Raw genomic sequence first — 55,367 nt, 5'->3', positions numbered from 1 at the left:
GCCACGATGGGCTTGGGCGCGGGCTTGGGCGCGGGCGGCGGTTCAGCGGGCGCGCTGGCCGGCTCGCCGGCTTCGGCGAATTCCGCGGCGGCGGCGGCTTCAGCGTCGGCGGCAGGCTCGGCGGCCTGAGCGGCCGGCTCGCTGCCAACGGCAGCCAGCGTGGCCTCCACGGAAGGCGTGGTGGCTTCGGGCGCTGGCGCTGCGGCTGCGGGCGCTGCGGCGGCAGCCACGGGCACCTGGCCGCGCACAATGGCTTCCAGCGCCTTGGCGGCGGCATGGATCTTCTGGGCGTCGCCGCTGGCGGTGGCGGCTTCCACGGCCTTGGAGGCTTCCAGCACCATGCGGTCGTATTCACCCAGGGCCGCGGCGGCTTTTTCGCGCTCGGCGGTCTTGCGCTGGAAGGCGTCGTCTATGGGCTTGCGGAAAGCGTCCCACATCTTCTGTTCCTGCTTGCGCTCTATGGGCACGGCCTGCGCCTCATGTTGCCAGCGCTGCTGCAGCGACTTGACGGCGTCTATGCGCAGCTGCGGCTCGGCGCCCAGCACGCCGGCTTCTTCAATCATGGCCTTGCGGCGGGCGATGCTTTCGCTGCGCGCGGCGGTCAGCGCGGCGTCGGCCGTATCCATGGCGGCCTTCCACACGGGCTGAATTTCGGCAAAGGCCTTTTCACCCAGGTGGCCGGCCTCGCGCCATTTTTCGACAAAACCGTTGAGGCTGCGGATGTGGTGCTTCCAGTCGGTATTGCCCTTGTTGGCTTCTGCCCAGGCAAGGACTTCGTCGATCAGCAGCTTGCGCTCGGCCTTGACGGTTTCGTTTTGCTCCTTGACCTTCTCGAGCCAGGCCTCGACGACCTTGTGGGCTTCGTTGCAGGCGTCGTCAAAGCGTTTCCACAGCGCGTGGTTGGGCGTGCCGCCCTGGTCGCTGGTCTTCCACTGCTCACGCATGGCGCGCAGGGCTTCCTGCTGCTTGCGCCCGCCCAGCGGCTTGGCCACCAGCGCTTCGGCCTTCACGACCAGCTCTTCGCGAATCTGGTCGGCGCGCCAGCGCTGCCAGCCTTCGAGTTCGCCGGCCGCGGTGAGCGCGGCATGCGCGGCGGCTTCGAGCTTGCTGTCGATGTTGCGGATGTGTTCCTTGAGCGCCTGGCGCAGCTCGGCCGCCACCTTGGGGGTGGACTTGCCATGGCCTTCGGTGACCTCATGCTCGAGCTTGGCGAGCGCGGCCTGCACGGCGGCGGACGACTTTTCGCGCATCTCCTTGAGCACGGCCGGATCGATCTTGGCCTTGGGCGCGCGCGCGGGCTGCTCGCCCTCGGCGGGAGCCTGGCCTCGGGCGGCGCGCAGTTCATCGGCCCACACGGGCACGGCGGGCAAAGGCGCGGCCGTGTCTTCGGCGGCCTTGACGGCCTGTGCCAGCGCGCCCTGGAAGGCTTCCCACACGGCCAGCAGCTGGGCGCGCGAGGCGTCAAGCAGCGGCGGGAACTTGGCGTCCACGCTGGCCCAGTTGGCGTCGTGCGTGAGTTCATCGGCCTGGCCCTGCCAGTGGGCCACGTCGGCTTTCAAGGTGTCCAGTGCGCCTTCGGCTTCGCGCCAGGGCTTGATGGACAGCACCTCGATGCGCTGCGCGATCAGCACGGCGGCCTCGCGCTGCACCTGGGTGCGGTGCTGCAGGTCTTCAATCGTCTTGACGCGCTCGGCCAGCTGCGCCTTCAGGCCGGCCAGCGGTTCCTTGGACAGGGGAGCGCCGGCCTTGGCGGCGTCGCGCTGCCAGGCCAGGGCGTCGGCCAGGTTGAGCTTGGGCACGGCCAGCAGCGCCTGGGCTTTGTCGGCCCATTCGGCGGCCACGGCTTCCTGGCCCTTGCTGCGTTTGATCTCGTCGAGCTTTTCCTTCAGCGGCTTGGCCGCGCCCTTGTCGCGGTTGGACAGGTCCTTGTAGACCTCGGCCATCTGCTCGGCCGTGGGCTCGGTGGCCAGCCAGCTGCGGATACGCGAGGCGCGCTCGCCGGAGGTCGGCGCGGAAAACGCGCCGCCGGTCAGGCCGTCCAGCGGATGGGCTTCGGCCTGCTTGGGGGATGGCGTTTTCACGGCGGGAGTGTCGGGTTTTGAAGATTTAAACATGGGAACGCAAGGTCAAAAAAATAGTTGCCGCCGACCGCAAGGGCTCCCTCGTCAGGGGATTCTTGCGCAGCGGCAGCAGGTATTGGAATGGATGGGAGGCCGCGCCGCGCAACCGCGTTGCGCGCATTGGCCCTGGTCCCATAAAAGCTTTATCAATAAAGCGCTGGTGCTATTTTCGCCTTTTTTAGGGCATCGCCAAATTCAGCTCCGCGCGGGGTGTCCATTTGGCCTCCGGCGGCACGGCTTTGGCCGCGCCCAGGAACAGCCTTTCGGGCGGCAGATCGCGCGAGGCGAGGTAGTCCTTCACCGCCACGCCGCGCTGCACGGCAAGCTCGCGCATGGCGTCGTCATTGACCTTGATGTCGGCCAGCAGCAGTTTTTCCATCTCGGGCACGGGCAGGTCCTTGGCCAGGCCTATCAGGTTGCGCGGCTTGGGCATGTCGGCGCGTTTATAGACTTCCTTGAGCAGCTCCGGGTATTCGGCCGGGCTGATGCTGACAACGGCCGAGGTGGTGCCGCCCTCCTTCACGGTGATGCGGCGTTTTTCGGCGCGCACCAGCGCGTCCAGCCGCTCGCGCTTGAAGCCCTCGCGCTCGGCCTCCACGCTGCTGGTGCCCACCACAGTGAGCTGCAGCGAAGGCCTGTCGAGCAGGGCCTTCGCAACCTTGTCCAGCCCGGCCTTGGCTTCGGGGCGCAGCTCGGCGCTGCCGGGCGCGAAGCCCACGGTGCTGAGCTCCTCGCCGCCGCCGCCGAAGGCGTTGGCCAGCAGGCTGAAAGGCGCGGTGATGGCCTTGACGATCACGTTGACGATGACCTTGACGATGATGGGGCCCAGGCTGAACTGCGGGTCGTTGAGCGAGCCGCTGATGGGCAGGTCGATGTCGATCACGCCGTTGCGGTCGGCCAGCAGCGCGACGGCGAGCTTGACCGGCAGGCTGGCGGTGGAGCCCGGCACCTTTTCGCCGAAGCTGAGCTGGTTCAGGATCACCTTGTTGGTGGCGGTGAGCTTGCCGTCGGGCTGCACCAGGTAGCTCACGTCGACGCTGAGCTTGCCGCGGTTGATGCCGTAGCCCGAGTACTTGACGGAGTACGGCGACAGCGGCGGCAGCTCCAGGTCGCGCACCTTGCCCTTGATGTCCAGCGCCAGCGGCTTGGCCAGGGGGTTGAGCTTGCCCAGGATTTCGAGCGAGGCCGTGCCCTCGGCGCGACCGCGCAGCTCCAGGTCCGCCATATTGGGGGCAGCGGCCGCCGCGCCGCCCGCCGGCGCGGGCGCCACCGACGAAAAGGCGCTGAGCTTGCCGGTCAGGTCGCTGAGGTCGGCCGAGTAGTTCGGCTTGACGAAGCGGTCGGAAAACAGCACCTTGCCGTTGATCAGGCTGATGGGGCCGAAGCTCACGATGGGCGGCGGGGCTGTTGCGGCCGGCGCGGCTTTCGCATCGGCAACCGTCGTTTTGGGCGGGGCCGTGGGCGCTGGCGCGGAGGCCGGCGCGGCGGCCGCGGCGGTGGTCTCTGCGGCTCCCGCCGGCTCCCCGGATTTGACGAGGTCCTGCAGGTTGATGCGGCCGTCGGGCATGACGATCACACGCGCGAAAAAGTCGGTCAGCACGGTTTCCTTGACCTCCACGCGGGTTGCCTTGGCCGGATCCAGCGCCACATGGAAGCCGCGCAGGTTCAGCGCTTTCCAGGCCAGCAGGTCTTCGCTGGGGGCCAGCGTGTTGGCGCGCAGCTCTTCCAGCGACACGTCGCCCGACACCTGGGCCTGGGGCCCTGCCGGCGTCTGGCGATAGGCTACCCGCCCCTTGAAGCTGGCATCGGCGCGCAGCAGCTCGATATTGAGGATGTCGGCAACGTAAGGCTCAAAGGCCTGTACCGGCAGCCGGTCGACCAGCAAGCGGCCCTGCGCCTGGAGCGGTGCCAGGCCCAGGCTGCCGTTGAAATCCAGCTTGCCGGGCTCGAAACGCCCGGAGGCCAGGCGCAGGGAGGCGGTCAGCGGCATGGGATTGGCGGCCTGGGCCCGGGATGCGGGCCTGTCGTCGAGCAGCAGCCCGCCCAGCTGGGCCTTGGCCGCGGTCACCTCAAAAGCCACCGGCTTGGCGCCGGCCTTGTCGGAAAACGACATGGCGCCGCCTTCAAGCTGCACGTCGTTGATGGCCACGGCCCAGGTGGGAGCCCCGGCCCGCGTGGCGGCATCGGTGGGTGGGGGCGCGGGCCTTGCCGCGCCGGAGTTCACCATCCAGCGCTCGTACATCCAGCGCTTGTCGCTGCCCCGCTCCACCAGGGCCTTGGGCTGGGTCAGCAGCAGTTTGGCGGCCTTGAAGTTCTGGCCGGCCACGTCAATGTCCACCTGCGCCAGGTCCACGCGCTTGACCGATACCAGGGAGACCTTGCCCTGCGCCAGTTGCACTTCGCTCAGCGCGAGCTGCGGCGCGCTGAGCCGCAGCACTTGCGGCTTGTCGCCGCTGGCCGCCTGCCAGTTCACGCCCAGCTCGGCGTCGAGCTGGCCGTTCAACGCCGGCAGCAGGAACTGGCCCACGTATTTGGCGGCCATGCCCAGCGGCCAGGCGGCCACCTTGGCCGTCAGTTGGGCGGCCTGGTCGGTGGCGCTGCCCTGGAACGTGAGCAGCGCCGGAATGGCAGGGGCTTGCGGCGCGGCGGGTTTGGCGCCTGCCTTTGCGCCAGCCTTGGCGGGCACAGGGATGGCAGGCGGCTCAAGCCCCACCGAGCCGTCGAATTGCAGCGGGGCGCCGGCCGAAAAAGGCATGGCGATGGCCGTGGCATTGAGCGCCAGGCCGCTCAAGCGGATGTCGGCGGGCGAAGCCAGGGTTTCGTCCAGCCAGTTCACGCTGCCCGCGCGCACCACCACACGGGCCACCTGCAGCTTCCAGGGTGTCGTCGCCGGCGCCTTGGCCGAGGTGGCGGGCTTTGCGGTATCCGGTACGCTTGCTTCACTTTTTGTAGCAGGCGCGGCAGCCGGCGGCAACAGGTTGAGCCGCCCCGACCGGTCGCGGACCACGGACAGCGCGGGCGCACTCAACTCGACCGACGCGAGCTTGACGAACTGCTCCAGCGGGCGCACGTCGGCCATGTACACCTGCAGCCGCTCAAACGCAAGCATGTCGGGGCGGTTAGCAGGCACCTGGCCCACCGCCTGCACGCGCACTTTTTCCGCCGTCACCGTGCCGGAGATCCGCACCTGCGTGGCCGGCGTCTGCTCAAACGCCACTTTGGCGTCGGCATGCAGCACGGCACTTTGCAATTTGTAGGGCAGGCTTGCCGGCCAGTAGGCCAGGTAGGGGTTCAGGTCAAGGCCGCGCAGCATGAAGGTGGCGTCGGTTTTGTGGGTCTGGGCAAAGGGTGTGCCTTCGGCGGCAGTGTCAAAGCTGCTGCCGTTGAGCTTGAAGGCCAGGTGCGGCGAGGTCTTGATCTCCCGCTGGGACTTGAGGTTGCTCAGGAAAGGCACGGAGAGGTTAAGGTCCCTCAGCTCATGGGTCTTGCCGACGGACTGGTCGGCAAAATCCATGCGCCCGCCGCTCACCACGATGTTGTAGACCGCAAAACGCGGCGGATCGCCGGCCGGCTGGTCCGCGGGCGCCTTCAGGCGCTCCAGGATGTCGTCAATGTCATAGCGCCCCCCGCCCTGGTGGGCCAGAAAGGCCACGGGTTCGTCGATCTGCACGGCGTCGGCCACCGGCGCCAGCCGCAGCAGGGATTCCAGTTCCGCATCTATATATATGCGCTTGACGGCGAGCTGGGGCACTTCCTGGGGGGAAGCCTGGGGAGCGCCGGCGGCTCCGGCCTTGGCGATGGCCAGGTCGCTCAGCGTGAGTTCGAGCGACCAGGGCTTGAAGTCGACCGCGCCCACAGTGACCTGCCGGCCCAATTTTTCAGAGGCGACCTTCTCCAGTTGCGATTTCAGGATGGACGGCACGGCCGCATAGGCCAGCACCCAGACCAGCAGCAGCACGCCCAGTGCCCAGGCGGCGCGGCGCCGCCATAGGGGCGAGCGGGCCACGCCGGCAGCCCGTGCCGGCAGGGTTTTTGCGGTGTTTCGCCATTCGATGTCGCGCCATTTATTCTTCAGATCATTGATTGCCATAGGCGTCGAGTTTTTAACGCTGGCGCCAATCGGTCAATGACTTATTTGAAAAAGACGGTCACCCCGAAAGGGCAATATCCAAAAGAAAAACCCCGGGCAGCTGAGCCGACCGGGGTTGACGGCGGGCGTTTATGCTCATGCCGTCGGGTTTCGCAAAGGAGAGATGAATCGTCTCCAGTGCGATGAAAGCAAGTGATTGCTTCCAGTTTTTCCGGGGTTGGTTACCCGGTTGGATGCCCAAATGAATCAGGCAACTGCAGGTTAAACCTCCCGCACCGTGCAGGCAAGACCATCTTTTCAATCACCGGGACCGGAGTGATTGCCGCAGCCTTCGGACCCCCGCCAGCATCCCGAAATCGCCCCAATCGTCCCACATCGGGCATCGGAAACCGCCTACAGCCGGACCCGCGATCCGCTGATCCGGTATTTTTCACGTCGAATCTAACTTAGAGCTTGGTCTCAAAAAGGGGCCGTAACTACCTTGATTCAGGCGGGTTCTGCCCAGAATCAAGGTTTTTATTTGCTTAATCAATATAAAGAAACGATTTGTTATTATTGACAGGTTATTTAACGACCCCATAGAATCCCGCCAGTCCCACAGAAACCTAGGGACAACCCGAATCTCCGCTGCCCCCCTTCCCCAAAGAAGCCGGCAACGTCAAACAGGGGTCAACACCCACAAGGCATGCCTTGGTTTGATGGCGACCCAATCAAAGCCTGCTTGGCCCCCAAAGGGCCTGCAAGCGTAGAAAGGAGTGCTATGACAGCGCTAGGACAATTCGGCCTTGAGGCGCACTTGAAAAGTGTACGCAGCAGTGTTTTAACCATTGCTGATGACATCGCCCAGGGCTTTTTCGAGATCACCCACAACAGCTTCGCCCTCCTGGGCCTGGCGGTCGTATTCGCGGTGATCACACTGACTGCCCGGCCCGACTTGCGTCAGGCCGGTGAATTCAAGCTCATGACCTGGCTGCAGCAGCGCCAGGAAGCGGCCATCGGCTTTACCGAGCCGGCCGCCATCGAGCGCGCCACGGCCTCCAATCCCAAGGACCTGCCGGCCCAGCAGGCGGCGGTGGCTTACTGGCTCAGCAAGAAATACGGCGTGGCGCCGGAGCCCTTGAGCGTGCTGGTGGCCGAGGCCTTCGACATCGGCCAGAAGGCCAAGCTCGACCCGACCCTGATCCTGGCCATCATGGCCATCGAGTCCGGCTTCAACCCGTTCGCGCAAAGCCCGGTGGGCGCCCAAGGCCTGATGCAGGTCATGACCAAGGTGCACCACGACAAATACGACAACTTCGGCGGCAAGCTGGCGGCCTTCGACCCGGTCACCAACCTGCGCGTCGGCGTCAAAGTGCTGCAGGAATGCATCGCCCGCGCCGGCTCCATCGAGGGCGGCCTCAAATACTATGTGGGCGCCGCCAACATGGAAGACGACGGCGGCTACGCCGGCAAGGTGATGGGGGAACACGCCCGGCTGCTGGCCGTGGTGGCGTCGGCCTCCAAGCGCGGCAAGCCCTCGCCCTTCTTTACTGAACCCGGCGGCAGCTCGCGCCCGGTTCCGGCCTCCCTGCCCGGCAAGTCCGAGACGCCGGCCTCCGAAGGCAAGACGCCTGAGAAGGTGGCGCTGCTGAGCCAGTCCTGATCCCGTCGGGGCGCGGCGAGAGGGCCCGTCCCGCCTGCGTCGCAAAGCCGGGCTGCTGCCAGCGCCCGGCTTTTTGCTTTCAGGGCCACGGGAATGGGACGATGCGCCGCGGGTTTTACGCGCCCTCAGTTACACTAGCCAAGTGCGCAACTGGCGATAGGCTCGAGGTTTTTACAACCATTGAAGCTGACGTGGGACACCACTGGGAAGCGCACCGCTGACGGCCGTTGGGCCTCAGCGTTCAGCCGTTCGCCTGGGCAGCCCTTGTTTCATCTAGAGCCACGGCTCATATGAATAGCAGGGACCACGTCTTTAAGGACTGCCATGTACCACCGCAACATCCTGGTCGAACAGACCGACCCCGAAATCTTCGCCGCCATCCAGGCTGAAAACGCCCGGCAAGAGCAGCACATCGAGCTGATCGCCAGCGAAAACTACGCCTCGCCCGCCGTCATGGCCGCGCAGGGCTCGCAGCTCACCAACAAATACGCCGAAGGCTATCCGGGCCGCCGCTACTACGGCGGCTGCGAGCACGTGGACGTGGCCGAGCAGCTCGCCATAGACCGCATCAAGGCGATCTTCGGCGCCGAAGCCGCCAACGTGCAAGCGCATTGCGGCGCCTCGGCCAACGAGGCCGTGTTCCTGGCCTTCCTCAAGCCCGGCGACACCATCATGGGCATGAGCCTGGCTGAAGGCGGCCACCTGACGCACGGCATGGCCCTGAACATGAGCGGCAAATGGTTCAACGTCGTCTCCTACGGCCTGAACGACAAGGAAGAAATCGATTACGACGCGATGGAGCGCAAGGCGCATGAGACCAAGCCCAAGCTGATCATCGCGGGCGCCTCGGCCTACAGCCTGCGCATCGACTTCGAGCGTTTCGCCAAGGTGGCCAAGGCCGTCGGCGCGATCTTCATGGTCGACATCGCCCACTACGCCGGACTGGTGGCCGCGGGCGTCTACCCGAACCCGGTGCCGCATGCGGACATCGTCACCTCGACCACGCACAAAAGCCTGCGCGGCCCGCGCGGCGGCATCATCCTGATGAAGGCCGAGCACGAAAAAGCCATCAACAGCGCCATCTTCCCCGGCCTGCAGGGCGGCCCGCTGATGCATGTGATCGCGGCCAAGGCCGTGGCCTTCAAGGAAGCCATGACGCCCGAGTTCAAGGCCTACCAACAGCAGGTCGTGAAGAACGCGCAAATCGTCGCCGACACCCTGACGCAGCGCGGCCTGCGCATCGTCAGCGGCCGCACCGAAAGCCACGTGATGCTGGTCGACCTGCGCGCCAAGGGCATTACCGGCAAGGAAGCCGAAGCCGTGCTGGGCAGCGCCCACATGACGATCAACAAGAACGCCATCCCGAACGACCCGGAAAAACCCATGGTCACCAGCGGTGTGCGCATCGGCACCCCGGCCATGACCACCCGCGGCTTCAAGGACGAGGAAGCCCGCGCCACCGCCAACCTGATCGCCGACGTGCTCGACAACCCGCGCGACGCGGCCACCCTGGAAACGGTACGCGCCAAGGTTCACGCCCTGACGAGCCGCTTTCCGGTTTATCGCTGATCGCGGCGGACGGCGCGGGAACTATGATTTTGATAGCATCCCGCGCCGATCTCCAGGGGCTTGCTAAGGACCGATTGATGTCTTTAAATTCAGGCCAACACCCATGAAATGCCCCTTCTGCGGCCACCTCGAAACCCAGGTTGTCGAAACCCGGGTGGCAGAGGACGCCGACTTCATACGCCGCCGCCGCCAGTGCGGCGCCTGCGAAAAGCGCTTCACCACTTACGAGCGGCCCGACGTGACCTTCCCGTCCATCGTCAAGAAGGACGGCCGGCGCATCGAGTACAAGCGCAGCAAGATCCTGGGCTCCATGAACCTGGCGCTGCGCAAGCGCCCGGTCAGCACCGAGCAGATCGACTCGGCCATAGAACGCATAGAAGAAAAGCTGCTGAGCCTGGGGGTGCGCGAGGTCGCCTCCAACCGGCTCGGCGAGCTGGTGATGCGCGAGCTCAAAAAGCTCGACAAAGTGGCCTATGTGCGTTTCGCCAGCGTGTACCGCAGCTTTGAGGACATCGACGAGTTCAAGACCCTGGTCGACGAGGTCAGGCGCTAGGAGCCTGGGCGGCAGAAGGCGCTGACCGTTCGTCACGCAGAGCTGACCGGGCGTCGAATACAGGAGGCGGGAGCGCCGGCGCATGCTCACAATTGCGCATGTTCGAAAATCTATCGATCGCCGGCCGTGCCACCTCCCGTCCCCAACCGCCCTGGCGGGTAAGGCGAATCCAGCACGGCTTTACCCTGATTGAAATACTGGTTGTCGTTGCCATCATCGGCATTCTGGCAACGCTTGCGGCGCCTTCTTTCCTGGGCCTGCTCGCCAACTCATCCGTCACCCGGGCCACCAACGGGTTTATCTCGGATACCCGCTACGCCCGCGGTGAAGCCATGCGGCGTGGAAAGAGCGTGACCATTTGCAGGACCGCGGACTCGACCGCGGCGAGCCCCGTATGCTCTACCGGAAACGGCACGACCGTCGGCGGCTGGATGCAGGGATGGGTGGTGTTCCTTGACAGCAACAGCAACGGCAGCTTCGACGCCGCGACCGACATCGTGCTGCGCGCCCAGGAGCCCATGGCCGGCATCAGCGACTTTTACGCCGTGGGCGTCTCCACCCCCACGGCCGTCAGCACCGGGAACGGCATCATTTATGACGCCACGGGCCGCGCCATCGGCCAGTCAGGCCGGTGGCTGGTACATGCCTCAGGCTCATTCGCCACCAACGCTTACTACACCCGCACCCTGTGCATGAACTCGGTGGGCCGGGTCAAAGTCCAGACGGGGGACACCGCATGCTAGGCCTCACCAGAAAATCCCCTCCTTCGCGGCACGGGCAGCAAGGCTCGTCGCTGCTGGAAGTGCTTATATCCATACTGCTCATGTCCTTCGGCATGCTGGCGCTCGCCGGCATGCAGGCCTACTCGGTCGCGGCGCAAAAGAACGCGGCCAACCGCGCCATCGCAAGCGCCCTGGCCACGGAACTGGCGGAAGTGATCAGGCTCAACCCGACCGGTCTTTCAAACGGCAATTACGACGTGGCGATGATGACCACGGGCAACCCCCCGGCCCTCGCGCCCTGCGTTTTTCCCAATTGCACCACCCCCGCGCTGCTGGCTGGCGCGGACCTCACGGCCTTCCAGAGCCGGGTTCGCGCGCTGCTGCCCCAGGGCGGGGTTGAAGTCACCCGTCCCGGCGCCAGCGCAACCCAGGCCAACATCTGGATCCTCTGGGAAGAAGCCAGCGTGCTGGACAACACCCGAAAGGTCAGCGGTGTCGACCAGTCCGCCGAATTGACGTCCGACAACTGCTCGGCCACCGCAAAGGCCCTGGCCACCCTGCCGCGCTGCTTTTACATGAAGGTGCAGTTATGACTTTGCGCGCAACAGGCTGCCCACAGCAGCGTTTCCGTATGCCCGCGGCAAAGTTCGCCGGAAGGCGGCAGTCAGGCTTTACCCTGATCGAGCTGCTGATCTCCATGGTGTTGGGCATGGTGATCATAGGCGCGCTGGTCGTCATGTACCTCTCCGGCAGCACGGCCACGCGCAACGCGCAGGCCCAGGGCCAGATGAACGAAGACGCGCAAATGGCGCTCGGTGTTTTTACCCAGGAGCTGCGCCAGGCGGGGTACAACCCCACGCGCACCGGCGGCGTCAAGAACGACCTGGGCCAGGGCGGCTGGAACCTTTACGCCTGCAACACGGGCTTCACGGATGCCACTGTCGCCAACATGAGCGCCCTGACCTGCGCCGGGAGCGGTGGCTTCGGCCTGGCCGTGGCCTACGAGGGAGACCTCAACACCGGAAAGAACACCGCCGGCGGCTTGCCCATGGACTGCATAGGCAACGGCGTGGCGGCTGCGGGCGCGGGGGGCTACTACACCATGCAGTCGCGCATCTCCATCACCAACAACACGCTGACCTGCCGCGGAAGCGGGAACCTGGCGCAATCGCAGGTGCTGGCTGAAAACATTGAAAGCGCGACGGTGAATTTCGCGGTCGTAGAGCCCGCCGTCCCCAACAGCCAGAACGTGCGCGGCTACCTGAGCGCCTCCGGCATCATCAACCCCACGGATGCGGCCTTGACGGCCCTGCCCATGCTGGACCGCTGGAACAAGGTGGTCGCGGCGCAGGTCTGCGTGGTGGTCAGGAGCGAGAACGTCGTGCTGAAGGACCTGGGCACCTCGGCCACCAAGCCAAGCTATCAAAACTGCGCCGGCACCGATGTCGACATCACCGACGGCAGAATGCGCCGCGCCTACCGCACCACGGTGCTGCTGCGCAATCACGGAGTAGGTTATGTCAATCCCTGAACCACGCCAAACCGTAAAAATGCACGGGCAGCAGGGCGTCGTGCTGATTGTGGCGCTCATCATGCTGATGATTCTTTCGGTTCTGGCCAGCATCTCGATCCGCGGCGCCTCGTCGACCGAACAGGTGGCCAACCAGAGCCGCCAGCAGGCACTGGCCCGGCAAACGGCGGAAACCGCCCTGCGCTTTTGCGAGCAGCAGGTGCAGCTTTACGCCGCCAACCCGGCCACCGGCTTCGCGCCTGAGGCAGCCCCCGTGGGCGCCGGTACCAAATACGGCTGGGAAACCATGGCCAACTGGGACACCCTCGCGCCGACGGCCAACCTCAAGACGGTCGCGTTCACCTCGGCCGGCGACGCCGGAGCCGTTGTTTATTTCACCCGCCAGCCCGAGTGCATGGCGCAGTACCTGACCCCCGCCGACACCAAAGTTTTTGTCACGACGGCCAGAGGCTTCGGCCCTGAAGTCGGCGCAAAAGACGGGAGCGCCCCCAGGGGCACCGAGGTGTGGCTCCAATCTGTAGTAACCATGAAATGATGCTCGACGCGAGCATGAAAGGCCTGGCCATGAAATTTTCCTTTATGCGCAACGTCGCGTTTTACGCGGCCGCGCTGATCGCGGCGGACAGCTCGTTCGCGGTCGTCGCGCAAGAGCCGCTGCTGTCCAAAACCGTGAACGTCAGGCCCAATATCGCGCTGGTGCTGGATACCTCGGGCTCCATGGACTGGGAATGCGTTTATGCCAAGCAAGTCACCGCCGCGCTGCTCGCCGAGTCCCCCGGCTCCACCAGCATTCCGGGCTTTCATGTGGATTGCATTGGCAGCGGCGACCCTCGCCAGAGTTCCCCTGTCAACAACCTGCTGTTTTACAACCCCAAAAAGGTCTATTCACCAGGTTATGTCGGGGGTGTTCTCCAAGGGAACGCCGCAGTGGATAACAACTCGGTCGTGACCATGTTCCTGCCGAAAACAGGCGTCGACCCGACAACCTTCACCACGTCCGCCGCCCTCTCGAATACCGGAAACTACGACAGCTACAAAGTTACAAACAGCAAGTTCCAGTTCAATGGCTCCAATACTGCCGGCAGCGGCAGCACCAACCCGTTCGGGCCGCATGGCGGCACCCGCACGGATTGCGCTGGTGCCACCTGCACCTTTGCCGAAGAACGCCAGAACATCGCCAACTGGCGCATGTACCACATAGACCGTATCAGTTCGGCAAAGACCGGCCTGTCCGCAGCCTTCGCGAGCCAGGCGGACAACTTCCGGCTGGCCTATGGCGACATCAACGGCACGCCCAATACGATGACGGATTTCGGTGTAGCCAAACCCGCCTTTTACGCCTGGCTTGACGCACGCGTGGCCAGTGGCGGCACGCCGCTGCGCGGCGCGCTTGACAGGGTCGGCAAGTACTACCAGAACAATGCCAACAGCGGCCCCTGGGGATCCAAGCCCTGGTCGCCCCCGGCCGGTGAAACCGCGGCCAGCCACCTGTCCTGCCGCCGCTCCTATTCCATGCTGATCACCGACGGTTTTTACACCGATGCCGCGCCCGGAGGCGTAGGTGATGTCGACAGCACACTGGGAACCAAATACACCCATGCGCTGGATTCGACCAAAACCTACCAGTACAAGCCAGGCGACAAGACCGACATCCGCAACCGAGGCAAATCTGACAAGGCGAACGGCACCAGCGGCACCGCCGACACGCTGGCCGACATCGCCCTGAAGTATTGGGCCACCGACCTGCGCGGCGACCTCGCGAATGACAACGGTACCGGCGATCCCGCCGCCCCGCCGTTCTGGCAGAACATGACCAGCTACATGGTCAGCTTCGGCGCCCCGGGCCAGATGACCAATGCCGAAGTGGCCAGCGCCAAGCTCGGCAACCTGAACTGGGCCACGCCCGTGCTCAACACCGTCACGACGATTGACGACATGCGCCATGCCGCCCACAACGGCGGCGGCGACTTCCTGACGGTGACCGATGCGCAACAGTTCGCGACCGACCTGGGCAACGTCATCGGCAGTATCGCAAGCCAGCAGTTCTCGCAAGCCGGTGTGGCGGCGTCCGCCGTGACACTGACCGCGGGCACCAAGAAATTTGTGCCCTACTACACCAGCGGAACCTGGTGGGGCAATGTGCAGATGGTCAACCTGACCGCCAATGGCGACAGCGCCGGCGTGGCATGGCAGGTCATCGCCACCGACGGCAACGGCCAGCCTACAGGCGTCACCACGCTGCCCGCCCCGGCTTCCCGAAAGATCTTTGTCTGGACCGATGCGGCCAAGCAAGGCCTGGACTTCACCTACACCAACATCACCACGGCGGCCAACAGCCTGAAGGGCACCAACACCAATATGCAGATGAGCAATGCGGTGACCTCCGACATGGTGGACTACCTGCGCGGCGTGCGCACCAAGGAAGGCGCGGGCATGAGGAAGCGGCCCGCGGTTCTGGGCGACATCGTCAACTCGACACCGTCCTTCATCAAGAACAATACCAACCCCCAGTATGAGAAGCTGCCGGCATCCACCCCGGGCTTGACCACCTATGCCGCCTACATGGCCGCCAAGGCGGCGCGCCCCGAAGGCGTGCTGTTTGTGGGCGCCAATGACGGCATGCTGCACGCCTTCGGCGAAGGTAACGGCGCCGCCGTCGGTGGCCGCGAACTCTTTGCCTATGTCCCACGCTCCGTGCTCGGAAAGCTGGAAGCCCTGACCGACAGCGGCTACACCTATGCCCACACCTACTCGGTGGACGGCCCGTTGACTGAGGTCGACGCCTATTTGACCACCCCCAACCTGACCGCCGGCGGCACGTCGACGGGATGGCGCAACCTGGTCATAGGCACCACCGGCGCCGGCGCAAAGTCCGTCTTCGCGCTGAACGCCACCGACCCCGTCAACATGAATGGCAAGGCGGTTTTGTGGGAACTCAATCCGGACCCGGCATTCCCGGTGATGCCGGGTAATTCCACCACCTCGTTCGCGGAACTGGGCAGTGTGCTGAGCACGCCCCAGAGCGGCATCACGGTCAGCGGCGACTGGGTGACCATCTTCGGCAACGGCTACGACAGCAAATCCGCCAAAGCCAGCCTCTTCATCGTCGAAACCGGCACCGGCAAGCTGCTCAAGGAAATCAAGACCGACAACACGCTCGCCAATGGACTTGGCGGCGTGCGCCTGGTGTACAACGCCAAGCAGCAGATCATCGGCGCCTATGCCGGCGACCTGCAAGGCCGGTTGTGGAAATTCGACCTGAGCGGCGCCACATCCTCCGCCTGGGGCCTGGGTAACGGCGGCGTCGCACTGTTCACCGCGCTGAACGGCGTCACGCCCTTGCCCATCACCGCCCAGCCGGCTGTCCTTGAGCGGGTCGACCAGCCCAGCTTCCTGCCAAGCTACCTGGTTTCCGTGGCGACCGGCAAGCTGTTTGAAGCCGGCGATCCCGCCGTCACGACGCCCGTCCAGGCGGCCTATGGCCTGTGGGACAAAAAGCCCTTCGGTTCGACGGGCACCGACACCGTTCTTGACTCCCAGCTGGAGGTCCTCAAGGCCACCGCCGTCACGGTCGGCATAGACCCGAGCACCGGCAACACCATCAACGGCGGCGGCGTCACGGGCTTTTACACCGTGAGCTTCAACAATCCGGCGGTCACCAGCCTTGACTGGGCCACACGGCGCGGCTGGAAACTGCCCCTCAATGTGTTCACGGGCCAGCGGGACATCTATCCGCTTCAGATACAGGGCGATATCGTCAAGATCGATACGGTCGCGCCCCAGGCCAGCTCATCGAGCTGCCTGGCCTCTACCAGCAATGCCTTGAGCTTCTACATCAATCCCCTGACCGCCTCTTGCCGCACGGGCGGCACGCTGGACACCAATGCCGACGGACAAATCAACGGCAGCGATGCCAATGTCTGCGCCTACACCTCGCTGGCCGACGGTACGGACGTGGTCCTGACCATCCTCAACTCGATTGGTGAAGACACCGGGGTGAAGGACGTGCAGAACTCCAGCGGCCACATCAAGGTCCGTACGGGCAACCCGCCCCCGCCCCAGGACTGCACCAACCCGGCCTATGCGGTGGCCCACGTTGCCGAATGCGGCAGCTGCGCCGACGCGGCTTACGCTGCAGCGCATCCCAGCGAATGCACGACAGCCAACTGCAGCAGCGCCGCTTACCGGGCCGCCCACCCCGGCGAATGCCCAGGCTCCGTCCTGAACCGTTCGTGGCGCCAACTGTTCCCGCGTGCCAACTAAGCTTGAAAATCGCTGCTTTTACAAAGAGAATCGTCCCATGATGACCAAATTGAAAAAAAACAGCGGCTCGGCGGGCTTTACGCTGATTGAGCTGATGATCGTGGTGGCGATAGTCGGCTTGCTGGCCGCGATCGCCCTGCCCTCCTACCAGAGCTACATCGCGCGCGGCAACCGTGCCGCGGCGCGGGCGCAACTCTCCCAGGCCGCGCAGTACATGCAGCGCTTTTATGCGGCCAATGACCGTTACGATGCGGACCGCACGGGCGCGCAAACCATCTGGGCGACCATGCCGCCCGCCTTGCTGAGGGCGCCCGCCGAAGGCACCCAGCTCTATGCGATCTCCAACACCGGCGCCGGTCCCAGCAGCGCCACTTCGAGCACATTCACGCTTATCATGCGTCCTTTGAGCACGGCCAGCATGGCCAACGACAAGTGCGGCGGCTTCACCATGACGCAGTCGGGAGCCAGAGGCATCACCGCCGCAGGCGCGACCGCCTCCCTGATCGCGGAATGTTGGCGTTAAAGCACTAGGCCCCGTCCCTGATGAGGCCGCAGCAGGACACAATGCAGCAGCCCATCCATACAGCCTCCGCCCTCGAATTCATCCAGACCGCCCTGCAGGCCGCGGCCAAGGCGCCCTTGAGCGCATCGCCCAATCCGCGCATTGGCTGTGTGCTGGTATCCGCCGCGGGACAAACCATAGGCACCGGCCACACGCAAGAGGCCGGCGGCCCCCATGCGGAAATCATGGCCTTGCGGGATGCGGCGGCCCAAGGCCAGCCCACCCAAGGCGCCACCGCCTACGTCACCCTGGAGCCCTGCTCGCACCATGGGCGCACCGGCCCCTGCTGCGACGCCCTGATTGCCGCGGGCATCCTCAAAGTTGTCGCCGCCATGGCGGACCCCAATCCGCTGGTTTCCGGCCAGGGCTTTGAGCGCCTGCGCGCAGCCGGCGTCGCGGTGGAAGTGGGCGCGGGCGCCGCAGAGGCCAGGGAACTGAATATCGGCTTCTTCAGCCGCATGGTCCGCAAAACCCCCTGGGTGCGCATGAAAATCGCCGCCTCGCTGGACGGCGCCACCGCCCTGGCCAACGGACAAAGCCAATGGATCACCTCGCCCGAAGCCCGGGCCGACGGCCATGCCTGGCGCGCCCGGGCCGGCGCCGTGCTGACGGGCATAGGCACGGTGCTGCAGGACAACCCCCGGCTGGATGTCCGGCTGGTGGATACGCCCCGGCAGCCCTTTCGCGTGATCGTCGACAGCCTGCTGCAGACACCACTGGACGCGAAGATTTTCGAGGGCGGCGGACCGGTGTGGATTTACACCGCGGTTCAGGGTGCGCCACAAGAGGCCGCCCTGACGGCCAAAGGCGCCACGGTAACCTGCCTGCCCGGCGCCCGCGGAAAAGTGGACCTGGCTGCCATGATGAAAGACCTGGCGCGCCGCGAAATCAACGACTTGCACATAGAGGCCGGCAGCAAGCTCAACGGCTCCCTGGTCCGCGAAGGGCTGGTCGACGAATTCCTGGTCTACCTCGCGCCCAGGCTGCTGGGCCCGGGTATGGGCATGGCCTCGTTCGGCCCCCTGGAACAGCTCAGCGATGCCGTGGCCCTGCAATTCCAGTCCGCCGAAAGGGTAGGCCCGGACCTGCGCGTGCTGGCCCGCGGCGTAGGCAGGGATCAGTTCTAACCAGGTTTGATGCGGCCTGGGCCGCTTTTACAGGGCAATAGTGGCCTTTCCCCACGCCCCGGCCTGAATCCCTGCGAAAATAGCGCATGTTTACCGGAATCATTACCGGCTTGGGGCGCATCGTCGCCATCCAAAGCCTGGGCAGCTCTTCAGACCACGGCAAGCGGCTCACCATCGAGGCGCCTGCGGGTTACCTTGACGACGTGGGCCTGGGCGACAGCATCGCGCTCAACGGCGCCTGCATGACAGCCACCACGCTGGACCTTGCCCTCAACCGCTTCACCATCGACATTTCCGCCGAATCGCTGGCCAAAACCACGGGCCTGGCCGAAACCGGCACCGTCAACCTCGAAAAAGCCCTGCGCGCCCATGACCGCCTGGGCGGCCACATCGTCTCGGGCCATGTCGACGGCATAGGCCGCGTCACGCATTTCGCCGAGGTCGGTGAAAGCTGGGAGCTGCGCATACTGGCTCCGCGCGAACTCGGCAAATACCTGGCCTACAAGGGCTCCATCACCGTCAATGGCGTGAGCCTCACGGTCAACCGGGTCACCGACCAGGCCGAAGGCACGGAACTCAGCATCAACCTGATCCCGCATACCGTGCAGAACACCGCCTTGGGCCGGCTGGCCGCCGGCTCCCAGGTCAACCTCGAAATCGACCTGATCGCGCGCTACGTCGAGCGCATGCTGGGCGACACCCACAACAACACACTCAAAAAGCCCTGAACCATGAGCACTGCCATTTCCCCTGTTGAAGACATCGTCGCCGACATGCGCGCCGGCCGCATGGTCATCCTGATCGACGAGGAAGACCGCGAGAACGAAGGCGACCTGGTGCTCGCGGCCGACCACGTCACGCCCGAGGCCATCAATTTCATGGCACGTTTCGGCCGCGGCCTGATCTGCCTGACCCTGACCCGCGAACGCTGCGAGCTGCTGCAGCTGCCGCCCATGGCGACGCGCAACGGCACCAAACACTCCACGGCGTTTACCGTCTCCATCGAAGCCGCCGAAGGCGTGACCACCGGCATCTCCGCCGCCGACCGGGCCCGCACCGTGCAGGCCGCCGTCGCCAAAACCGCCAAGGTCAGCGACCTGGTGCAGCCCGGCCACATCTTCCCGCTGCAGGCGGTGGACGGCGGTGTGCTGATGCGCGCCGGCCATACCGAAGCCGGCTGCGACCTGGCCGGCATGGCCGGCTGCTCGCCGGCCGCCGTGATCTGCGAGATCATGAAGGACGACGGCACCATGGCCCGCCTGCCCGACCTGCTGGTCTTCGCGGCCGAGCACGGCCTGAAGATAGGCACCATCGCCGACCTGATCGAGCACCGCAGCCGCAACGACTCCCTGGTCGAGAAAATCGGCTGCCGCACGCTGCAGACCGCCTTCGGCGAGTTCACCGCCCACGCCTTTCGCGACAAACCCAGCCAAGGCCTGCACCTGGCCCTGGTGAGGGGCGAATGGTCGGCCGATGACATCGTGGCCGCGCGCGTGCACGAGCCGCTGTCGGTGCTGGATGTGCTGGAAACCGGCCGCCCCATGCACTCCTGGAGCCTGGACCAGAGCCTCAAACACATCGCCGATGAGGGCCGGGGTGTGGCCGTGCTGCTCAACTGCGGCGAAAGCGCAGCGCAGTTGCTGGCCCAGTTCGAAGGCACGGCACGCGCCAGCCAGGCGCCCGAGCGCGGCCGCATGGACCTGCGCACCTACGGCGTGGGCGCGCAGATTTTGCGCGAATGCGGCGTGCACCGCATGAACCTCATGGGCAACCCGCGCCGCATGCCCAGCATGACGGGCTACGGCCTAGAAATCGTCGGCTACATCACCCGGGACTGAGCTTTTCGCCAGCCCGTCAACCTATAAATCAATCAAAAGGGAATCACCGTGTTCGGAGCAGAAAAAGGTACGGCCGACAAACTGGACGGCAGAAAACTTTCCATAGGCATCGTGCAGGCGCGCTTCAATGAAAGCGTCACCAACGCTCTGGCCGAGGCCTGCAAGCACGAACTCGCGGCCCTGGGCGTGCACGAGGACAACATTCGCCACGTCAAGGTGCCCGGCGCGCTGGAGGTGCCCTGCGCGCTGCAGGCGCTGGCCGAAAGCGACAAGTACGACGCGCTGATCGCCCTGGGCTGCATCATCCGCGGCGAGACTTACCACTTCGAGCTGGTGGCCAATGAAAGCGGCGCCGCCGTCACGCGCCTGGCGCTGGACTACCAGCTGCCCATCGCCAATGCCATCCTGACGACCGAAAACCTCGCGCAGGCCCAGGCCCGCCAGGAGGAAAAAGGGCGCGACGCCGCGCGCGTGGCCGTCGAAATGGCCAACCTGATCAATGAAATTGCCTGAGCGCGCCAAGCCGCTTGCCGAGCACTGCGCCCACCCCCTTAACCTGACTGGCACTTTTCATGGCTGAACCCATCATCAAACCCAAACGCCCGCCGCAGACCCGCACCGGCCTGACCGATACCGGCGTCAAAAAAGCCGCCGACAAATCGGCGCGCACGCGCGCGCGCGAATTCGCCCTGCAGGCCCTTTACCAGCACCTGGTGGGCCGCAACGAGGCCGACTCGATAGACGCCTTCACACGCGACCTCGCGGGCTTTCACAAGGCCGATTCGGCCCACTATGACGCGCTGCTGCACGGCTGCATCGCCGACGCCAAAACGCTGGACGCCGGCATTGTTCCCCTGCTGGACCGGCCCATGGCCGAGATTTCGCCCATCGAGCACGCGGTGCTGTGGATAGGCGCCTACGAATTCACCCACTGCCTGGATGTGCCCTGGCGCGTCGTGATCAACGAGTGCATCGAACTGGCCAAGGCCTTCGGCGGCACCGACGGCCACAAATACGTCAACGGCGTGCTTAACAAGATGGCGCCCGCCCTTCGCGCCGCCGAAGTCGCCGCCGACAAAGCCCGACAAGCCGCCCGGTGAAAGGCCTGCCGTGAAAATCGCCCGGCGGGCTCAACGCATTGAGCCGTTTTATGTCATGGAGGTCGCCAAGGCGGCCTCGGCGCTGGCGCAGGAATTCGCCCACAGCGACCGGCCCATGATCTTCCTGAACATCGGCGAGCCCGACTTCACCGCGCCGCCCCTGGTGCAGGAGGCCGCCGCCCGCGCGATCTCGCAGGGCAACACGCAGTACACCCAGGCCACCGGCCTGCCGGCGCTGCGCGAGCGCATCAGCGCCTGGTACGCCGCGCGTTTCGGCGCTCAAGTCGCGCCCGGCCGCATCATCATCACGGCGGGCGCCTCGGCCGCGCTGCAGCTGGCCTGCCTGGCGCTGATCGAGGCCGGCGATGAAATCCTGATGCCCGACCCCAGCTATCCCTGCAACCGGCATTTCGTCAGCGCCGCCGAAGGCAATGCGGTGCTGGTGCCGGCCACCGCGGCCGAACGCTTCCAGCTCACCCGCGAAAAGGTCGAGGCCGCCTGGAAGCCGCAAACACGCGGCGTGCTGCTGGCCTCGCCCTCCAACCCCACCGGCACCTCCATCGCGCCCGAAGAACTCCAGCGCATCCACGAGTTCGTGCACGGCCGCGGCGGCATCACGCTGATCGACGAGATTTACCTGGGCCTGAGCTACGAAGAGCATTTCGGCCATTCGGCCCTGGCCATGCCCGGCGAGTTGGGCCAGAGCGTGATCAGCATCAACAGCTTCAGCAAATACTTCAACATGACCGGCTGGCGCCTGGGCTGGCTGGTGGTGCCCGAAGCACTGGCGCCGGTGATAGAGCGCATCGCGCAAAACCTCTTCATCTGCCCCAGCACCGTGGCCCAGCATGCGGCGCTGGCCTGCTTCGAGCCCGAAAGCCTGCGGGAATACGAACGCCGCCGCGCCGAATTCAAGGCGCGCCGCGACTACTTCATTCCCGAACTGAATCGCCTGGGCCTGACGGTGCCGGTGATGCCCGACGGCGCCTTCTACGCCTATGCCGACTGCACCCGGGCCGCCGCGCGCCTGGGCGTGAGCGGCAGCTGGGACTTCGCGTTCGAACTTATGAAGCGCGCCCACCTGGCCGTCACGCCGGGCCGCGATTTCGGCCATGCGGCACCCGAACAATTCATCCGCTTTTCCACGGCCAATTCCATGGCGCAGCTGCAGGAAGCCGTGGCCCGTCTGGAGCTTGTCCTTGCCTAGCCAGAAGAAGATCAAGCCAACCGAAGACGGCAATCCTTTCAAGCAGGGGCCGCGGGACTGGCTTCGCCAGACCGCAGGCGCAGCGCCCCCCTCGGGGGGCAGCGTATTACACGAAGTGAAAAGCGTGGGGGCCACATTCAGCTGGCCACTGAGGGTCTATTGGGAAGACACCGACGCCGGCGGTATCGTCTTTTACGCAAACTATCTGAAATTTTTTGAACGTTCGCGCACCGAATGGCTCAGATCACTCGGTATTGAACAGCAGCGCCTGCGGGAAAGCACGGGCGGTATCTTCGTGGTGGCGGAAACCAGCATCCGTTACCATCGTTCCGCCCGGCTGGACGATGAACTGATTGTTACGGCAAGCCTGGTCGAAGCCGGCCGCGCGTCCATGATAATCAGCCAGCAGGTGCTATTAAAAACAGAGCAGGCGCCCTTGCTCTGCGAAGGAACCATCAGGATCGGCTGGGTCGACGCCGCCAGCCTTCAGCCACGGCGCATTCCGGCTTCCATTCTTGACAGCTTAAAAACCGATACGGCCACAACATGAACCAAGACCTGTCCATCGTCAGCCTCATCCTCAACGCCAGCTGGGTCGTGCAGGCCGTCGTGGCGCTGCTGGTCGGCGTGTCCATCGCCAGCTGGGCCGCGATCTTCCGCAAGATCGTCGCGCTCAAGCGCGTGCAGAAACTCAACGACGAATTCGACCGCGAGTTCTGGTCGGGCACCAGCTTGAACGACCTCTTCGCCGGTGCCGCGCAAAACGCCAAGCATTCGGGTGCGATGGAGCGGATTTTTGCCAGCGGCATGCGTGAATACCAGAAGCTGCGCGAGCGCCACATCACCGACCCCGGCACGCTGCTGGACGGCGCGCGCCGCGCCATGCGCGCGAGCTACCAGCGCGAGCTCGACGCCATCGAGTCCAACCTGTCCTTCCTGGCCACCGTCGGCTCGGTATCGCCTTACGTGGGCCTGTTCGGCACGGTCTGGGGCATCATGCACGCCTTCACCGGCCTGGCGGCCCTGGAGCAGGTCACGCTGGCCACGGTGGCGCCCGGCATTGCCGAGGCACTGGTGGCCACCGCCATCGGTCTGTTCGCGGCCATTCCGGCCGTCGTCGCCTATAACCGCTTCTCGCACGACATAGACCGCGTCGCCAACCGGCTGGAGACCTTCATCGAGGAGTTCTCCAACATCCTGCAGCGCAACCTGGGCGCGCACTCGCCTTCCGGCCACTGAGCTACGAGGAGACAGCGATGCCAGCAGTCAATTCCCGCCGGGGCCGCGGCCGGCGCACCATCAGCGAGATCAACATGGTGCCCTTCATCGACGTGATGCTGGTGCTGCTCATCATCTTCATGGTGACGGCGCCGCTGATCACGCCCAGCATGATCGCGCTGCCCAAGGTCGGCCGGGCGCCCAGCCAGCCGCAAAACCCGGTGCAGATCCAGATCGGCAAGGATGAAGCCGTGCAGATCAAGATCAAGACCGACAGCGTGCCCAGCAATGTGCGCAACGTCGCGGCCGATATCGCGAAACTGGAGCCGGGCGTGAAGGCCGAGGGCGCGCAGGCCGTGCCCGTGGTCATCAGCGCCGACAAATCCATCAAGTACGAAACCGTGGTCCAGGTCATGGACAACCTGCAAAAAGCCGGTGTCTCGCGCGTGGGCCTGTCGGTGCAGACCGGCAGCAAGTAGCCAGCAGGCCGCCCGCAACCCGCCATGCCCAGCGCCGCAGACCGCCTAGACTTCCTCCCGCCCCGGGACGGCGGGTCGGGCCGTGCCTTCGCGCTGGCGCTGCTCGCCCATGCCCTGCTGATCGCCGCCCTGACCTGGGGCGTCAACTGGAAACGCAGCACGCCCGACGTTGCCTTCCAGGCCGAGCTGTGGACCAACGTTCCGGCCCAGCAGGCCGCGCCCAAACCGGTCGAAGTGCCCACGCCGCCCCCTCCCCCGCCAACGCCCACCCCGGAAGCCAGGACGCCCCCACCGCCACCCGCACCCAAGGTGGACATCGCGCTGGAGCAGGAAAAGAAACGCAAGCTCGCGCAGGAACAAAAACAGGCCGAGGCCGAGCGCCTGAAAGAAAAGCAGAAAGCTGAGCTGCAGGCCCAGAAAGACAAAGAGCTGGAAAAACAAAAAGCCGCCGACAAGAAGGCCAAGGAAGAGCTGGCCAAACGCAAGGCCGCGGAAGACGCCAAAAAACTCGAAGCCCAGAAGGACAACAAGGACGCCGCACAGCAAAAGGCCGTCCAGGCCGCCGCGGAAAAACAGCGCCAGGAGAACCTGCGCCGCATCACCGGCATGGCCGGCGCCACGGGCAATGCTGACTCCAAGGGTACGGCGCAAAAATCCAGCGGCGGTTCCACGACCTATGGAGCCATCGTCAGGGCCGTGGTCATGCCAAACATCGTGTTCACACAGGAAATTCAAGGCAATCCAACTTCCAAGGTGGAAGTACGCGTGACACTGGACGGCACCATCATCAGCCAGCGCATGATTCAATCCAGCGGCAACAAGGCCTGGGATGAGGCGGCTATCAACGCCATCATCCGAACCCGGGTCATGCCCAAGGATGTCGACGGCCGGATACCCGACACCACCTTGATCCTGGAAATAAAGCCGCACAACTAGAGCCAGGCGTCAACACAGGCCTCGGCCTTGTCGGAGCCCATGGGCATGGGCGGCCGGCTCACTCGTAAACGATCTGCACCAGCCCCCTGTCGGCCTGCGCCATCCAGCTGGCCAGCGCCGCATCGGTCGGGAAAAACCTGGCGGCTTCGCCCAGATGCAGTTCGGCCGTCGCGCCACCCACCTCGTTTTGCCGCCTGAGGCTCAGGCGCACCGGCAGGCCGCGGCTGACCTCGCCTTGCTCCGACATTTCGCGGCGCGGCGGGAAATCCCTGACCATGCGCGAGATATCGGGCGCGCTGCCGTTGACGGCCACGCGCAGGTACTTGCCGAATTTGCAGCGCGCGGTTTCCAGGTCCCATACCTGGGTGACCTTGAAGCGGCGCCCAAAGCGCTCGGACGCGCCCTGCAACGTGCCCTGCACGATCACCAGTTCGTCGTCCTTGAGCAGGTTGCGGTTGGCATTGAACAGCGCCTCGTCCACCGAGGCTTCGAGCACGTCGGTCTTGTCGTCGAGCTTGAAGATGATCAGCTTGCCGCGGTTGCCGTTGATGATGCGCAGGTCGCTCAGGATGGCGGCCAGCAACTGCGGCTCGCGCGAGTCGATCAGGTCCTCGATCTTGCGTTTGGCGAACTGGCGCACCTCGGTCTCCACCTCGTCGAACAAATGGCCCGAGAGGTAAAAGCCGATCGCGGTTTTTTCCTGCACCAGGCGCGCTTTCACGCCGAAGGGCATGGCCTCCACCAGCGGCGGCTCCTGGGTGCTGGCGGCGTGCGAGTCGCTCATGTCGAACAGCCCGCCCTGGTTGGCGTTGGCCTCGGTCGCGGCGGCGAACTCAAAAGCACGGTCCACCGAGGCCAGCAGCGAGGCGCGGTTGAGCTGCAGGTTGTCGAAGGCGCCGCCCTTGATCAAGGCTTCCACCGTGCGTTTGTTCAGGCGGCTGCGGTCCACGCGCACGCAAAAATCGTAGAGCGAGGTAAAGGGGCCGCCTTCCTTGCGCGCCGCGACGATCGCGGCAATCGCCTGCTGGCCGGTGCCCTTGACGGCGCCCAGGCCGTAACGCACCGAGGTCGCGCTGATGGGCTCGAAGCGGTAGTCGCCGCGGTTGATGTCGGGCGACTCGAACTGTATGCCCATCTTCTGCGCGTCGCCGAACAGCACCTTGAGCTTGTCGGTGTCGTCCATTTCCACCGTCATGTTGGCGGCGAAGAATTCGGCGGTGTAGTGCACCTTGAGCCAGGCCGTGTGGTAGGCCAGCAGCGCATAGGCGGCGGAGTGCGACTTGTTGAAGCCGTAGCCCGCGAACTTTTCCATCAAGTCGAAGACCTCGTCGGCCTTTTCCTCGCTGAGGCCGCCCTCGCCCGCGCCCTTGCGGAAGATCGCGCGCTGCGCGTCCATCTCCTCTTTTTTCTTCTTGCCCATGGCGCGGCGCAGCAAGTCGGCGCCGCCCAGCGAGTAGCCACCCAGGATCTGCGCGGTCTGCATCACCTGCTCCTGGTAGACCATGATGCCGTAGGTCTCCTCGAGGATGGCCTTGACGCGCGGGTCCGGGTATTCGGGTACTTCCTTGCCCTGCTTGCGCGCGATATAGGTCGGGATCAGCTCCATGGGCCCCGGGCGATACAGCGCATTCATCGCGATCAGGTCTTCCAGGCGGTCCGGCTTGGCGTCTTTCAGCATGCGCTGCATGCCGATACTTTCAAACTGGAACACGGCTTCGGTCTGGCCCCGGCCGAAGAGTTCGTAGACCTTGCGGTCGTTGAGCGGCAGGTCTTCGAACTTGAAGTCCTTCTGGGCCGGGTGGCGCGCGATGATGAACTCCCTGGCGATCTCCAGGATGGTCAGGGTGGCCAGGCCCAAAAAGTCGAACTTGACGAGGCCAATGGCCTCCACGTCGTCCTTGTCGAACTGGCTCACCGCGGAGTCGCTGCCCGGCTGGGCGTAAAGCGGGCAGAAATCGGTCAGCTTGCTGGGTGCGATCAGCACGCCCCCGGCATGCATGCCGACGTTGCGTGTCAGGCCCTCGAGTTTTTGCGCGAGCGCCAGCAGGGTTTGCACGTCCTCTTCCTTGCGCTCGCGCTCGGCGAGCACGGGCTCCTGCTCTTTCGCCTGTTCAATCGTGATGTGCTGGCCCGGCTTGTTGGGGATGAGCTTGGAGATGCCGTCGCAAAAGCCGTAGGGAAAATCCAGCACCCGGCCCACGTCGCGGATGGCGGCGCGCGCCGCCATGGTGCCGAAGGTCACGATCTGGCTCACCGCGTCCTTGCCGTATTTGTCCTTCACATAATCGATCACGCGGTCGCGGTTGCTCTGGCAGAAGTCGATGTCGAAGTCGGGCATGGACACCCGCTCCGGGTTCAGGAAGCGCTCGAACAGCAGGTTGTACTGCAGCGGATCCAGGTCGGTGATCTTGAGCGAATAGGCCACCAGCGAACCCGCGCCGGAGCCCCGGCCCGGACCGACCGGGCAGCCGTTGTTCTTGGCCCAGTTGATGAAGTCGCCCACGATCAGGAAGTAGCCTGGGAATCCCATCTTGAGGATGGTGTTGATCTCGAACTCCAGCCGCTTCACGTACTCGGGCCGCTTCTGGTCGCGCACGGCCGCATCGCGGTACAGGTGGGCCAGGCGCTCTTCCAGGCCTTCAAACGAGGCCTGGCGGAAATACTCGTCGATGGGCATACGCACGCCGCCCACCTCCGGCGTCGGGTAGTCCGGCAGCATGGGCTTGCCGAGCTCCAGCGTGAGGTTGCAGCGCTTGGCGATCTCCAGCGTGTTGGCCAGGGCCGTGGGCACGTCGGCGAACAGCGCCTGCATCTGTTCGGCCGACTTGAAGTACTGCTCGCGCGTGAACTTGCGCACGCGCCGCGTGTTGCCCAGGATCTCGCCTTCGGAGATGCAGACGCGCGCTTCATGCGCCTCATAGTCGTCGTAGGTCAGGAACTGCACAGGGTGGGTGGCCACCACGGGCAGCTTGAGCCGCGCCGCCAGCTGGACGGCGGCGGCCACATGGCGCTCGTCATCGGGCCGCTGGGCGCGCTGCAGTTCCAGGTAAAAGCGGTGCGGAAACAGGCCCGCGAAATACAGCGCGCATTCCGCGGCGCGGGCGCTGTCGCCCTGCAGCAGGGCCTGCCCCACGGAGCCGCCCTGCGCGCCCGACAGGGCGATCAGGCCTTCGCCCAGTTCCTGCAGCCATTCGAGCTTGACCACCGCCTGGTCGCGCACCACGTTTTTGGTCCAGGCCCGCGTGAGGATCTCGGACAGGTTCAGGTAGCCCTGGCGGCTTTGCACCAGCAGCAGCAGGCGGGCGGCAGGCGTGCCGGCGTCCTTGCCCGGCACCTGCACCCAGATGTCGGCGCCTATCAGGGGCTTGACGCCCGCGCCGCGGGTTTCCTTGTAGAACTTGACGGTGCCGAAGAGGTTGCTCAGGTCGGTGATGGCCAGCGCCGGTTGCCCGTCGGCGGCCGCTGCGGCCACGACTTCATCGATGCGGTTGGTGCCGTCGACGACGGAAAATTCGGTGTGGAGACGCAAATGAACAAACATAGGGGCCATTTTAGGGCCGGGTCTGTCCGCTGAGACTTCACCGGCTGGTGCAAGGCCTTGCATGCCTGCCTACAATCGATCGCATCATGCAAATCCTGAACATTGCGGCCTACAAATTCGTCGCGCTGGCCCAGCCCGAGGCGCTGCAAGCCAGCCTGGCGGGCAGGCTGCAGGGCCATGCCATCAAGGGCACAGTGCTGCTGGCCGAAGAAGGCATCAACCTCTTCCTGGCGGGCCCGGCTGGCGATATTCATGATTTTTTGGCATGGTTGAAACAGGACGCGCGCTTTGCCGACCTGCAGGCCAAGGAAAGCTGGTCCGGCGCCCAGCCTTTTCGCAAGCTGCTGGTCAAGGTCAAGCCCGAGATCATCCGCATGAACCACCCGGCCGTGCAACCCGCGGCCGGCCGCGCGCCGGCGGTGGACGCCGCCACGCTCAAGCGCTGGCTGGACACGGGACACGACGACACGGGCCGTCCCGTGGTGACGCTGGACACGCGCAACGACTTTGAAGCCGACGTCGGCACTTTCCGCAACGCCATCGACTGGCGCATCCGCAAATTCACCGAGTTTCCCGAGGCCTTGCAGGCGCACAAACAGGAGCTGGCCGGCAAGACCGTGGTGAGCTTTTGCACCGGCGGCATACGCTGCGAAAAGGCCGCCATCCTGATGCGCGAAGCCGGGGTGGAGAACGTCTGGCAGCTGGACGGCGGCATCCTCAAGTACTTCGAGGAAAGCGGGCACGCGCATTTTGACGGTGAATGTTTTGTGTTTGACGAACGCCGCGCGCTGGACCCGGCGCTCAAACCCCAGGTCAATCCGCCCATGAAGCCTTTGAACTCACCGCCGTCTGCCCGCAGGTCCGAAGTTTTCGGGCTCTTGTCCGACAGCTGAGCCCAAAACCCCGTGCGAAGCTTTTGAGTCGTTCGCGTCCCACAACGTCCCACGTCTGCCAGCCGTCTCTTTTTTACGGTAGCCACCATGCCCACAGACACTTCCCCCGCACGCCAGCAGGCTGCCCACACCTCCCTGTCTCCGCTCGCCAGGCGCTTTATCGCCCTGCGCCAACAGACCGAAGCGCTGGTACAGCCCCTGAGCCCGGAAGACTGCCAGCTGCAGTCCATGCCCGACGCCAGTCCCGCCAAATGGCATCTGGCCCACCTGACCTGGTTTTTCGAGACCTTCATCCTCGAACGTTTTGAGCCCGGCTTCACGCCTTTCGACGCCGGCTTTCGTGTGCTGTTCAACAGCTATTACAACGGCGTGGGCGACAAATACCCGCGGCCCAAACGCGGCCTGATCAGCCGGCCCTCGCTGGACGAGGTGCTGGCCTACCGCGCGCAGGTCAACCAGCGCATGCTGGCGGTGATTGACGCGGTCGAGGCCGGCACCGACAACGCGCGGCGCCAGGAACTCGAGGAACTCGTGACCCTGGGCCTGCACCACGAGCAGCAGCACCAGGAATTGCTGCTGACCGACATCAAGCACGCGCTGTCCTTCAACCCCGCGCGACCGGCCTATGCAAGCCGCTGGCCGCTGGCCGGCATACACCCGCAGCCGGTGGAATGGCTGCGCCATGAGGCCGGCCTGGTGGAGCATGGCTACGATGCCGCGCGCGACGGCGAATTCGCCTTTGACAACGAAACGCCGCGCCACAAGGCCTATGTTGCGGCCTTCGAGCTGGCCAGCCGGCCGGTGACCAACGGCGAGATCATGGCCTTTATCGCCGACAAGGGCTACCAGCGCCCCGAGCTGTGGCTGTCCATGGGCTGGGACTGGGTCGCGGAAAACAAGGTCAGCCTGCCCTTTTACTGGCAGGGTGGCGAGGGCGGCTACCAGCACTTCACGCTGCAAGGCCTGATTGAAGTGGACCCTCACACGCCGGCCTGCCACCTCAGTTATTTTGAAGCCGACGCTTTTGCGCGCTGGGCCGGCGCCCGCCTGCCGACCGAGTTTGAATGGGAGCTCGCCGCGCGCGGCCTGCCGGCAGGCGCCGCGCCTCAAGGCAACTTTGTGGAGACATCGGCTTTCCACCCGCTGCCGCAGCAGGAAGGCAGCCGCGGCCTGCCCGCGCAGATGTTTGGCGACGTGTGGGAATGGACGCAGTCCAACTACAACCCCTACCCCGGCTACAAGCCCTGGGAAGGCCTGGTCGGCGAGTACAACGGCAAGTTCATGTGCAACCAGTTTGTGCTGCGCGGCGGCTCCTGCGCGACGCCGCAAAGCCATATGCGCGCGAGCTACCGCAACTTCTTTCCGCCCGATGCGCGCTGGCAGTTCAGCGGCCTGCGGCTGGCGCGCGACCTGCGAAGCTGATCGGGCGCGGACTCAGCTCGCCGAAAATTTCCGTTCCGGCAGCGGAATGAATTCGGTCTCGCCGGGCACCTGGCCCATGGCCTGCGCTTCCCAGTCCTCGCCGGCCTGCACGATGCGCTCCTTGCGGCTGGAGACAAAGTTCCACCACATAAAGCGGTGCGCATCGAGCGCATCGCCGCCTATCACCACCAGGCGGGTTGGCACACCCGCGCTCAATTGCACCGCCGCGCCGGGCGCCAGCGTCGCCAGGGTGTGCATGGCCAGGGGCTCACCGTCCACCATCAGGTCGCCATCCACCGAATAAATCGCCATCTGCTCCGCGAGTGACGGCAGCATGAAGGGCATGCCGGCGGCCAGGGCCACATCCAGGTACAGCGTCTTGGAAAAAGTCTTGACCGGCGAAGTCTTTCCGAAAGCCTCGCCGATCAGGACGCGCACCGCGGCGCCGTCCACCGTGGTGGCCGGAATCGCCTCTGCCGGCGTGTGGGAAAAGCCGGGCGCTGTTTCTTCAAACTCCTTGGGCAGCGCGGCCCACAGCTGCAGGCCGTGGTTCACGTAAGACCTGCCGCGCAGGTCTTCAGGCGCGCGCTCCGAATGCACGATGCCACGGCCGGCCGTCATCCAGTTGATGGCACCGGGCTCTATGCGCTGGGCCGAGCCCAGGCTGTCGCGGTGCATCATCGCGCCCTCGAACAAATAGGTCACCGTCGCCAGGCCGATGTGCGGATGCGGCCGCACGTCGTGGTTGGTGCCGGGCTGCTCGGTCACCGGGCCGAAATGGTCAAAAAAGATAAAGGGGCCGACCGACTGCTGCTGCGCGGCGGGCAGCAGTCGGCGCACCATAAAGCCGCCGCCCAGGTCTTTGTGGTGGCCCGTGAGTTTCAGGGCAAGCTTCATGGCAGGCGCTCCAGTTCGGTGGTGATTTCAGTCGTGACGGTGGTCATGAGTTTGTGCACCGGGCATTTCTGCGCCACGGCGTGCAGCTCCTGCAGCTGGGCGTCGCTCAGGGCGCCCTTGATCTGCAGCCTGGCTGAGAGTTTGTAGACGCCGCTGCGTTCCTGCGAGTCGTCGCGCTCTATGCGTGTGTGGATGTCCTCGACCGGGATGCCTTTTTTGCGGGCGTACCACATCACGGTCAGGGCCTTGCAGGCGCCGAGCGCCGCGTCGTAGAGGTCGTGCGGGCTGGGGCCGGTGTCGGCGCCGCCTTCGGCTTCGCTGACGTCGGCGCTGAGGGCATGGCTGCGCACATGCACCTGCTGGGCCATGGCCGCGCCGAGGTCTCGCTGGAGTTCTATGGTCATGGGGTTCCTGTGGGCAAGGAAAAAATCAGGCGGCGAATTTCGCGGCGACGGCGGCGACACGCGCGCCGAAGCTGCGGGCGGTTTCCAGGTCGCCGGGCAACATCTCGCCGGCGCCGGCATCGGAGGGCGACTGCGCGATGGCGCCGCTGTAGGAGCCCAGGTAGTTGGCATCGTTGCGCAGCGCGGCCTTGCTGTTGCTGGGCAGCATGCCCTGGCTGACCCAGATGCCGCCGTGCTGCATGGCCAGGGTGAACAGGTAGTTCAGCGTGGACAGCTTGTCGCCGTTCATCGCGGCACTGTTGGTGAAGCCGGCGAAGAGCTTGTCTTTCCAGGCCTGGCTGTACCAGGGTTTGGAGGAGGCGTCGGCAAACTTCTTGAACTGCCAGCTCACATTGCCCATGTAGGTGGGCGAGCCCATGATGATGGCGTCGGCGGCATCGAGCGTCTCCCAGCCGCCTTCGGGCAGGTTGCCGTCGGCGTCTATGGCCAGCAGTTCGGCGCCGGCGCCTGCCGCCACCGACTGCGCCATGCGCTGGGTGTGGCCGTAGCCGGAGTGGTAAATCACGACAACTTTGGGCATTCAATATCTTTCGCGGAAGAAGAATGAAATTTGAAACCAGGCCAAATAAAAGGGCTGCAGCCCGGGCGTGAAAGCCCCCGCCGCAGCCCTGTTTTTTCGAGGATTAACCCTTGATCTTGGCGTCCACGCTCCAGGCACCGCCACCCCAGGCCGCCACGGTGAGCAGGCCGCCGACCACGGCAATGTTCTTGAAGAACATCAGTTGCTGCATCATGGCCTGCTCGGCGGGCACGCCCCAGTAGTTGTGGAAGATGAAGGTGATCACCACGGTGAAGAAGGCGATGCCGAGCGCGGCCCAGCGCGTCATGAAGCCGACCAGCAGCAGCAGGCCCAGTCCCAGCTCAATCGCAATCGCGGCAGCCGCGGCGACTTCGGGTAGCGGCACGCCTTTGGAGGCGATGTAGCCGGCCGTTCCGGCGAAGCCGGCGATCTTGCTGAAGCCCGCGGGCACAAACAGCAAAGCCAGCAGCACGCGGCCGACCAGGGAGAGAGGGTTTTGCAGGGAATTGAGCATGGTGAGTCCTTATAGGTAAGTTAACGGGGAAATCATGGATGAAAAAAACACTCCGGGCAAGCGCCGTGCGCTTATGCGCATTCGCGCTCGCCCTGGGTGTGGGTTACGGTGCCAGGTCAAACACCAGCACTTCGGCGTCCCGGCCATGGGCCAGTTGCAGCGAGGCTTGCGACTGCAGCATGGCGGCATCGCCGGCCTTGAGCACCTGGCCGTTGACTTCGAGCTGCCCGCGGACCAGGTGCACATAGGTCTTGCGCGCCGCACTCAGTTCCAGCGTGGCGCTTTCCGCGCCGTCGAAGAGGCCCGCATACAGCCTCGCATCGGCGTGGATCAGCACCGAGCCCTTGGCGCCGTCGGGTGATGCCACCAGGCGCAGGGCGCCGCGTTTTTCGGCCTCGGCAAAGGTCTTTTGCTCATAGCTGGGGGGAATGCCGGTCACATTGGGCTCGATCCAGATCTGCAGGAAGTGCGTGGTCTGGCCGTCCGCATGGTTGAACTCGCTGTGCTGCACGCCCGTGCCGGCACTCATGCGCTGCACGTCGCCGGGCGGGATGCCCTTGATATTGCCCAGGCTGTCCTTGTGCGCGAGTTCGCCGCTCAGCACATAGCTGATGATTTCCATGTTCTGGTGGCCGTGCGTGCCGAAGCCGCGGCCGGCCGCGATGCGGTCTTCATTGATGACGCGCAGGTTGCCAAAGCCCATGTGCTCCGGGTCGTAATAACCGGCGAAGGAAAAGGAATGGAAGGACTTGAGCCAGCCGTGGTCTGCGTAGCCGCGTTCGCTGGAGGTTCTTAAGGTCATCATGAGGTGCTCCTTTCGAGCTGGTTGAGATGCGTTGGCGATGACTCCAATGTAGGCCTGGGACCCCGGCTTTCCATTGCTGCGCTTTGATGGCATCATTCAAATTATTTGAATCATTCTTATGGCAACGATCAACAACCGGGTGCGTGACGCCCTGACGCCCGAAACCCTGGGCCTGATAGGCGCGATCCACGGCGCCGGCAGCATGGCGGCGGCGGCGCGCGAGCTGGGCTTGGTGCCCAGCGCCCTGACCTACCGGATACGCCAGGTGGAAGACGCGCTGGACGTGCTGCTCTTCGACCGCTCCTCACGCCAGGCCAAACTGACCGAGGCCGGCAAGGAGCTGCTGCGCGAGGGCAACCGCCTGCTGGCCGAGCTCGATGCCGTGGCCAACCGGGTCAAACGCGTGGCCACCGGCTGGGAGCCGCAGCTCACGCTGGCGGTGGACAGTGTGATTTCGCGCACCACGGTGATGGAACTGTGCGAGGCTTTTTTCGCGCTGAACCCGCCCACCCGGCTGCGCCTGCGCGAGGAGGCGCTGTCGGGCACGCTGGAGGCACTCACCTCGGGCCAGGCCGACCTGGCCATAGGCGTGGCCATAGAGCCGTCCGTCAACACCGCGGTGCAGCACAAGACCCTGGGCAGCATCCATTTCATTTACGCGGTCGCGCCCCACCACCCGCTGGCGCAGGCCCCCGAGCCCGTGACCGACGCCATGCTGATGCCGCACCGCGCCGTGGCCGTGGCCGATTCGGTGCAGCGCGGCAGCGGCGTCACGGTCGGGCTGCTGGGCGGGCAGGACATCTTCACCGTGCCCGGCATGCAGGAAAAACTCCAGGCGCAGCTGCGCGGCCTGGGCGGCGGCTTTCTGCCGGAATACCTGGCGCGCCCCCACGTCATCACCGGCCGGCTGGTGGAAAAACGCATGCAGCGCCCCCCGCGCCATGTACCCATGAGTTATGCCTGGCTGCGCGCGCCCGACGGCAAGGAGGGCCGCGCGCTGCAGTGGTGGCTCAAGCAATTGGAGAGCGCGGCCACGCGAAAAGCGCTGCTGGAACGCGAGCAATCCCTGTGAAAACCCGTAGTCGCTTCGCAATCCGGGCGCGGCGGCCGCGCCTGCGTGTAGAGTGTGCTTAGAGCTTCTTATCGTTTTCGTTTATGGTTCAGACGTGATGACCCAGGCCGGGGGGCCGTGAATTGCCCGCGAAAGCGGCAAGGCGCCTCATTCATCAAATCCAAAAAGCACACAAAGACATGACAAAAAACACCAGCCTCCCCCTCCCTGAATCCGCGGCCGGCCGCCGCATCGCCGTCATAGGCGCGGGCATCGCCGGCATTGCCTGCGCGCGCACGCTGGCGCAGGCCGGCCACCAGGTCACGGTGTTCGAGAAAAGCCGCGAAGTCGGCGGGCGCATGGCCACGCGGGACAGCGAATTCGGCGGCTTCGACCACGGCGCGCAGTATTTCACCGTGCGCGACGCGCGTTTCGAGAAAGCCCTGGCCACAGTCCCCGGGCTGGTGCGGCCCTGGAGTGCCAACACCGTGCGCATCCTCGACGAGCTGGGCCGTGTCGTGGCCTCGGCCCTGCCGCCCAAAGAAGCGCACTGGGTCCCCACGCCGGGCATGAATGCGCTGCTGCGCCAATGGGCCCAGCCCTTGGCGGCCGCGGGCCGCCTGCTGCTGGAGACCGAGGTGCTGCGGCTGGAACGCGACAAGCTGCACCCCGAACAATGGCAGCTGCAGACCGAAGGCCCGGGCGCCGGCAGCCGGGTGCATTCGGGCTTTGACGACGTGGTGCTGGCCCTGCCTTCGCCGCAGGCGCACGCCCTGCTGCTGAGCTCGCAACAGGGCAAGCCGCTGATGGAGGCACTCGCCAAGGTCAGCGTGGCGCCCTGCTGGACGCTGATGCTGGCCTTCCCCCAGGCCATGCAGCCCACGATGGCGCACCTGGGCCCCCACTGGAACGCGGCGCGCAGCACCCACCACCGCATCGCCTGGCTGGCGCGCGAGTCGTCCAAGCCCGGCCGCAGCCCCATTGAACGCTGGACCGTGCAGGCCAGCCCAGACTGGTCGCAGCGCCACCTCGAGGACGACGCCGAACGCGTCAAGGCCAAGCTGCTCAAGGCCTTCACCGAAGTCACCGGCATACGCGCGGCGCCGCCCCATGCCGTGGTGCACCGCTGGCGCCACGCCCAGACGCTGCAGCCGCTGGGCAAAACCCACGCATGGGACGCCAAATCCCGTATAGGCGCCTGCGGCGACTGGTGCCTGGGGCATCGCGCGGAAGAAGGCTTTATATCGGGCCTTGAAATGGCTCTTGAACTGGCCTGAACGCCGGAAGCGAAATCGGCGTGGAGGCCGAATACCGGGGCCGCTTCGCCCCTTCTCCGACCGGCCCGCTGCACGCAGGCTCACTCGTGGCCGCCCTGGCCAGCTGGCTGGACGCCCGCGCGCACCAGGGCCGCTGGCTGGTGCGCATCGAGGACGTGGACACACCGCGCTGCGTGCCCGGCGCCGACCAGACGGTTCTTGAGCAACTGGCCCAATGCGGCCTGCTGCCGGACGAGCCGCCCGTCTACCAATCACAGCGCGGCGCGCTGTACCAGCAGGCGCTGGACCCGCTGGTCGCCCGCGGGCTGGCCTATCCCTGCGCCTGCACGCGCCAGGACATCGCGCGCGCACTGGCGGCTTCAGGCCAGCCGCGCGAACGCCATGGCGAACTGGTCTACCCCGGCACCTGCCGCAATGGCCTGCACGGCCGTACCGCGCGCGCCTGGCGGCTGGACACGCGAGCCCCCGCGCCCATCCGCTGGCAGGACCGCCTGCTGGGCCCGCAGTCGCAGGACGTGGCCCATGAGGTGGGCGACTTCGTGCTCAAGCGCGCCGACGGCCTGTGGGCCTACCAGCTGGCCGTGGTGGTCGACGACGCGGCCCAGGGCATCAGCGACATCGTGCGCGGCGAAGACCTGGCCGACAACACGGCGCGGCAAATCCTGCTGCAGCGCGCGCTGGGCCTGCCCCAGCCGCGCTACCTGCACACGCCGCTGGTGCTGGGCGCCAACGGCGAAAAGCTCTCCAAACAGAACGGCGCGCAGGCGCTGGACACTTCCCAGCCGCTTGCCGCGCTGCGGCAGGCAGGTGCGGTACTGGGCCTGCCATTGCTGGCCAGTGCTGCCACGCCGCAGGACTGGCTGGGGCAGGCCGTGCCGCTGTGGGCAGCCCGCCTTAAAATCAACCGGTGACAGATACCAACTCCCCCACCCCGCCCGCCCCCCTCCCCGCTGACCCTGTCGAAAGCGCGGCCGCCGAACCGGGCGCTCCCCGCAACATCCGCAGTTTTGTGCGCCGCACCGGCCGCACCACCGTCGGCCAGGCCAAGGCCTTTGCCGATGTGGGCCCGCAGTTCCTGCTGCCCTACACGGCGCAGCCGGCGGATTTCGAGGCCATGTTCCAGCGTTCGGCCCCCACCATCCTCGAGATAGGCTTTGGCATGGGCGAGGCGACGGCCCACATCGCCGCGCTGATGCCCGAGAAAAACTTTCTGTGCTGCGAGGTGCACACCCCCGGCGTGGGCGCGCTGCTCAAGCGCATCAGCGAGCAGGGCCTGGCCAACATCCGCATCCTGCAGCATGACGCCGTTGAAGTGATAGACAACATGCTGCCGCCGGCCAGCCTGGACGGCGTGCACATCTTCTTTCCCGATCCCTGGCACAAAAAACGGCACAACAAGCGCCGCCTGATCCAGGCGCCGCTGGTTGCCAAGCTGGCCGCCCGCCTCAAACCCGGCGGCTACCTGCACTGCGCCACCGACTGGCAACCCTATGCCGAGCAAATCCTCGAGGTGCTGAGCGCCGAGCCGCTGCTGCGCAACACGGCGGATGCTGCCCAGGGCGGCTACGCGCCCAAGCCGGCCTACCGGCCCCTGACCAAATTCGAAAACCGCGGCATCAAGCTGGGGCACGGCGTCTGGGACGTGGTGTTCACCCGTGTCTGAATGCCCGCCCGTGCCGGCGTGAACGGACAGCCGTCCCATGGGCTGCCGACCCGCGACGGGGTCAGCCCCAGCTGCGTGGGCCTGCCGGCCGGCAACTGGCCCAGCATCACCGACTTCCTGGTGCAGCGCTTTCCCGCGATCACGCGCGAAACCTGGCTGCAACGCATGCGGGACGGCCTGGTGGCCGACGAGTTCGGCGTGCCCGTCACCGCTGAACGGCCCTACCGCGGCCACATGCGCGTCTACTACTACCGCGCACTGGAGGATGAGCCCCGCGTGCCCTTCGAGGCCAGCGTGCTGTACCAGGACGAGCACCTGGTCGTGGCCGACAAACCCCATTTCCTGCCGGTCACGCCCTCGGGCCACTATGTGCAGGAAACGCTGCTGGTGCGCCTTAAAAACCGCCTGGGCCTGGACGGCCTGGCGCCGCTGCACCGCATAGACCGCGAAACCGCCGGCCTGGTGCTGTTTTCGGTCAGGCCCGCCGACCGCGATGCCTACCAGGCGCTGTTCAGGCGCCACGAGGTGGCCAAACACTACGAGGCCATCGCGCCGTGGCGTGAAGACATTGCTTTTCCGCTGCTTCGCCAAAGCCGCATCGTGCAGGGCGAGCCCTTCTTCCGGCAGCAGGAAGCACCCGGCCTCGCCAACAGCGAGACCCATATCAGCGTGCTAGAGGCCCGTGAGGGCTGGGCCCGCTACGCGCTGAGCCCGGTCACCGGCAAGAAACACCAGCTGCGGGTGCATATGCATGCCCTGGGGATTCCCATCCTCAACGACAGGATCTACCCGCCGGTGCATCCCACGCCCGACGACGACTACAGCCGGCCCCTGCAGCTCCTCGCGAAATCCATGCATTTCACCGACCCGGTCACGGGTCAGCAACGGTCTTTCCAGACGCGTTTGAGCCTGCTGGCAGGCCTGCCCCCGGCAACGGGCGGCTAAACCCCTCGCCTCTTTCCAGCCAAACCGCGGCGCGCGGGGTGCCCATGCCCGCGCGCAGCCGGGCTGTTCCCGGCCTGCCCGTGTCTCCCCATCCCAACGCATTTTCCCGACTCCACGCCCCTGGAAGGCCGGGCGTGAGCCGGATCACGGTATTAATCCGAAAGTGACGTTTTTCGTGAAATCGGTCACCAAAGATGTCAGGAAAGAGGCGAAAAATCGCGTATTAGTTACATATTGAATCACTTTTCAGGAATTTCTACGTAGAAACCGATATATCTATCTCCTTGTCAGCATGTGATTTTTTCCTCAAAAATCAATCAAATCAATGCTTTACAAGAAATTCATCGGAAATTTCCGCATGCTTTTTCCGTGACCTATGGGAGAATCCTGTGAACTAGTTACATCATTTGTACATATTTTTACAAATAGCACTTAAGCAAACACTACCGGCCACACGCCTGTCCTCACCCCACCATGAACAAGTTCTACCGTACCGTCTACAGCGAGCTTCTGGGCACGTGGGTCGCCGTGTCGGAGATCTCGAGTGCGCGCGGCAAACGCAGCGGCTCCAAGGTGGTCCAGGTCGGCGCCGCAGGCGCCGTGGTGCTTGCGGGACTCCTCAACGGCGGGGGCCTCAGCCCCGTGAGTTCGGCCTACGGGCAAACATTGCCGGAAGCCGCCTGTACCGCGGGCAATGGCGGCACGATGTATTCCGCCGCCTCGACCTGCGTGAATTACGTCAACAACACGCGCATTTACGTCGACTCACTGTCGACTTCGACGTCAACGGGCCTGAGTACCGCCACCAGCCGCCTCAACTCGCTGTCAACGGGCCTGAGCACCACGGACAGCCGCGTCACGTCGCTGTCCACCTCCACCTCGACGGGTATCAGTTCCCTGTCCACCGGCCTGAGCACCGCCACGAGCAGCATCACGTCCCTGTCGACCTCCGCTTCCACCGGCATCAGTTCGCTGTCCACCGGCCTGAGCACCACCAACAGCAGCGTGGCTTCGCTGTCGACTTCGGCATCTACGGGCATCAGTTCCCTCTCGACCTCCACGTCCACAGGTTTGAGCACCGCAACCAGCGGCATCACCTCSCTGTCCACCGGACTGAGCACGACGAATAGCARCGTCACTTCGCTRTCCACATCGGCATCGACCGGCCTCAGCACGGCAAACAGCGGCATCGCGTCTTTGTCGACCTCCACCTCGACAGGCTTGAGCACCGCAACCAGCGGCATCACCTCGCTGTCCACCGGACTGAGCACGACGAATAGCAGCGTCACTTCGCTGTCCACATCGGCATCGACCGGYCTCAGCACGGCAAACAGCRGCATCGCGTCTTTGTCGACCTCCACCTCGACAGGCTTGAGCACTGCAACCAGCGGCATCACTTCGCTGTCCACCGGCCTGAGCACGACCAACAGCAGCGTCACTTCGCTGTCGACTTCGGCATCTACGGGCATCAGTTCCCTCTCGACCTCTACGTCCACAGGCTTGAGCACCGCCAACAGCGGCATCGTCTCCTTGTCCACTGGACTGAGCACAACCAACAGCAGCGTCACCTCGCTGTCGACCTCCACCTCTACCGGCCTGAGCACCGCCACCAGTGGCATTACGTCGCTCTCCACCGGACTGAGCACGACGAATAGCAGCGTCACTTCGCTATCCACATCGGCATCGACCGGTCTCAGCACCGCCAACAGCGGCATCGTCTCCTTGTCCACTGGACTGAGCACAACCAACAGCAGCGTCACCTCGCTGTCGACCTCCACCTCTACCGGCCTGAGCACCGCTACCAGCGGCATCACGTCGCTCTCCACCGGACTGAGCACCGCCAACAGCAGCGTCACCTCGCTGTCGACGTCTACGTCTACCGGCCTGAGCACCGCCACCAGCCGCATCAACTCGCTGTCGACGGGCTTGAGCACCACGGACAGCCGTGTCACCTCCCTGTCCACCTCGACGTCGACAGGCCTGAGCACCGCTACCAGCGGCATCACATCGCTATCCACCGGCCTGAGCAGCACCAACAGCAACGTCACATCACTGTCGACCGCCAGCAGCTCACTGTCCACCGGGCTCAGCACGACCAACAGCGGCGTCATCTCGCTATCCACGGGCCTCAGCACCACCGACAGCCGCGTCACCTCGCTGTCCACGTCGACATCGACGGGCTTGAGCACGGCCACCAGCGGCATCACCTCACTGTCTACCGGCCTGAGCACGGCTGCCAGCGGGATCACCTCGCTGTCCACCGGCCTGAGCGCCACCAACAGCAATGTCACATCGCTGTCGACTGCCAGCAGTTCGCTGTCCACCGGGCTCAGCACGGTTAACAGCAGCGCCACCTCGCTATCCACAGGCCTCAGCACCACAGACAGCCGTGTCACTTCCCTGTCCACCTCGACGTCGACAGGCCTGAGCACAGCTACCAGCGGCATCACATCGCTCTCCACCGGGCTCAGCACGGTTAACAGCAGCGTGACCTCGCTGTCAACCTCGGCCTCTACCGGTATCAGTTCGCTGTCCACCTCGGCATCGACCGGCCTCAGCACCGCGGACAGCCGGATCACCTCACTGTCGACCTCGACGTCAACGGGCTTGAGCACGGCCGCCAGCGGTATCACCTCACTTTCCACCGGCCTGAGCAGCACCAACAGCAGCGTGGTTTCGCTGTCGACTTCGGCGTCGACGGGCATCAGTTCGCTCTCGACCTCGACATCCACAGGTCTGAGCACGGCCACCAGCGGCATCACCTCGCTGTCCACCGCCCTGAGCACCACGGACAGCCGCGTCACCTCGCTGTCCACGTCGACATCGACGGGCCTGAGCACCGCTACCAGCGGCATCACTTCCCTGTCCACCGGGCTCAGCACGGCCAGCAGCGGCATCCTCTCCCTGTCGACTGGGCTGAGCACCACCAACAGCAGTGTCACTTCGCTGTCGACCTCCACCTCGACGGGTTTGAGCACAGCCACAAGCGGGATCGTCTCGCTGTCGACCGGCCTTAGCGGCACCAACAGCAGCGTGGCGTCCTTGTCGACGTCGACCTCCACAGGCCTGAGCACGACGAATAGCAGCGTCACTTCGCTGTCAACATCCGCCTCGACCGGTATCAGTTCCCTGTCCACATCGGCATCGACCGGCCTCAGTACCGCAGACAGCCGGATCACCTCACTGTCGACTTCGACGTCGACGGGCTTGAGCACCGCCACCAGCGGCATCACTTCACTGTCCACCGGCCTGAGCAGCACCAACAGCAATGTCACATCGCTGTCGACCGCCAGCAGCTCACTGTCCACTGGGCTCAGCACCGCCAACAGCAACGTCACCTCGCTGTCCACAGGCCTCAGCACCACCGACAGCCGCGTCACATCGCTGTCCACGTCGACATCGACGGGCTTGAGCACCGCCACCAGTGGCATCACCTCCCTGTCCACCGGCTTGAGCAGCACCAACAGCAATGTCACATCGCTGTCGACCGCCAGCAGCTCACTGTCCACTGGGCTCAGCACCGCCAACAGCAACGTCACCTCGCTGTCCACAGGCCTCAGCACCACCGACAGCCGCGTCACCTCGCTGTCCACGTCGACATCAACGGGCTTGAGCACCGCCACCAGTGGCATCACATCGCTATCCACCGGCCTGAGCAGCACCAACAGCAATGTCACATCGCTGTCGACCGCCAGCAGCTCACTGTCCACTGGGCTCAGCACCGCCAACAGCAACGTCACCTCGCTGTCCACAGGCCTCAGCACCACCGACAGCCGCGTCACATCGCTGTCCACGTCGACATCGACGGGCTTGAGTACCGCTACCAGCGGCATCACATCGCTGTCCACCGGCCTGAGCACCACCAACAGCAGCGTCACGTCCTTGTCGACATCTGCCTCAACCGGTATCGGCTCACTTTCCACCGGCCTGAGCACCGCCGCCAGTGGCATCACGTCCCTGTCAACGGGCCTGAGCACCACAAACAGCAGTGTCACGTCCTTGTCGACGTCCGCTTCGACCGCGGTCGGCTCCTTGTCCACCTCAGCGTCAACCGGCCTGAGCACCGCCGACAGCCGGATCACCTCGCTGTCGACGTCCACGTCCACCGGTATCGGCTCACTTTCCACCGGCCTGAGCACCGCCGCCAGTGGCATCACATCCCTGTCAACGGGCCTGAGCACCACGAACAGCAGTGTCACGTCCTTGTCGACGTCCGCTTCGACCGCGGTCGGCTCCCTGTCCACTTCGGCTTCGACGGGCCTGAGCACGGCCACCAGCGGCATCGCGTCCCTGTCAACGTCGGCCAGTTCGCTGTCCACCGGCCTGAGCACCACCAATAGCAGCGTTACCTCGCTGTCGACTTCGACATCCACGGGCCTGAGCACCGCCGACAGCCGGATCACCTCGCTGTCCACCTCGACCTCCACGGGTTTGAGCACCTCCGCCAGCGGCATTACCTCCCTGTCCACGGGCCTGAGCACCACCGACAGCAATGTCGCGTCGCTGTCCACCTCGGCTTCGACCGGCATGGGTTCCCTGTCGACCTCGGCCAGCTCGCTGTCCACCGGCCTGAGCACGACCAATAGCAACGTCACCTCGCTGTCGACATCCACCTCAACGGGCCTGAGCACGGCCGACAGCCGGATCACTTCACTGTCATCCTCGACCTCCACCGGTTTGAGCACGGCGACGAGCGGCATCACGTCCCTGTCGACAGGCCTGAGCACCACCAACAGCAACGTCACCTCGCTGTCGTCCTCGACATCGACCGGCTTGAGCACTGCCGCCAGCGGCATCAGCTCCTTGTCCACCGGGCTCAGCACCACGGACAGCAACGTCACATCGCTGTCCACATCGGCATCCACGGGCCTGAGTACCGCGGCCAGCGGCATCACCTCCCTGTCAACCGGCCTGAGCACGACCAACAGCAATGTCACGTCCTTGTCGACGTCCGCTTCGACCGGCATCGGTTCCCTGTCGACCTCGGCCAGCTCCCTGTCTACAGGCCTGAGCACGACCAACAGCAATGTGGCCTCGCTGTCGACCTCCACTTCGACAGGCCTGAGCACCGCCGACAGCCGGATTACCTCACTGTCGACCTCGACGTCCACCGGCTTGAGCACGGCGACCAGCGGCATCACTTCCTTGTCCACCGGCCTGAGCACCACCAATAGCAACGTCACCTCGCTGTCGACTTCGACATCCACGGGCCTGAGCACTGCCGATAGCAGGACCACATCGCTGTCGACTTCGACGTCTACCGGCCTGAGCACCGCAGCCAGCGGCATCACTTCGCTGTCCACCGGCCTCAGCACCACGAACAGCAATGTCGCGTCCTTGTCGACGTCCGCTTCTACCGGCATCGGTTCCCTGTCGACCTCGGCCAGCTCCCTGTCTACAGGCCTGAGCACGACCAATAGCAACGTCACCTCGCTGTCGACCTCCACTTCGACAGGCCTGAGCACTGCCGACAGCCGGATCACTTCACTGTCGACGTCTACTTCCACAGGATTGAGCACGGCGACCAGCGGCATCACTTCGCTGTCCACCGGCCTCAGTACCACGAACAGCAATGTCGCGTCCTTGTCGACATCCGCTTCGACCGGCGTCAGTTCCTTGTCCACCGGCCTGAGCAGCACCAACAGCAACCTTGCGTCGCTGTCGACCTCCACTTCCACGGGCCTGAGCACTGCCGATAGCAGGACCACATCGCTGTCGACCTCGACGTCTACCGGCCTGAGCACCGCAGCCAGCGGCATCACTTCGCTGTCGACTGGCCTGAGCACCACCGACAGCAATGTCGCATCGCTGTCCACGTCGGCTTCGACCGGCATCGGCTCCTTGTCGACCTCGGCCAGCTCGCTGTCCACCGGCCTGAGCACTGCCGATAGCAGGACCACATCGCTGTCGACCTCCACTTCCACGGGCCTGAGCACCGTAGACAGCCGGATCACTTCACTTTCCACGTCCACGTCAACCGGATTGAGCACCGCGGCCAGCGGCATCACTTCGCTGTCAACGTCGGCTTCGACCGGCATCAGCTCGCTGTCAAGCTCCACTTCGACGGGTTTGAGCACGGCCGCCAGCGGCATTTCCTCGCTGTCCACGGGCCTGAGTACGACGGACAGCAATGTGGCATCCCTGTCGACATCCGCCTCAACCGGCTTGAGCACGGCCGATAGCCGGACCACGTCGCTGTCGACGTCGACCTCCACCGGCCTGAGCACCGCCGCCAGCGGCATCTCCTCGCTCTCCACCGGCCTGAGCACGACCAACAGCAGCGTCACCTCGCTGTCGACTTCCACTTCAACGGGCTTGAGCACAGCAACCAGCGGCATCACCTCCCTGTCGACGGGCCTGAGCACCACCAACAGCAATGTCGCGTCCTTGTCGACGTCCGCTTCGACCGGCGTCAGTTCCTTGTCCACCGGCCTGAGCAGCACCAATAGCAACGTCACCTCACTGTCGACCTCCACTTCGACAGGCTTGAGCACCGCCGACAGCCGCATCACGTCGCTCTCGACGTCTACCTCCTCGGGGTTGAGCACATCGACCAGCGGCATTGCTTCCTTGTCGACGGGATTGAGCACCACGGACAGCAATGTCGCGGCGCTGTCCACGTCGGCCTCGACCGGCATCGGATCCTTGTCGACCTCGGCCAGCTCGCTGTCCACCGGCCTGAGCACCACCAACAGCAACGTCACCTCGCTGTCGACTTCCACTTCAACAGGCCTGAGCACCGCCGCCAGCGGCATCACTTCGCTGTCGACCTCGGCCTCAACCGGCTTCAGCTCGCTGTCCACCGGATTGAGCAGCGCCAATAGCAATGTCGCATCCCTGTCGACGTCTGCTTCGACCGGCATCAGCTCGCTGTCAAGCTCCACCTCGACGGGACTCAGCACAGCCGCTAGCGGTATTTCCTCCTTGTCCACGGGCCTGAGCACAACGGACAGCAATGTGGCATCCCTGTCAACGTCCACCTCGACCGGTTTGAGCACCGCCACAAGCGGCATCGCCTCAGTTTCCACCGGACTGAGCACGACCAACAGCAATGTGACCTCGCTGTCGACCTCCACCTCGACAGGCCTGAGCACCGCCGACAGCCGGATCACTTCACTGTCGACTTCGACGTCCACCGGCCTGAGCACGGCGACCAGCGGCATCACTTCGCTGTCGACCTCGGCCTCCACGGGACTCAGCACAGCCGCCAGCGGCATTGCCTCCCTGTCGACTTCGACGAACTCGCTGTCCACCGGCTTCAGCTCCCTATCGACCGGTTTCAGCTCGCTCTCGACCGCCACGTCGGCCGGCTTCAGTTCGCTGTCCACGGGCCTGAGCACCACCGACAGCAACCTGGCTGCGCTGTCGACCTCGACCTCGACCGGTATCGGCTCCCTGTCCACCTCGGCCTCGACGGGCCTGAGCACCTCGGCCAGCCGGATCACCTCGCTGTCGACCTCCACCTCGACGGGCTTGAGCTCGCTGTCCACGGGCCTGAGCACCACCGACAGCACAGTGGCCTCGCTCTCGACCGGCTTTGGTTCCATCTCTACCGGCTTCAGCTCCATTTCGACCGGTTTCAGCTCGCTGTCGACTTCAACATCCACCGGCTTTAGCTCGCTGTCCACGGGCTTGAGCACCGCCGAGAGCGGCGTGGCCTCGCTGTCGACCGGTTTCAGCTCAGTGTCTACCGGCTTCAGTTCACTCTCGACAGGCTTCAGCTCCCTGTCCACGGGTCTCAATTCCCTGTCCACGGGCCTGAGCACCACGGACAGCGCCGTGGCCTCGCTGTCCACCGGTTTTGGCACGGTCTCCACCGGCTTCAGTTCCATTTCGACGGGTTTCAGCTCGATCTCGACCGGCTTTAACTCGCTGTCGACTTCGACGTCGACCGGCTTCAGTTCCCTGTCCACCGGCCTGAGCACCACCGAAAGCGTGGTGGCCTCGCTGTCCACCGGCTTCAACACGGTGTCCACCGGTTTCAGTTCCATCTCGACGGGCTTTAACTCGCTGTCGACCTCCACCTCGACCGGCTTCAGTTCGCTCTCCACCGGCCTGAGCACCACCGAAAGTGTGGTGGCCTCGCTGTCCACCGGCTTCAACACGGTGTCCACCGGTTTCAGCTCGATCTCGACGGGCTTCAGCTCCTTGTCGACCTCCACCTCGACCGGCTTCAGTTCGCTCTCCACCGGCCTGAGCAGCACCAACAGCAATGTCGCCTCGCTGTCGACGTCCACCTCGACCGGTGTGAGCTCGCTGTCCACCGCCATTGATTCACTGTCGACCTCGGGTTCCACCAGCACCAGCTCGCTGTCAACCGGCGTGAGTTCGCTGTCCACGGGCCTGGATTCCCTGTCGACCTCAGCCTCCACGGGCATCAGTTCGCTGTCGACCGGCTTCGGCTCCCTGTCCACCGGGTTTGGATCGCTGTCCACCGGCTTTATCTCGCTGTCGACCAGCGTGGGCTCCCTCTCGACGGGCCTCAGCACCACCAACAGCAATGTCGCGGTGCTGTCCACCTCGGCCTCGACGGGCATCAGCTCGCTGTCGACCGCCATCGACGGGCTGTCCACCTCGACCTCCACGAGCGCCAGTTCGCTGTCCACGGGCCTGAGCAGCACCAACAGCAACGTCGCGTCCCTGTCCACCTCGGCCTCGACCGGTGTCAGCTCGCTGTCGACCGGTGTGAGTTCACTGTCCACCGGCGTCAGTTCGCTCTCGACCGGCGTGAGCTCCCTGTCCACCGGTATCAGTTCACTGTCGACCTCGACATCCACCGGCATCAGCTCACTGTCCACCGGGGTCAGCTCGCTCTCGACGTCGACCTCGACAGGCATCGTTTCCCTGTCGACCAGCATTGATTCGCTGTCGACCTCGACGTCCACCGGCCTCAGTTCGCTGTCCACCGGGGTCAGTTCCCTGTCGACGGGCGTCAGCTCGCTGTCCACGGGCCTGAGCACCACCAACAGCAATCTCAACTCGCTGTCGACCTCGGCATCCACGGGCATCAGTTCCCTGTCGACCGGGCTCAACTCGCTGTCCACCTCGACCTCCACCGGCTTCAGCTCGCTCTCGACCGGCTTCAGCTCCGTCTCCACCGGGCTCAGCACGGTCAGCAGCACCGTGACTTCGCTGTCGACCTCGGTTTCCACGGGCACCAGCTCGCTGTCCACCGGCCTGAGCACGGCCAACAGCAACATCACCTCGCTATCCACCTCGACCTCCACCGGCCTGAGCACCGCCAGCAGCGGCATCACCTCCCTGTCGACCGGCCTGAGCACAATAGGCAACAGCGTGACCTCGCTGTCCACCGGCTTGAGCACCGCCAACAACGGCATCGCCTCGCTGTCCACCGGGCTGTCGAGCGCGACCTCGGGCACCACGGCCCTGGCCCCGCTGGTCAATGCGGCAAACTCCGCGGCGGCCAACGGCGGGGCGGTCATAGGGTCCACCGCGGGCGGCGCCGCCGGCGCCGGGCTGCTCACACAGGGCAAGTCCCTGAACGGCACGGCGCTGCAAACCGTGGCCTCGCCTTCCGATTGCACGGTGGCCAACGGCGCCGACACCACGGCAACCGGCTTGTGCGCCAGCGCCGGCACCCGTGCCGGGGTCAACGGCGCGACCGCCACAACGGTGGCCACCGGCGCCACCGCCTACGGCTCACAGTCGCTGGCCCAGGACAAAAACACCACCGCCATCGGCTTCCGCGCGACGGCCACCTACGAAGGCTCCGTGGCCATAGGCTTCCAGGCCAGGGCGATTGCCGACCCGGCCACCGCCGTCGGCTGGAACTCGCTGGCCTCGGGCAACGACTCGGTGGCCCTGGGCGCTGCGGCCGAAGCCACGGCCAACCGCTCCGTGGCGCTGGGCGCCTACTCGGTGGCCGACCAGCCCAATACAGTGTCGGTGGGCTCGCCCGGCAACGAGCGCCGCATCACCAATGTGGCCCCCGGTGTTTACGCCACCGACGCGGTCAATGTCGGGCAGCTCAACGATGTCAGGCGCGTGGCCTACTCCGGCATCGCGATGAGCATGGCCATGGCCGCCACCTACATGCCCAACCTCGAAGGCGGCGAAAAAGCCCTGGGCATAGGCGTGGGCAACTACAAGGGCTACGGCGCGCTGGGCCTGAACTTCAAGGCGCTCAACAACGACGGCAAGAGCGCATGGGGCTTCGGCGTCTCCACCACCGGCAAGGAGTGGGGCATGAACTTCGGCGCAAGCTGGAAGTGGCGTTAAGAGAGGGCTCCGGGAGCCGCTCTCAGTAGAATGCCCTAAGCGCCTACCTATCAAACAAGAGCCCCCGGGGCTCCCGGTGAGCGCCGCGCGGCCCCCAGGGCCTGCGGCGCTCATTGCTTTGGGAGAGACACAAGCATGCGTATCGGTATCTCGGTCCTCACACACGCCGGCCAGAACATCTGGGAAAACGGACTGGGGCAAAACGTCATCTTCCTGGCCCAGTCCTTCCAGAAGCTGCCCTTTGTGCAGTCCGTCGTGCTGCTCAACGGCGGGGACCAGAGCAGCATGCCGCCCCAGGTCAACATGGACGCGCTGGGCCTGCGCATGATGTCCGCGCACGAAGCCACCGACCACATCGACCTGGCCATCGAGATGGCCGGCGCGCTGGACGTCAAATGGCTGGACTACCTGCGCGCCCAGGGCAAAAAAGTGGTCTGGTACTGCGCCGGCCAGCCCTATGTCGGCCTGATAGAGCCCAGCGTGTTCGACCGCCCGGGGTTTTTCAGCCGGGCCGACCGCTGCGACGAGATCTGGATACTGCCCAAGGACTTTTCCGCCTTCGCCCCCATGCTGCGCGCCCTGCACCGCTGCCCGGTGCATGAAGTGCCCTATATCTGGTCGCCGCAGTTCCTGGACGCGCGCGCCCGGGAGCTGGAGAAAGAGGGCTATGCCTTCGGCTACAAACCGCGCGCGCCCGGCGCCGGCCTGCGCGTGGCCATCTTCGAGCCCAATGTGTCGGTGGTCAAATGCACCAACATCCCCATGCTGGTCTGCGACGAGGCCTTCCGCGCCGAGCCCGCCCAGGTGAGCTTCATGCACGTGCTCAACACCCTGCACCTCAAGGACCACCCCACGCTGCTCTACCTGGCCAACTCGCTGGATCTGGTCAAGCAGCAAAAAGCGATTTTCCAGGGCCGCCATGACTTTGCCGGCTACATGGTGCAGCATGCCGACGCCGTGGTGGCCCACCAGTGGCAAAACGACCAGAACTACAACTACCTGGACGCCCTGCACGGCAACTACCCGCTGATCCACAACTCGCCCTGGCTGCGCGACGCCGGGTATTCCGACTACTACTATCCCGACTTCAACACGGCCGAAGGCGGGCGCAAGCTGCTGCTGGCCGCAAGCCAGCACGACAGCCGCCTGGAGCAGCACCGCCAGCAGGCCCGGCGGGTGATCGCCTCGGTCGATCCCTTCGCGCACGCCAACCTGCAAAGCCTGGCGCGCAGGCTGCAGGCGCTTTTCAGCAATACCGCAAGCGTGGGAGCCGCCGCATGAGCCAGGCCAAAGCGACCACACCTGACCGCCTGCGGGTCGGCGTTTCCATTTACGTGCGCAAGGGCGAGCAATCGCTGTGGGAAAACGGCATTTACCAGAACTGCCTGTTTCTGGTGATGCTGCTGCTCAAGGCCCCCAACGTGGCTGAAACCTACCTGGTCAGCGGGGGCGGCGACGGCGACGCGGCCGACGCCCAGCGCTTCATGGCCGACTCCCCCGTGCCCATCATCGACATGGCGGCCGCGGCCGACAAGCTCGACATCATGATAGAGATGAGCGCACAGCTGGGCCGGGACTGGGCCGTGGGCTTTCGCGATCGCGGCGGGAAGATCGTGACCATGCGCGTCGGCAACGACTACGTCATCGACATCGAGCGCATGATTTTCAACAAGCAGCACGGCTTGCTGATCGCCGGAACGCCCTATGACGAAATCTGGACCCTGCCCGAATACGAGCGCAGCTGCATGCACTACTTCGGCAGCGCGATGCGGGCGCCGGTGCGGCTGATGCAGCACCTCTGGAGCCCCGGCGTGATAGACCGCGCGGCCGCGACCCTGCCCAACGGCGAGACCTTCGGCTACAAGCCGGGCCGCAAGAAATGGCGGCTGGGCATCTTCGAGCCCAATATCTGCATGGTCAAGACCAGCCACCTGCCCATGCTGCTGATCGACATGGCGCACCGGGCCAACCCGCGCGTGATCGAGCTGATGCGGGTCTACAACAGCTTTCACATGAAGGACCACGTGACCTTTGTCGGCTTCGCCAACAGCCTGGACATCGTCAGGCACGGCCTGGCCGTCTTCGAAGGCCGCTTTCCGGTCTACCAGTGTTTGTCGTCGCAGGTCGACGCCGTGGTCTGCCACCACTGGGAAAACGGGCAGAACTACCTGTATTACGAAGCGCTTTACGGCGGCTACCCGCTGGTCCACAACTCCAGCTTCCTTGCCGATTGCGGCTACTTCTATCCCGGCTTCGACTGCGAGGAAGGCGGCCTGGCCCTGCTGCAGGCCTTTTCCCAGCATGACGCCGACCTGGCCGGCTACCGGGAGCGCGCGCGCACCTTTTTGCGCACGCTGGCGCCCGAGAACGAAGACAACGTGCGTGCCTACAATGAGGCGCTGGTCCATTTGTACCGCGCAGCTTCATCGTGATGCCCACCTCCTTCTTCTCCTTTTTGCGCCGCGCTCTGCTGGCGGCCGCGGTTCTGGGCGCGCCGGCTTTCCAGGCGCAGGCACAGGTCACGCCGCAGCGCCCGCCCGCGGCAGCTGCCGCTCCCGCCGCCGGCGCACCGCTGGACGCGCTGACGGCCGCAGCCACCAATGTGGGCGTGAGGCGCTGCCTGCCGGCCATCACCCGCCTGTCCTCGCTGACCGTCAACGGCAGCACCGGCAACGACGTGCTGGTCGACTGGGACCGCAAGAACCCCGACGGCGGCCCCTTCTTCTCGCTCAGCGGCGTCGAGTACAAAAACGCCTCGCTGGCCTTTTCCCTGACGGCGGTGCCCGACAGCACGGGCGGCTGCTCGGTCGCGGCCGAACGCATCTCGGTCGCGCCTTTTGCCTGCCGCAGCATCGCGCAGCAGGAGCTGGGCGGCTACCAGGCCACGCAGCTGCTGGCCACCTTCACCGTCTACGTCGATGCGCGCGACCCAGGCGCCTCGGTGACCCTGATCGACTCGCCGCCCGGCTGCCTCATCATCCGCCGCCACGTCGAGTACGACTGGAAAGACCCTGCGCTGAAAGCGCCCAGGCGATGAACGGCGGGGCAAACCGGCCATGAAGGCCCTGCGCATAGGCATCACCATAGGCCTGCGCTCGCCCGATGAAAGCCTGTGGGTCAACGGCATCAAGCAGAACGCGCTGAACCTGGCCTGCGTGCTGCAGGCCTCGCCGCTGGGCCACCGCGTGCAGCTGGTCAACACCACCGACGTGCCCATCACCAGCCAGCTTCCCTGGGACCTCCAGGCCTTCCCGGTCGTCACGCTGGAGGCCGCCATGAAGGACCTCGACGTGCTGATCGAGCTGGGCGGCGGCATCAGCGAGGCGCATTCCCTGCAGCTGAAGGCGGCCGGTACGCGCCTGGTCAGCTACTGCTGCGGCAGCGAGTACGTGGTGGTGCTGGAGTCCATCCTGTTCGGCAGGCCGCTCTGGCCCAACGGCGTCTACATGAACCGCCACTACGACGAAATCTGGGTGATCCCCCAGGTGGCGAACAATTCGCTGTCCTTTATCCAGACGCTCAGGCGCTGCCCGGCCAAGGTCGTGCCCTTTGTCTGGGACCCGCGCTGGCTGGAGTCCAGTGTGGCGGCACTGCCCCATGGCGCGCGCTACCAGCCGGGCCGCGCGGCCAAGCGGCTGGCTGTCATGGAGCCGAATATGGATGTGGTCAAGGCCTGTATCTATCCCATCCTGATCGCCGAAGCGGCCTTCCGCGCGCGGCCCGAGCTGATCGAGTTTCTCAACGTCTGCAGCGCCAAGCACCTGGCCGAACAAAGCCGCGAGTTCCAGCTGCTGATGTTCCAGCTCGACATCGTCAATGCCGGCAAGGCCACCTTCCTGGGGCGCTATGACACGGCGAATTTCCTGGGCGAACACGCCGATTCCGTGATCTCCAACCAGTGGGACAACCCGCTCAATTATTTCTACTTCGACGTCTGCTGGCTGGGCTACCCGCTGGTGCACAACGCCGATATGTGCAAAGAGCTGGGCTATTACTACGAAGGCAATGACGTGGACGCCGGCGCGCGCCAGCTGCTGCAGGTGCTGGAGCGGCATGACGACACGGCCACCGAATATGCCGCGCGGCAGCGCGAGCTGCTGCGGGTGCACACGGCCGCCAACCCGGAACTGGTGGCCCGCTACGACGAACTGCTGGCCGGGCTTTTTGCCGGCTGAGAACGCAGCCATGGCCCCCACAAACCCAGGCCTGCGCATAGGCATCACCATTGGCCTGCACCAGGAGGCCGAAACGCTGTGGAACAACGGCATCAAACAGAACGCGGTGTTCCTGGCCGAAACCTTCAAGCACTCGCGGCTGGTGGCCTCTGTGCGCTTGGTCAACACCACCGCCGTGCGCATCACGGCCGCCCTGCCCTGGGACCAGCGGCGCTGGCCCACCGTCGCCTTTGAGGACGCCAAGGACTCGCTGGATGTGCTGATCGAGCTCGGCGGCCAGGTCAGCGCGGAGCAGACCGATTACCTCAAGCAGCGCGGAACACGCCTGGTGTCTTACTGCTGCGGCTTTGAATACGTGCACACCATGGAGTCCATCCTGTTTGGCAGGCCGCTGTGGGGTTATGACCTTTTTATCAACCAGCGTTATGACGACCTCTGGGTGATTCCGCAGGTGGCGCCCATCAGCCAGCATTATTTTTCGACGCTGCGGCGCAGGCCGGCCACCGTGGTGCCCTTTGTCTGGGACCCGGTGTTCATCGAGGAACGCAGCCAGGCCCTCCCCGATGCCGGCCGCTACCACCCGCGGCACGGCCCGCGCCGGCTCAGCGTGATGGAGCAGAACCTGGATGTGGTCAAGTTCTGCCTCTACCCCATCCTGATCGCCGAAGAAGCCTACAGGCGCAGGCCCGAGGCGATTGCCTGGCTGCACGTGACCAATGCCATGCGCCTGGCGCAGGAGAGCAAGGAGTTTGTCGCGCTCATGAACCAGCTCGACATCGTGCGCCAGCACAAGGCCTCCTTCCTGGGCGTGTATGAAACGCCGGCCTTTCTCAGCGAGATGAGCGACGTCGTGATCTCGCACCAGTGGGAGAACGCGCTCAACTATTTTTACCTCGAGGTCTGCTGGCAGGGCTATCCGCTGGTGCACAACGCCCACCTGTGCGCCGACCTGGGCTATTACTACGAAGGCAACGACGTCGAGGCGGGCTGCGCGCGCCTGCTGGAGGTGTTCGACAGCCACGACGAGCAGGCCGCCGGCTACGCGGCGCGGCAGCGCGAGCTGATCAAGCGCTACCTGCCGGCCAATGCCGAGGTGGTGTCCCGCTACGAGGCGCTGCTGCTGCGCCTGATGGCCACGCCGCCGGGCTAGCTGGCGGCGACTTCCCTGGCCGTGATCTGGTACTTGAAATCATCCGGCGCGTAGGAGTCAAAACGCCCCGCGGCGTTTTCGCCAATGGGGTACATAAAGAAACCGAGCTTCTCGCCGGCCGACTTCGGCAGGGCCAGGTCGTGCGCCGTGTTGTAAGCCATCCAGTTGCCTTCCCAGCCGCCGAACAGCGCCTTGTTCACCGGCGCCACCACCGGGTCGGCCGTGGTCTTGATCCAGTCCGCCGTTTCCAGGCGCATCACCTTGGCCACGTCGGCCGGGTCCATGGCCACCCAGCCGTGGCCCTTGAGGTAGACCTCGGAGCGGCAATGCTGGGCGCCCTTGAGGCTGGCCGGGTTGCCCGAGAGCTCCTTGTAGCCGAAGGCCGAGGGCACCAGGCGTATGCCGTAGACGTCGCGCGCCGGCAGGCCCACCGAGCGGCACAGGCCCACAAACAGCGCGTTCAGGTCGGCGCATTTGCCGCCCAGGTTGCCGGTTTCCAGCATGGTTTTGATGTCGCCTTCGCCGCAGCCGCGCACCTTGGGTTCGCGGTAGGTGTTGGCGACAATCCAGTCATAAATCTTTTGCGCTTTCTCGACGTCGGTCTTCGCGCCTTGGGTGGCGGCCAGCGCGGTCTTGCGCACGATGCCGTCGGTCGGGATCAGCGTGGTCGGGCGCGTGAAATAGCGCAGCGTGTCGGCGCTTTCGGCTGGAGCGGTTTTCTGCGACCAGTCGATGGCCCGGCCCTGGGTCTGCACGCGGCTGGTCAGTTCCACAAAGGGTTTGGCTTCCGTGGCCGGGAATTCGGCATACAGCATCTTCGCGCCGTCGCGGCCGTCCTGCGCCAGCAGCGTGCT

At 65.1% G+C, this 55,367-nt stretch carries 41 protein-coding genes, 2 pseudogenes and 1 riboswitch (1 of these 44 only partly in view); of the genes and pseudogenes, 34 read left to right on the top strand and 9 right to left on the bottom strand.

What is annotated here, in order from left to right:
* Positions 1 to 2,114 (bottom strand): DUF349 domain-containing protein (locus AC1D09_RS06965; protein ID WP_477700987.1); only part of this gene is annotated, 2,114 nt, incomplete at its 3' end.
* Between the two features lie 184 nt (positions 2,115 to 2,298).
* On the bottom strand, positions 2,299 to 6,210 hold the full coding sequence (locus AC1D09_RS06960) for a DUF748 domain-containing protein (RefSeq protein ID WP_477700986.1): 3,912 nt from the start codon (positions 6,208 to 6,210) through the stop codon (positions 2,299 to 2,301).
* A 760-nt stretch (positions 6,211 to 6,970) separates the two neighbouring features.
* Here AC1D09_RS06960 and AC1D09_RS06955 point away from each other — a divergent pair.
* The 19 genes from AC1D09_RS06955 (at position 6,971) to tolA (ending at position 24,957) form a co-directional block, all read left to right on the top strand.
* Positions 6,971 to 7,852, top strand: coding sequence for a lytic transglycosylase domain-containing protein (locus AC1D09_RS06955; protein ID WP_477664040.1), 882 nt, complete (start codon positions 6,971 to 6,973; stop codon positions 7,850 to 7,852).
* Positions 7,853 to 7,988: 136 nt separating this feature from the next.
* Positions 7,989 to 8,118, top strand: a riboswitch (ZMP/ZTP riboswitch).
* A 58-nt stretch (positions 8,119 to 8,176) separates the two neighbouring features.
* Complete coding sequence (gene glyA, locus AC1D09_RS06950) at positions 8,177 to 9,421, top strand: serine hydroxymethyltransferase (protein ID WP_477664039.1); 1,245 nt, start codon at positions 8,177 to 8,179, stop codon at positions 9,419 to 9,421.
* A 103-nt stretch (positions 9,422 to 9,524) separates the two neighbouring features.
* The gene (gene nrdR, locus AC1D09_RS06945) at positions 9,525 to 9,974 is read left to right on the top strand and encodes a transcriptional regulator NrdR (RefSeq protein ID WP_007872661.1); all 450 of its coding nucleotides are present in this window, start codon (positions 9,525 to 9,527) and stop codon (positions 9,972 to 9,974) included.
* A 98-nt stretch (positions 9,975 to 10,072) separates the two neighbouring features.
* Positions 10,073 to 10,717: a GspH/FimT family pseudopilin gene (locus AC1D09_RS06940; protein ID WP_477664038.1), complete on the top strand. Its 645-nt coding sequence runs from the start codon at positions 10,073 to 10,075 to the stop codon at positions 10,715 to 10,717.
* Positions 10,711 to 11,289: a type IV pilus modification protein PilV gene (gene pilV, locus AC1D09_RS06935; protein ID WP_477664037.1), complete on the top strand. Its 579-nt coding sequence runs from the start codon at positions 10,711 to 10,713 to the stop codon at positions 11,287 to 11,289. The genes AC1D09_RS06940 and pilV overlap by 7 nt, the downstream gene beginning before the upstream one ends.
* Before the next feature lie 38 nt (positions 11,290 to 11,327).
* Positions 11,328 to 12,227: a PilW family protein gene (locus AC1D09_RS06930; protein WP_477664036.1), complete on the top strand. Its 900-nt coding sequence runs from the start codon at positions 11,328 to 11,330 to the stop codon at positions 12,225 to 12,227.
* Entirely contained in the window at positions 12,214 to 12,762 is a 549-nt protein-coding gene (locus AC1D09_RS06925; RefSeq protein WP_477664035.1) for a pilus assembly PilX family protein, read from the top strand. The genes AC1D09_RS06930 and AC1D09_RS06925 overlap by 14 nt, the downstream gene beginning before the upstream one ends.
* A 29-nt stretch (positions 12,763 to 12,791) precedes the next feature.
* On the top strand, positions 12,792 to 16,490 hold the full coding sequence (locus AC1D09_RS06920; RefSeq protein WP_477664034.1) for a pilus assembly protein: 3,699 nt from the start codon (positions 12,792 to 12,794) through the stop codon (positions 16,488 to 16,490).
* A 49-nt stretch (positions 16,491 to 16,539) separates the two neighbouring features.
* Complete coding sequence (locus tag AC1D09_RS06915) at positions 16,540 to 17,013, top strand: type IV pilin protein (protein WP_477664053.1); 474 nt, start codon at positions 16,540 to 16,542, stop codon at positions 17,011 to 17,013.
* 41 nt (positions 17,014 to 17,054) lie between these two features.
* Positions 17,055 to 18,179 (top strand): bifunctional diaminohydroxyphosphoribosylaminopyrimidine deaminase/5-amino-6-(5-phosphoribosylamino)uracil reductase RibD, encoded by a 1,125-nt coding sequence (ribD, locus tag AC1D09_RS06910; RefSeq protein WP_477664033.1) that lies wholly within the window; start codon positions 17,055 to 17,057, stop codon positions 18,177 to 18,179.
* 86 nt (positions 18,180 to 18,265) lie between these two features.
* Positions 18,266 to 18,907, top strand: a complete 642-nt coding sequence (locus AC1D09_RS06905; RefSeq protein ID WP_477664032.1) for a riboflavin synthase — start codon at positions 18,266 to 18,268, stop codon at positions 18,905 to 18,907.
* Between the two features lie 3 nt (positions 18,908 to 18,910).
* A complete protein-coding gene (ribBA, locus tag AC1D09_RS06900) occupies positions 18,911 to 20,017 on the top strand; it encodes a bifunctional 3,4-dihydroxy-2-butanone-4-phosphate synthase/GTP cyclohydrolase II (protein ID WP_477664031.1) in 1,107 nt (368 codons plus the stop codon).
* A gap of 48 nt (positions 20,018 to 20,065) precedes the next feature.
* Positions 20,066 to 20,530 carry a 6,7-dimethyl-8-ribityllumazine synthase gene (gene ribH, locus AC1D09_RS06895; protein WP_477664030.1) on the top strand — a complete coding sequence of 155 codons (465 nt, stop codon included), beginning with the start codon at positions 20,066 to 20,068 and terminating at the stop codon, positions 20,528 to 20,530.
* Positions 20,531 to 20,589: 59 nt separating this feature from the next.
* On the top strand, positions 20,590 to 21,117 hold the full coding sequence (gene nusB / locus AC1D09_RS06890; protein WP_074575392.1) for a transcription antitermination factor NusB: 528 nt from the start codon (positions 20,590 to 20,592) through the stop codon (positions 21,115 to 21,117).
* Positions 21,118 to 21,127: 10 nt separating this feature from the next.
* A complete protein-coding gene (locus tag AC1D09_RS06885) occupies positions 21,128 to 22,324 on the top strand; it encodes a pyridoxal phosphate-dependent aminotransferase (RefSeq protein ID WP_477664029.1) in 1,197 nt (398 codons plus the stop codon).
* A 115-nt stretch (positions 22,325 to 22,439) separates the two neighbouring features.
* A complete protein-coding gene (gene ybgC, locus AC1D09_RS06880) occupies positions 22,440 to 22,874 on the top strand; it encodes a tol-pal system-associated acyl-CoA thioesterase (RefSeq protein WP_477664052.1) in 435 nt (144 codons plus the stop codon).
* Positions 22,871 to 23,563, top strand: coding sequence for a protein TolQ (tolQ, locus tag AC1D09_RS06875; protein WP_477664028.1), 693 nt, complete (start codon positions 22,871 to 22,873; stop codon positions 23,561 to 23,563). The genes ybgC and tolQ overlap by 4 nt, the downstream gene beginning before the upstream one ends.
* Positions 23,564 to 23,580: 17 nt before the next feature.
* Complete coding sequence (locus AC1D09_RS06870) at positions 23,581 to 24,021, top strand: biopolymer transporter ExbD (RefSeq protein WP_477664027.1); 441 nt, start codon at positions 23,581 to 23,583, stop codon at positions 24,019 to 24,021.
* 24 nt (positions 24,022 to 24,045) lie between these two features.
* Positions 24,046 to 24,957, top strand: coding sequence for a cell envelope integrity protein TolA (gene tolA, locus AC1D09_RS06865; RefSeq protein WP_477664026.1), 912 nt, complete (start codon positions 24,046 to 24,048; stop codon positions 24,955 to 24,957).
* 58 nt (positions 24,958 to 25,015) lie between these two features.
* Here the strand turns inward: tolA and dnaE are convergent, their stop codons facing one another.
* Entirely contained in the window at positions 25,016 to 28,498 is a 3,483-nt protein-coding gene (gene dnaE / locus AC1D09_RS06860) for a DNA polymerase III subunit alpha (RefSeq protein ID WP_477664025.1), read from the bottom strand.
* Positions 28,499 to 28,584: 86 nt separating this feature from the next.
* Here dnaE and AC1D09_RS06855 point away from each other — a divergent pair, with 86 nt between their 5' ends.
* Together AC1D09_RS06855 and egtB are read left to right on the top strand one after the other, a co-directional pair.
* Positions 28,585 to 29,391: a sulfurtransferase gene (locus AC1D09_RS06855; RefSeq protein WP_477664024.1), complete on the top strand. Its 807-nt coding sequence runs from the start codon at positions 28,585 to 28,587 to the stop codon at positions 29,389 to 29,391.
* Between the two features lie 87 nt (positions 29,392 to 29,478).
* On the top strand, positions 29,479 to 30,813 hold the full coding sequence (gene egtB, locus AC1D09_RS06850; RefSeq protein WP_477664023.1) for an ergothioneine biosynthesis protein EgtB: 1,335 nt from the start codon (positions 29,479 to 29,481) through the stop codon (positions 30,811 to 30,813).
* 12 nt (positions 30,814 to 30,825) lie between these two features.
* On the opposite strand, the gene AC1D09_RS06845 is transcribed toward egtB, so the two are convergent.
* The 5 genes from AC1D09_RS06845 to AC1D09_RS06825 form a co-directional block, all read right to left on the bottom strand.
* The gene (locus AC1D09_RS06845; RefSeq protein ID WP_477700985.1) at positions 30,826 to 31,710 is read right to left on the bottom strand and encodes a pirin family protein; all 885 of its coding nucleotides are present in this window, start codon (positions 31,708 to 31,710) and stop codon (positions 30,826 to 30,828) included.
* Complete coding sequence (locus AC1D09_RS06840) at positions 31,707 to 32,114, bottom strand: OsmC family protein (RefSeq protein WP_477664021.1); 408 nt, start codon at positions 32,112 to 32,114, stop codon at positions 31,707 to 31,709. The genes AC1D09_RS06845 and AC1D09_RS06840 overlap by 4 nt, the downstream gene beginning before the upstream one ends.
* A 25-nt stretch (positions 32,115 to 32,139) precedes the next feature.
* Positions 32,140 to 32,694 (bottom strand): flavodoxin family protein, encoded by a 555-nt coding sequence (locus AC1D09_RS06835; protein ID WP_477664020.1) that lies wholly within the window; start codon positions 32,692 to 32,694, stop codon positions 32,140 to 32,142.
* 103 nt (positions 32,695 to 32,797) lie between these two features.
* Positions 32,798 to 33,208, bottom strand: coding sequence for a DoxX family protein (locus AC1D09_RS06830; protein WP_007872570.1), 411 nt, complete (start codon positions 33,206 to 33,208; stop codon positions 32,798 to 32,800).
* Between the two features lie 103 nt (positions 33,209 to 33,311).
* Positions 33,312 to 34,013: a pirin family protein gene (locus tag AC1D09_RS06825; RefSeq protein WP_477664019.1), complete on the bottom strand. Its 702-nt coding sequence runs from the start codon at positions 34,011 to 34,013 to the stop codon at positions 33,312 to 33,314.
* 118 nt (positions 34,014 to 34,131) lie between these two features.
* Here AC1D09_RS06825 and AC1D09_RS06820 point away from each other — a divergent pair, with 118 nt between their 5' ends.
* The 13 genes and pseudogenes from AC1D09_RS06820 (at position 34,132) to AC1D09_RS06760 (ending at position 54,513) form a co-directional block, all read left to right on the top strand.
* Positions 34,132 to 35,085 (top strand): LysR family transcriptional regulator, encoded by a 954-nt coding sequence (locus AC1D09_RS06820; protein WP_477664018.1) that lies wholly within the window; start codon positions 34,132 to 34,134, stop codon positions 35,083 to 35,085.
* A gap of 179 nt (positions 35,086 to 35,264) precedes the next feature.
* Entirely contained in the window at positions 35,265 to 36,341 is a 1,077-nt protein-coding gene (locus tag AC1D09_RS06815) for an NAD(P)/FAD-dependent oxidoreductase (protein ID WP_477700984.1), read from the top strand.
* 20 nt (positions 36,342 to 36,361) lie between these two features.
* Entirely contained in the window at positions 36,362 to 37,252 is an 891-nt protein-coding gene (gene gluQRS, locus AC1D09_RS06810; RefSeq protein ID WP_477664016.1) for a tRNA glutamyl-Q(34) synthetase GluQRS, read from the top strand.
* Positions 37,249 to 38,004, top strand: a complete 756-nt coding sequence (gene trmB, locus AC1D09_RS06805) for a tRNA (guanosine(46)-N7)-methyltransferase TrmB (protein WP_477664015.1) — start codon at positions 37,249 to 37,251, stop codon at positions 38,002 to 38,004. The genes gluQRS and trmB overlap by 4 nt, the downstream gene beginning before the upstream one ends.
* Complete coding sequence (locus AC1D09_RS06800; protein WP_477700983.1) at positions 38,005 to 38,949, top strand: RluA family pseudouridine synthase; 945 nt, start codon at positions 38,005 to 38,007, stop codon at positions 38,947 to 38,949.
* Between the two features lie 474 nt (positions 38,950 to 39,423).
* Positions 39,424 to 39,555, top strand: a pseudogene (locus tag AC1D09_RS06795) (ESPR domain-containing protein); the annotation flags it as partial.
* A 123-nt stretch (positions 39,556 to 39,678) separates the two neighbouring features.
* Positions 39,679 to 46,929, top strand: a pseudogene (locus tag AC1D09_RS06790) (ESPR-type extended signal peptide-containing protein); the annotation flags it as partial.
* A 1,143-nt stretch (positions 46,930 to 48,072) separates the two neighbouring features.
* Positions 48,073 to 49,188, top strand: coding sequence for a YadA family autotransporter adhesin (locus tag AC1D09_RS06785; protein WP_477700989.1), 1,116 nt, complete (start codon positions 48,073 to 48,075; stop codon positions 49,186 to 49,188).
* A 135-nt stretch (positions 49,189 to 49,323) separates the two neighbouring features.
* Entirely contained in the window at positions 49,324 to 50,469 is a 1,146-nt protein-coding gene (locus AC1D09_RS06780; protein WP_477664672.1) for a DUF2827 domain-containing protein, read from the top strand.
* On the top strand, positions 50,466 to 51,620 hold the full coding sequence (locus AC1D09_RS06775; protein WP_477664673.1) for a DUF2827 domain-containing protein: 1,155 nt from the start codon (positions 50,466 to 50,468) through the stop codon (positions 51,618 to 51,620). Before AC1D09_RS06780 ends, AC1D09_RS06775 begins: the two co-directional genes overlap by 4 nt.
* Complete coding sequence (locus tag AC1D09_RS06770) at positions 51,620 to 52,225, top strand: hypothetical protein (protein WP_477664674.1); 606 nt, start codon at positions 51,620 to 51,622, stop codon at positions 52,223 to 52,225. Before AC1D09_RS06775 ends, AC1D09_RS06770 begins: the two co-directional genes overlap by 1 nt.
* A gap of 19 nt (positions 52,226 to 52,244) precedes the next feature.
* Positions 52,245 to 53,363, top strand: a complete 1,119-nt coding sequence (locus AC1D09_RS06765; RefSeq protein WP_477664675.1) for a DUF2827 domain-containing protein — start codon at positions 52,245 to 52,247, stop codon at positions 53,361 to 53,363.
* Positions 53,364 to 53,373: 10 nt separating this feature from the next.
* A complete protein-coding gene (locus AC1D09_RS06760; RefSeq protein WP_477664676.1) occupies positions 53,374 to 54,513 on the top strand; it encodes a DUF2827 domain-containing protein in 1,140 nt (379 codons plus the stop codon).
* Here AC1D09_RS06760 and AC1D09_RS06755 read toward each other — a convergent pair.
* A protein-coding gene (locus AC1D09_RS06755) for a transglutaminase-like domain-containing protein (protein ID WP_477700982.1) crosses the window boundary here: on the bottom strand, positions 54,510 to 55,367 show its 3' portion. The gene runs 264 nt beyond the window's last position; only the last 858 of its 1,122 coding nucleotides appear in the window; its start codon lies off the right edge, out of view; it ends in the stop codon at positions 54,510 to 54,512. The genes AC1D09_RS06760 and AC1D09_RS06755 overlap by 4 nt on opposite strands.

The sequence above is a fragment of the Polaromonas sp. P1_A2 genome (assembly GCF_056406895.1).
The sequence above is the reverse complement of the archived record's forward strand: the minus strand, read 5'-3'. Positions and strand labels throughout refer to the sequence as shown.

Coding starts and splice junctions, on each gene's coding strand:
- ribBA (WP_477664031.1), top strand. CDS start 18,911: ATGAGCACTGCCATTTCCCCTGTTGAAGACATCGTCGCCGACATGCGC.
- AC1D09_RS06830 (WP_007872570.1), bottom strand. CDS start 33,208: ATGCTCAATTCCCTGCAAAACCCTCTCTCCCTGGTCGGCCGCGTGCTG.
- egtB (WP_477664023.1), top strand. CDS start 29,479: ATGCCCACAGACACTTCCCCCGCACGCCAGCAGGCTGCCCACACCTCC.
- AC1D09_RS06955 (WP_477664040.1), top strand. CDS start 6,971: ATGACAGCGCTAGGACAATTCGGCCTTGAGGCGCACTTGAAAAGTGTA.
- AC1D09_RS06775 (WP_477664673.1), top strand. CDS start 50,466: ATGAGCCAGGCCAAAGCGACCACACCTGACCGCCTGCGGGTCGGCGTT.
- glyA (WP_477664039.1), top strand. CDS start 8,177: ATGTACCACCGCAACATCCTGGTCGAACAGACCGACCCCGAAATCTTC.
- nusB (WP_074575392.1), top strand. CDS start 20,590: ATGGCTGAACCCATCATCAAACCCAAACGCCCGCCGCAGACCCGCACC.
- AC1D09_RS06920 (WP_477664034.1), top strand. CDS start 12,792: ATGAAATTTTCCTTTATGCGCAACGTCGCGTTTTACGCGGCCGCGCTG.
- AC1D09_RS06870 (WP_477664027.1), top strand. CDS start 23,581: ATGCCAGCAGTCAATTCCCGCCGGGGCCGCGGCCGGCGCACCATCAGC.
- AC1D09_RS06770 (WP_477664674.1), top strand. CDS start 51,620: ATGCCCACCTCCTTCTTCTCCTTTTTGCGCCGCGCTCTGCTGGCGGCC.
- AC1D09_RS06840 (WP_477664021.1), bottom strand. CDS start 32,114: ATGACCATAGAACTCCAGCGAGACCTCGGCGCGGCCATGGCCCAGCAG.
- dnaE (WP_477664025.1), bottom strand. CDS start 28,498: ATGTTTGTTCATTTGCGTCTCCACACCGAATTTTCCGTCGTCGACGGC.
- AC1D09_RS06905 (WP_477664032.1), top strand. CDS start 18,266: ATGTTTACCGGAATCATTACCGGCTTGGGGCGCATCGTCGCCATCCAA.
- tolA (WP_477664026.1), top strand. CDS start 24,046: ATGCCCAGCGCCGCAGACCGCCTAGACTTCCTCCCGCCCCGGGACGGC.
- pilV (WP_477664037.1), top strand. CDS start 10,711: ATGCTAGGCCTCACCAGAAAATCCCCTCCTTCGCGGCACGGGCAGCAA.
- AC1D09_RS06765 (WP_477664675.1), top strand. CDS start 52,245: ATGAAGGCCCTGCGCATAGGCATCACCATAGGCCTGCGCTCGCCCGAT.
- AC1D09_RS06815 (WP_477700984.1), top strand. CDS start 35,265: ATGACAAAAAACACCAGCCTCCCCCTCCCTGAATCCGCGGCCGGCCGC.
- AC1D09_RS06930 (WP_477664036.1), top strand. CDS start 11,328: ATGCCCGCGGCAAAGTTCGCCGGAAGGCGGCAGTCAGGCTTTACCCTG.
- AC1D09_RS06835 (WP_477664020.1), bottom strand. CDS start 32,694: ATGCCCAAAGTTGTCGTGATTTACCACTCCGGCTACGGCCACACCCAG.
- AC1D09_RS06820 (WP_477664018.1), top strand. CDS start 34,132: ATGGCAACGATCAACAACCGGGTGCGTGACGCCCTGACGCCCGAAACC.
- AC1D09_RS06845 (WP_477700985.1), bottom strand. CDS start 31,710: ATGAAGCTTGCCCTGAAACTCACGGGCCACCACAAAGACCTGGGCGGC.
- ribD (WP_477664033.1), top strand. CDS start 17,055: ATGCAGCAGCCCATCCATACAGCCTCCGCCCTCGAATTCATCCAGACC.
- AC1D09_RS06925 (WP_477664035.1), top strand. CDS start 12,214: ATGTCAATCCCTGAACCACGCCAAACCGTAAAAATGCACGGGCAGCAG.
- AC1D09_RS06825 (WP_477664019.1), bottom strand. CDS start 34,013: ATGATGACCTTAAGAACCTCCAGCGAACGCGGCTACGCAGACCACGGC.
- AC1D09_RS06760 (WP_477664676.1), top strand. CDS start 53,374: ATGGCCCCCACAAACCCAGGCCTGCGCATAGGCATCACCATTGGCCTG.
- AC1D09_RS06780 (WP_477664672.1), top strand. CDS start 49,324: ATGCGTATCGGTATCTCGGTCCTCACACACGCCGGCCAGAACATCTGG.
- AC1D09_RS06800 (WP_477700983.1), top strand. CDS start 38,005: ATGCCCGCCCGTGCCGGCGTGAACGGACAGCCGTCCCATGGGCTGCCG.
- AC1D09_RS06960 (WP_477700986.1), bottom strand. CDS start 6,210: ATGGCAATCAATGATCTGAAGAATAAATGGCGCGACATCGAATGGCGA.
- AC1D09_RS06855 (WP_477664024.1), top strand. CDS start 28,585: ATGCAAATCCTGAACATTGCGGCCTACAAATTCGTCGCGCTGGCCCAG.
- AC1D09_RS06940 (WP_477664038.1), top strand. CDS start 10,073: ATGTTCGAAAATCTATCGATCGCCGGCCGTGCCACCTCCCGTCCCCAA.
- nrdR (WP_007872661.1), top strand. CDS start 9,525: ATGAAATGCCCCTTCTGCGGCCACCTCGAAACCCAGGTTGTCGAAACC.
- tolQ (WP_477664028.1), top strand. CDS start 22,871: ATGAACCAAGACCTGTCCATCGTCAGCCTCATCCTCAACGCCAGCTGG.